Origin of the sequence: Janthinobacterium algoris (assembly GCF_051380935.1) — a bacterium.
Lineage (GTDB): Bacteria > Pseudomonadota > Gammaproteobacteria > Burkholderiales > Burkholderiaceae_D > Janthinobacterium.
In genome coordinates, this window is sequence record NZ_JBNYXZ010000013.1 from 1 (window position 1) to 56733 (window position 56733).

At 62.8% G+C, this 56733-nt stretch carries 49 protein-coding genes and 1 pseudogene; 27 read left to right on the forward strand and 23 right to left on the reverse strand.

The genetic code is table 11. The annotated features are described in order from the left end of the window. Positions 1-198: 198 nt before the first annotated feature. Positions 199-909 carry an outer membrane protein OmpA gene (gene ompA, locus ACQ4W7_RS18975; protein WP_219133265.1) on the reverse strand — a complete coding sequence of 237 codons (711 nt, stop codon included), beginning with the start codon at positions 907-909 and terminating at the stop codon, positions 199-201. A 656-nt stretch (positions 910-1565) separates the two neighbouring features. Between ompA and gyrA the strand changes: the two genes are divergently transcribed. The 15 genes from gyrA (at position 1566) to ACQ4W7_RS19050 (ending at position 18678) form a co-directional block, all read left to right on the forward strand. Then, on the forward strand, positions 1566-4259 hold the full coding sequence (gene gyrA, locus ACQ4W7_RS18980) for a DNA gyrase subunit A (RefSeq protein ID WP_436532490.1): 2694 nt from the start codon (positions 1566-1568) through the stop codon (positions 4257-4259). Between the two features lie 164 nt (positions 4260-4423). Beyond that, a complete protein-coding gene (locus ACQ4W7_RS18985) occupies positions 4424-5008 on the forward strand; it encodes a DUF2059 domain-containing protein (protein WP_426072714.1) in 585 nt (194 codons plus the stop codon). 24 nt (positions 5009-5032) lie between these two features. After that, complete coding sequence (serC, locus tag ACQ4W7_RS18990) at positions 5033-6139, forward strand: 3-phosphoserine/phosphohydroxythreonine transaminase (protein ID WP_436532492.1); 1107 nt, start codon at positions 5033-5035, stop codon at positions 6137-6139. 82 nt (positions 6140-6221) lie between these two features. Then, positions 6222-7292, forward strand: coding sequence for a prephenate dehydratase (pheA, locus tag ACQ4W7_RS18995; RefSeq protein ID WP_070257597.1), 1071 nt, complete (start codon positions 6222-6224; stop codon positions 7290-7292). Positions 7293-7336: 44 nt separating this feature from the next. After that, positions 7337-8443: a histidinol-phosphate transaminase gene (gene hisC, locus ACQ4W7_RS19000; protein WP_426072716.1), complete on the forward strand. Its 1107-nt coding sequence runs from the start codon at positions 7337-7339 to the stop codon at positions 8441-8443. Between the two features lie 4 nt (positions 8444-8447). Continuing rightward, positions 8448-9356 (forward strand): prephenate dehydrogenase, encoded by a 909-nt coding sequence (locus ACQ4W7_RS19005; RefSeq protein ID WP_436532495.1) that lies wholly within the window; start codon positions 8448-8450, stop codon positions 9354-9356. An 18-nt stretch (positions 9357-9374) separates the two neighbouring features. Next, the gene (gene aroA / locus ACQ4W7_RS19010; protein WP_436532497.1) at positions 9375-10730 is read left to right on the forward strand and encodes a 3-phosphoshikimate 1-carboxyvinyltransferase; all 1356 of its coding nucleotides are present in this window, start codon (positions 9375-9377) and stop codon (positions 10728-10730) included. A 16-nt stretch (positions 10731-10746) separates the two neighbouring features. Then, positions 10747-11415, forward strand: coding sequence for a (d)CMP kinase (gene cmk / locus ACQ4W7_RS19015; RefSeq protein WP_426072719.1), 669 nt, complete (start codon positions 10747-10749; stop codon positions 11413-11415). Between the two features lie 131 nt (positions 11416-11546). Further along, entirely contained in the window at positions 11547-13259 is a 1713-nt protein-coding gene (gene rpsA, locus ACQ4W7_RS19020) for a 30S ribosomal protein S1 (protein WP_071650172.1), read from the forward strand. 17 nt (positions 13260-13276) lie between these two features. After that, positions 13277-13582, forward strand: a complete 306-nt coding sequence (locus ACQ4W7_RS19025; protein ID WP_008446215.1) for an integration host factor subunit beta — start codon at positions 13277-13279, stop codon at positions 13580-13582. 235 nt (positions 13583-13817) lie between these two features. Then, the gene (locus ACQ4W7_RS19030) at positions 13818-14120 is read left to right on the forward strand and encodes a LapA family protein (RefSeq protein WP_426072856.1); all 303 of its coding nucleotides are present in this window, start codon (positions 13818-13820) and stop codon (positions 14118-14120) included. Between the two features lie 46 nt (positions 14121-14166). Continuing rightward, the gene (gene lapB / locus ACQ4W7_RS19035; protein ID WP_426072720.1) at positions 14167-15342 is read left to right on the forward strand and encodes a lipopolysaccharide assembly protein LapB; all 1176 of its coding nucleotides are present in this window, start codon (positions 14167-14169) and stop codon (positions 15340-15342) included. Between the two features lie 139 nt (positions 15343-15481). Continuing rightward, positions 15482-16849, forward strand: coding sequence for a UDP-glucose dehydrogenase family protein (locus ACQ4W7_RS19040; protein WP_436532500.1), 1368 nt, complete (start codon positions 15482-15484; stop codon positions 16847-16849). Beyond that, positions 16846-17799: a D-glycero-beta-D-manno-heptose-7-phosphate kinase gene (gene rfaE1, locus ACQ4W7_RS19045; protein ID WP_426072722.1), complete on the forward strand. Its 954-nt coding sequence runs from the start codon at positions 16846-16848 to the stop codon at positions 17797-17799. Before ACQ4W7_RS19040 ends, rfaE1 begins: the two co-directional genes overlap by 4 nt. A 174-nt stretch (positions 17800-17973) precedes the next feature. Further along, positions 17974-18678 (forward strand): ComEA family DNA-binding protein, encoded by a 705-nt coding sequence (locus ACQ4W7_RS19050; protein WP_436532502.1) that lies wholly within the window; start codon positions 17974-17976, stop codon positions 18676-18678. Between the two features lie 117 nt (positions 18679-18795). On the opposite strand, the gene ACQ4W7_RS19055 is transcribed toward ACQ4W7_RS19050, so the two are convergent. Together ACQ4W7_RS19055 and ACQ4W7_RS19060 are read right to left on the reverse strand one after the other, a co-directional pair. Continuing rightward, positions 18796-20361, reverse strand: a complete 1566-nt coding sequence (locus tag ACQ4W7_RS19055; protein WP_436532504.1) for a phospholipase D family protein — start codon at positions 20359-20361, stop codon at positions 18796-18798. Between the two features lie 125 nt (positions 20362-20486). Continuing rightward, positions 20487-22256, reverse strand: coding sequence for an FAD-dependent oxidoreductase (locus ACQ4W7_RS19060; RefSeq protein ID WP_436532506.1), 1770 nt, complete (start codon positions 22254-22256; stop codon positions 20487-20489). Between the two features lie 248 nt (positions 22257-22504). Between ACQ4W7_RS19060 and cysM the strand changes: the two genes are divergently transcribed. Next, positions 22505-23407, forward strand: coding sequence for a cysteine synthase CysM (gene cysM / locus ACQ4W7_RS19065; RefSeq protein WP_101484254.1), 903 nt, complete (start codon positions 22505-22507; stop codon positions 23405-23407). 122 nt (positions 23408-23529) lie between these two features. Here the strand turns inward: cysM and ACQ4W7_RS19070 are convergent, their stop codons facing one another. The 5 genes from ACQ4W7_RS19070 to ACQ4W7_RS19090 all read right to left on the reverse strand — a co-directional run bounded on the left by ACQ4W7_RS19070 (position 23530) and on the right by ACQ4W7_RS19090 (position 29415). Beyond that, on the reverse strand, positions 23530-23862 hold the full coding sequence (locus tag ACQ4W7_RS19070; RefSeq protein ID WP_034751784.1) for a hypothetical protein: 333 nt from the start codon (positions 23860-23862) through the stop codon (positions 23530-23532). Positions 23863-24300: 438 nt separating this feature from the next. Beyond that, positions 24301-25461 carry a lytic murein transglycosylase B gene (mltB, locus tag ACQ4W7_RS19075; RefSeq protein WP_436532508.1) on the reverse strand — a complete coding sequence of 387 codons (1161 nt, stop codon included), beginning with the start codon at positions 25459-25461 and terminating at the stop codon, positions 24301-24303. Between the two features lie 8 nt (positions 25462-25469). Next, a complete protein-coding gene (locus tag ACQ4W7_RS19080; protein ID WP_436532510.1) occupies positions 25470-27497 on the reverse strand; it encodes a transglutaminase TgpA family protein in 2028 nt (675 codons plus the stop codon). Continuing rightward, positions 27494-28501 (reverse strand): DUF58 domain-containing protein, encoded by a 1008-nt coding sequence (locus ACQ4W7_RS19085; RefSeq protein ID WP_426072728.1) that lies wholly within the window; start codon positions 28499-28501, stop codon positions 27494-27496. Before ACQ4W7_RS19085 ends, ACQ4W7_RS19080 begins: the two co-directional genes overlap by 4 nt. 5 nt (positions 28502-28506) lie before the next feature. Continuing rightward, on the reverse strand, positions 28507-29415 hold the full coding sequence (locus tag ACQ4W7_RS19090) for an AAA family ATPase (RefSeq protein WP_426072729.1): 909 nt from the start codon (positions 29413-29415) through the stop codon (positions 28507-28509). A 244-nt stretch (positions 29416-29659) separates the two neighbouring features. On the opposite strand from ACQ4W7_RS19090, the gene ACQ4W7_RS19095 reads away from it, so the two are divergent. Beyond that, entirely contained in the window at positions 29660-30586 is a 927-nt protein-coding gene (locus ACQ4W7_RS19095) for a histone deacetylase family protein (RefSeq protein ID WP_436532512.1), read from the forward strand. A 14-nt stretch (positions 30587-30600) separates the two neighbouring features. Here ACQ4W7_RS19095 and ACQ4W7_RS19100 read toward each other — a convergent pair whose 3' ends face one another. Then, a complete protein-coding gene (locus ACQ4W7_RS19100) occupies positions 30601-30924 on the reverse strand; it encodes a hypothetical protein (protein WP_426072731.1) in 324 nt (107 codons plus the stop codon). Between the two features lie 161 nt (positions 30925-31085). After that, positions 31086-31880, reverse strand: a complete 795-nt coding sequence (locus ACQ4W7_RS19105; protein ID WP_426072732.1) for a hypothetical protein — start codon at positions 31878-31880, stop codon at positions 31086-31088. A gap of 200 nt (positions 31881-32080) precedes the next feature. Here ACQ4W7_RS19105 and ylqF point away from each other — a divergent pair, with 200 nt between their 5' ends. After that, positions 32081-33028, forward strand: a complete 948-nt coding sequence (gene ylqF, locus ACQ4W7_RS19110; RefSeq protein ID WP_436532515.1) for a ribosome biogenesis GTPase YlqF — start codon at positions 32081-32083, stop codon at positions 33026-33028. Positions 33029-33082: 54 nt separating this feature from the next. Here ylqF and ACQ4W7_RS19115 read toward each other — a convergent pair whose 3' ends face one another. Continuing rightward, entirely contained in the window at positions 33083-33901 is an 819-nt protein-coding gene (locus ACQ4W7_RS19115; protein ID WP_436532517.1) for a DODA-type extradiol aromatic ring-opening family dioxygenase, read from the reverse strand. A gap of 113 nt (positions 33902-34014) precedes the next feature. Between ACQ4W7_RS19115 and ACQ4W7_RS19120 the strand changes: the two genes are divergently transcribed. Next, positions 34015-34905 carry a LysR family transcriptional regulator gene (locus ACQ4W7_RS19120; RefSeq protein ID WP_436532519.1) on the forward strand — a complete coding sequence of 297 codons (891 nt, stop codon included), beginning with the start codon at positions 34015-34017 and terminating at the stop codon, positions 34903-34905. On the opposite strand, the gene ACQ4W7_RS19125 is transcribed toward ACQ4W7_RS19120, so the two are convergent. Both ACQ4W7_RS19125 and ACQ4W7_RS19130 read right to left on the reverse strand, forming a co-directional pair. Next, positions 34906-35790, reverse strand: a complete 885-nt coding sequence (locus ACQ4W7_RS19125; protein WP_436532521.1) for a hypothetical protein — start codon at positions 35788-35790, stop codon at positions 34906-34908. Beyond that, positions 35787-38075: a M1 family metallopeptidase gene (locus ACQ4W7_RS19130; RefSeq protein ID WP_436532523.1), complete on the reverse strand. Its 2289-nt coding sequence runs from the start codon at positions 38073-38075 to the stop codon at positions 35787-35789. Before ACQ4W7_RS19130 ends, ACQ4W7_RS19125 begins: the two co-directional genes overlap by 4 nt. A gap of 234 nt (positions 38076-38309) precedes the next feature. Between ACQ4W7_RS19130 and ACQ4W7_RS19135 the strand changes: the two genes are divergently transcribed. From ACQ4W7_RS19135 to ACQ4W7_RS19150, 4 genes are all read left to right on the forward strand, one after another. Beyond that, a complete protein-coding gene (locus ACQ4W7_RS19135) occupies positions 38310-39845 on the forward strand; it encodes a TonB-dependent receptor domain-containing protein (protein WP_436532525.1) in 1536 nt (511 codons plus the stop codon). 147 nt (positions 39846-39992) lie between these two features. Beyond that, positions 39993-40664: a thiol:disulfide interchange protein DsbA/DsbL gene (locus ACQ4W7_RS19140; protein ID WP_426072739.1), complete on the forward strand. Its 672-nt coding sequence runs from the start codon at positions 39993-39995 to the stop codon at positions 40662-40664. A gap of 12 nt (positions 40665-40676) precedes the next feature. After that, positions 40677-40901, forward strand: a complete 225-nt coding sequence (locus tag ACQ4W7_RS19145) for a hypothetical protein (protein WP_426072740.1) — start codon at positions 40677-40679, stop codon at positions 40899-40901. Positions 40902-41126: 225 nt separating this feature from the next. Beyond that, positions 41127-41873 carry an SDR family oxidoreductase gene (locus ACQ4W7_RS19150; RefSeq protein ID WP_436532527.1) on the forward strand — a complete coding sequence of 249 codons (747 nt, stop codon included), beginning with the start codon at positions 41127-41129 and terminating at the stop codon, positions 41871-41873. On the opposite strand, the gene ACQ4W7_RS19155 is transcribed toward ACQ4W7_RS19150, so the two are convergent. The 6 genes from ACQ4W7_RS19155 to ACQ4W7_RS19180 all read right to left on the reverse strand — a co-directional run bounded on the left by ACQ4W7_RS19155 (position 41870) and on the right by ACQ4W7_RS19180 (position 47785). Next, complete coding sequence (locus ACQ4W7_RS19155) at positions 41870-42781, reverse strand: efflux RND transporter periplasmic adaptor subunit (protein ID WP_436532529.1); 912 nt, start codon at positions 42779-42781, stop codon at positions 41870-41872. The two genes, ACQ4W7_RS19150 and ACQ4W7_RS19155, sit on opposite strands and share 4 nt — an antisense overlap. Before the next feature lie 48 nt (positions 42782-42829). Beyond that, positions 42830-43030, reverse strand: a complete 201-nt coding sequence (locus ACQ4W7_RS19160) for a DUF1656 domain-containing protein (RefSeq protein WP_101484274.1) — start codon at positions 43028-43030, stop codon at positions 42830-42832. Then, positions 43020-45167, reverse strand: coding sequence for an FUSC family protein (locus ACQ4W7_RS19165; RefSeq protein WP_436532531.1), 2148 nt, complete (start codon positions 45165-45167; stop codon positions 43020-43022). The genes ACQ4W7_RS19160 and ACQ4W7_RS19165 overlap by 11 nt, the downstream gene beginning before the upstream one ends. 10 nt (positions 45168-45177) lie before the next feature. Beyond that, positions 45178-45684: a MarR family winged helix-turn-helix transcriptional regulator gene (locus tag ACQ4W7_RS19170; RefSeq protein WP_426072744.1), complete on the reverse strand. Its 507-nt coding sequence runs from the start codon at positions 45682-45684 to the stop codon at positions 45178-45180. A 232-nt stretch (positions 45685-45916) separates the two neighbouring features. Beyond that, positions 45917-47329 carry an efflux transporter outer membrane subunit gene (locus ACQ4W7_RS19175; RefSeq protein ID WP_436532533.1) on the reverse strand — a complete coding sequence of 471 codons (1413 nt, stop codon included), beginning with the start codon at positions 47327-47329 and terminating at the stop codon, positions 45917-45919. Between the two features lie 138 nt (positions 47330-47467). After that, positions 47468-47785 carry a DUF4148 domain-containing protein gene (locus tag ACQ4W7_RS19180; RefSeq protein ID WP_436532535.1) on the reverse strand — a complete coding sequence of 106 codons (318 nt, stop codon included), beginning with the start codon at positions 47783-47785 and terminating at the stop codon, positions 47468-47470. A gap of 284 nt (positions 47786-48069) precedes the next feature. On the opposite strand from ACQ4W7_RS19180, the gene ACQ4W7_RS19185 reads away from it, so the two are divergent. The 3 genes from ACQ4W7_RS19185 (at position 48070) to ACQ4W7_RS19195 (ending at position 49416) form a co-directional block, all read left to right on the forward strand. Then, positions 48070-48399 carry a hypothetical protein gene (locus ACQ4W7_RS19185; RefSeq protein WP_436532537.1) on the forward strand — a complete coding sequence of 110 codons (330 nt, stop codon included), beginning with the start codon at positions 48070-48072 and terminating at the stop codon, positions 48397-48399. 125 nt (positions 48400-48524) lie between these two features. Then, positions 48525-48842: a hypothetical protein gene (locus tag ACQ4W7_RS19190; protein WP_426072748.1), complete on the forward strand. Its 318-nt coding sequence runs from the start codon at positions 48525-48527 to the stop codon at positions 48840-48842. A gap of 85 nt (positions 48843-48927) precedes the next feature. Continuing rightward, positions 48928-49416 (forward strand): DUF2244 domain-containing protein, encoded by a 489-nt coding sequence (locus ACQ4W7_RS19195; protein WP_436532539.1) that lies wholly within the window; start codon positions 48928-48930, stop codon positions 49414-49416. 5 nt (positions 49417-49421) lie between these two features. On the opposite strand, the gene mgrA is transcribed toward ACQ4W7_RS19195, so the two are convergent. Continuing rightward, on the reverse strand, positions 49422-50462 hold the full coding sequence (mgrA, locus tag ACQ4W7_RS19200) for an L-glyceraldehyde 3-phosphate reductase (protein WP_436532541.1): 1041 nt from the start codon (positions 50460-50462) through the stop codon (positions 49422-49424). Positions 50463-50585: 123 nt separating this feature from the next. Here mgrA and ACQ4W7_RS19205 point away from each other — a divergent pair, with 123 nt between their 5' ends. Continuing rightward, positions 50586-52130, forward strand: a complete 1545-nt coding sequence (locus ACQ4W7_RS19205) for a CYTH and CHAD domain-containing protein (protein ID WP_436532543.1) — start codon at positions 50586-50588, stop codon at positions 52128-52130. A gap of 102 nt (positions 52131-52232) precedes the next feature. Here ACQ4W7_RS19205 and ACQ4W7_RS19210 read toward each other — a convergent pair. From ACQ4W7_RS19210 to ACQ4W7_RS19220, 3 genes and pseudogenes are all read right to left on the reverse strand, one after another. Then, a pseudogene (locus ACQ4W7_RS19210) lies at positions 52233-53591 on the reverse strand (putative bifunctional diguanylate cyclase/phosphodiesterase); the annotation flags it as partial. A gap of 1307 nt (positions 53592-54898) precedes the next feature. Next, entirely contained in the window at positions 54899-55477 is a 579-nt protein-coding gene (sodB, locus tag ACQ4W7_RS19215) for a superoxide dismutase [Fe] (protein WP_071078930.1), read from the reverse strand. A gap of 211 nt (positions 55478-55688) precedes the next feature. Beyond that, complete coding sequence (locus ACQ4W7_RS19220; protein WP_426072752.1) at positions 55689-56717, reverse strand: LacI family DNA-binding transcriptional regulator; 1029 nt, start codon at positions 56715-56717, stop codon at positions 55689-55691. Between the last annotated feature and the right edge of the window lie 16 nt (positions 56718-56733).

Sequence of the window (56733 nt, forward strand, 5' to 3'; positions counted from 1 at the left end):
GAGTGGTAAGGTAATTGTTTTGTTTGGCGACATCAATTTACCAATTCAAAACCCTCGCTGCCACCCCCTTCGAGCAAAAAAGTCAAGTCCATCTTCCCCCACCAAACGCGAAGAACCAAAAAAAACCCCGCCTGGGCGGGGTTTTTCATGCTGTCCTTGACTTGCGCGATGACTTGCGGCAAGTCAGGGGCTCAGCTATTACTTGTTGCGGGTACCAACAACTTCGATTTCCACGCGACGGTTTTTCGCACGGCCTTCGGCAGTTTTGTTATCAGCAACAGGTTGTTTCTCGCCTTTGCCTTCGGTGTACACGCGGTTGCTTTCAACGCCTTTGGTGACCAGGTAGGCTTTGACAGCATCAGCACGACGTACCGACAGTTTTTGGTTGTAAGCATCGGTGCCGACGGAGTCGGTGTGACCCACAGCGATGATGACTTCCAGATTGATGCCGCCCAGTTGTGCGGTCAGCTCGTCCAGCTTGGCTTTGCCTTCTGGCTTCAGCGTAGCTTTGTCGAAATCGAAGAATGCATCAGCAGCGAAGCTGACTTTTTCCGAGGTAGGAGCAACGACAACTGGCACTGGTACGACAACTACTGGTGCCGGTGCTGGTACGACTGGCGCTGGTGGAGCCACGCATTTGCCGTCTTGCAGGGTTTCTGGCTCTACGCACAGTGGCACGTCGCAACCTGGCACCGCGTCAGCAGGTGTCCAGTAGCCGGTGCGCCAGCACAGACCGAATGGATCGCGCACGATCACGCCGCGGGCATCTTGCACGTAAGCACTTTTTGGGCTTGGTGCTTTGATGTCAGTGGTAACTGGCGCGAATGGTGGGGAGGTTGGGGTTTGGGCCGAAGCCGAGCCAGCAATCACTGCGGATGCAGCGAAAAACAGCGTTACAAATTTATTCATTCTTTTTTCCTTTCGGGGGGTGATATCCGCAGAACAACACTGCGCTACTGGTGCTACGTGCCAAGATTTTATCATGTAGACCATATGCGCTCGTCTCAGATTGCGAAACTAGCAATTAACTTCCCAGTCATTTTGCCACACGCATCAGGGGCGCACGACCGTGGTTAAATCAAAGCTTGCCCGATTTTAGACCGCACGTTGTTTTTGCGCAACGAAAATGCTCATTTGTAACGCGTCTGTAACAATTGATCGCTTTTTTTGCCACTTTTAAGGGCAGGTGTCTTGAACTGATATTGCCATTGTGCATTATCGACAGGCCAGCGTGCACGGCCCCGGTGCAAACTGTCAATATTGTCGGCATGGCCAATTTGTACAGGTAGCTGGGCGCGCATGCTAAAATCGTGCGCTTGACTGTTAAGAGTGTCGAGCAAATGCCCCCGGCGGCACTGCATGGCCAGGACTTACCCCTGCGGTACACGTACTGGTGGTGCCGCCAGTCCGCCGATTTGCTTGGGCACTCTGCGACATGGAAGCCGGGCCGCGCCAGCAGCGCGCGGTGCGATGTCCACGACGACAGCCGCCTAGGATATGCAGTATTGCGTCATACATTGCGTAACAGATAAGTTAACCACAGCCTGAGATCAGTCGAACCGCCAATGGATCAATTCGCAAAAGAAACAATTCCTATTTCCCTCGAAGAAGAGATGCGCAAGAGCTACCTCGATTACGCCATGAGCGTGATCGTCGGTCGCGCCTTGCCCGATGCGCGTGATGGCTTGAAGCCAGTGCACCGCCGCGTCTTGTTCGCGATGCATGAAATGAATAACGTGTGGAACCGCCCTTACGTCAAGTGCGCCCGCGTGGTCGGCGAAACCATGGGTAAATACCATCCCCACGGCGATGCCTCGATCTACGACACACTGGTGCGCATGGCGCAAGATTTTTCGCTGCGCTACATGCTCGTCGATGGTCAGGGCAACTTCGGTTCCGTCGACGGCGACGGCGCCGCGGCGATGCGTTACACCGAGTGCCGCCTGGACAAGATCGCCGGCGAGCTGCTGGCCGATATCGACAAGGACACCGTCGACTTCCAGCCCAACTACGATGGCAAGGAAAAGGAACCGACGGTCTTGCCGACGCGTATCCCGAACCTGCTGATCAATGGCTCGTCCGGTATCGCCGTCGGCATGGCGACGAACATTCCGCCACACAACATCACCGAAGTCATCGACGGCGCGCTGCACGTGCTGCGCAACCCCGATTGCACGATCGATGAATTGATCGAGATCATTCCCGCCCCCGATTTCCCGACCGCCGGCATCATCTATGGCGTGTCCGGCGTGCGCGACGGCTACCGCACCGGCCGTGGCCGCGTGGTGATGCGCGCCAAGACCCACTTCGAAGAATACGGCAAGGATGGCGGCCGCATCGCCATCATCGTCGACGAGCTGCCATTCCAGGTCAACAAGAAATCCTTGCTGGAACGCATCGCCGAGAACGTGCGCGACAAGAAGCTGGACGGCATTTCCGACATCCGCGACGAATCCGACAAGTCGGGCATGCGCGTGGTGATCGAGCTGAAGCGGGGCGAAGTGCCGGAAGTGGTGCTGAACAACCTGTACAAGCAGACCCAGTTGCAAGATACCTTCGGCATGAACATGGTGGCCCTGGTCGATGGCCAGCCGAAGCTGCTGAACCTCAAGCAGATGCTGCAATGCTTCCTGTCGCATCGCCGCGAAGTGGTGACGCGCCGTACCGTGTTCGAATTGCGCAAGGCGCGCGAACGGGGCCACGTGCTCGAAGGTCTGGCTGTCGCGCTGGCCAACATCGATGACTTCATCGCCATCATCAAGGCCGCGCCGACGCCGCCGATCGCCAAGGTCGAGCTGATGGCCAAGGCCTGGGATTCCTCCGTCGTGCGCGAAATGCTGGCCCGCACGGGCGACGGCACGACGCCGGGCGGCATCGATGCCTATCGTCCGGAAAACCTGCCGAAGCACTACGGCATGCAAACGGATGGCCTGTACAAGCTGTCGGACGATCAGGCGCAGGAAATTTTGCAGATGCGCCTGCAGCGCTTGACCGGCCTGGAGCAGGACAAGATCGTCAACGAGTACAAGGACGTGATGGAACATATCGCCGACTTGCTCGACATCCTGGCCAAGCCGGAACGCGTCACCGTCATCATCACCGATGAAATGACGGCGGCGAAAAACGAATACGGCGCCGGCAACAAGGACGTGCGCCGCTCGCAGATCGAGTTGAATGCGACCGACCTGGAAACGGAAGACCTGATCACGCCGCAAGACATGGTCGTGACCCTGTCGCACACCGGTTACATGAAGGCGCAGCCGATTTCCGAATACCGCGCGCAGAAGCGCGGTGGGCGCGGCAAGCAGGCCATGGCGACCAAAGAGGAAGACTGGATCGACCAGCTGTTCATCGCCAATACGCATGACTACATCCTGTGCTTCTCGGATCGTGGCCGCATGTACTGGCTGAAGGTGTGGGAAGTGCCGCAAGGCTCGCGCAATTCGCGCGGCAAGCCGATCGTCAACATGTTCCCGCTGCAGGACAACGAAAAGATCACCGTGATCCTGCCGCTGTCGGGCGAGAACCGCACGTTCCCGGAAGACCATTACGTTTTCATGTCGACCAGCCTGGGCACCGTCAAGAAGACGCCGCTGAAGGACTTCAGCAATCCACGCAAGGCCGGCATCATCGCGGTCGACCTGGACGACGGCGACTTCCTGATCGGCGCGGCGCTGACCGACGGCCAGCACGACGTGATGCTGTTCTCCGATTCGGGCAAGGCAGTGCGCTTCGACGAAAACGATGTGCGTCCGATGGGCCGTACGGCGCGCGGCGTGCGCGGCATGAATCTGGAAGAAGGCCAGCACGTGATCGCCCTGCTGGTGGCCGAGAACGAGCAGCAGTCGGTGCTGACGGCCACGGAAAACGGTTACGGCAAGCGTACGCCGATCACCGAGTACACGCGCCATGGCCGTGGCACGAAAGGCATGATCGCCATCCAGACCAGCGAGCGCAACGGTAGAGTGGTTGCCGCGACCCTGGTCGATACCAGCGATGAAATCATGCTGATCACCACCGGTGGCGTGCTGATCCGTACCCGCGTATCGGAAATCCGCGAGATGGGCCGCGCGACGCAGGGCGTGACCCTGATCGCCGTGGAAGACGGCACCAAGCTGTCCGGCCTGCAGCGCGTGGTGGAAACGGATATCGACGAAGTCGAGCTGACGACGGAGGCGGGCCTGGAGGCCGCGGTTGCGCCGGCAGCGGCTGAACCAGCCGATCCTGTTGATCCGGTCGATCCGGCCCAGCCGGAGTAAGATGATTGGGGCTCTTTCGGGAGCCCCAATTGCTATTGGCGTGCCTTTTCTTGGCGCCGCCAGCGGCATTTCGTAGGTCGGCTTAGTCCGTCGGGCGTAAGCCCACATGCTTCGCCGGCAGTACCCCAGTATCCTTTTACCAGTCATTCAACATTGCGCATGCCATGAGAAAAATCGTCGCCACCTTCTTCGCCGCGTTTTCGCTGGCCTTCCTTGCGACCCTGCCGGCTCTGGCCCAGAATGCGCAAGCCACGCCTGCCCGCCAGGCGGCGCCCAGCCCCGCCATGAAAGTGGCCGTGCGGCGCATGCTCGATGCGATGCAGTTCCCTCAGCTCACGCGCAGCATCTTCGACCAGATGCTGCAATCGGTGCCGGCCATGATCCGCCAGTCGGCGCAGCAGCAAATCAGCAGCAACCCGAAACTGGACGAGCAGCGCAAGGCGCGCGCGCTGGCCAGCGCCGAGGAGGAAATCCCCCTCGCCATCGCCACCCTGACGCAGGTACTGGCCGACCCGACCCTGATCGATGAGTTGAGCGCTGAAATGGTGCCCTTGTATGCGCGCTTTTACACGGTGCCGGAAGTCGAGCAATTGACGGCTTTTTACAAAACGCCGCTGGGACGCAAGATGCTGGCCACCATGCCGCAACTGTCGGCCGAATCGATGGCCATCAGCCAGCGCGTGCTGATCCCGCGCGTGAATGCCGTGCTTGAGCAAGTCATGCGGGCGGCCACGCAGTCGCCCCAATAACTCCATTTTTTCAAGGACAGTATCGTGACCCATCAAGCCTTAAGCCCTATCTACAACTTCTCCGCCGGCCCCGCCGTCCTGCCCAAGGAAGTGCTGGCGCAAGCGGCCGCGGAAATGCAGGACTGGCATGGCAGTGGCATGTCGGTGATGGAAATGAGCCACCGTGGTCCCGAATTCATTTCCATCTATCAGCAGGCAGTGGCCGACCTGCGCGAACTGCTGGCCGTGCCCGATAACTACAAGATCCTGTTCCTGCAGGGCGGTGGCCTGGGCGAGAACGCCATCATCCCGATGAATCTGGTGGGCTTGGCCGCGCGGCAGCCGGCCACCGTCGACTTCGTGCACACGGGCTCGTGGTCGGGCAAGTCGATCCAGGAAGCGGCCAAGTATGCCAACGTCAACGTGGCCGCGTCGTCCAAGGCCGCCCGTTTCACGGGAGTGCCGCCGGTGAGTGAATGGAAGCTGACGCCGGGCGCCGCCTACCTGCACATCTGCACCAATGAAACCATCGACGGCGTGGAATTCCAGCAGGCGCCGAACGTGCCGGCAGGCACCACCATCGTGGCCGACATGTCCTCGCACATTTTGTCGCGCGTGATTGACGTATCGCAATACGGCGTGATCTTCGGCGGCGCGCAAAAGAATATCGGCCCGGCCGGCCTGACGCTTGTCATCGTGCGCGAAGACTTGCTGGGCAAGGCCTTGCCGATCTGCCCGTCCGCGTTTGACTGGAGCATCGTGGCCGAACATGAATCGATGTACAACACGCCGCCCACCTACGGCATCTATATCGCCGGCCTGGTTTTCCAGTGGCTCAAACGCCAAGGTGGCGTGGCAGCCATGGAACAGCGTAATATTGAGAAAGCGGCGCTGCTGTACGCGGTGCTCGATGCGGACGACTTCTACCAGAACCGGGTCGACCCGGCGTACCGCTCGCGCATGACCATCCCGTTCTATCTGCGCGACGAAAGCTTGAACGACGCATTCCTGGCCGGCGCCAAGCAGCGCGGCCTGCTGCAATTGAAGGGCCACAAGTCCGTCGGCGGCATGCGTGCATCGATCTATAACGCGATGCCGATCGAGGGCGTGCAAGCCCTGGTCAACTATTTGAACGAGTTTGCCGGACGCTGAGTCGCATAGACGACCGCGCCGGCCCGCCGCCGGCGCAGGCCGCGCGGCCATGATTGAAGTACCGCTGACGAAACAAACAACCATGACCGATAAATTGAAACCGCTGCGTGAACAGATCGATGCGATCGACGCGCAAATCCTCGAGCTGCTGAACCGCCGCGCGCAAATCGCCCAGCAAGTGGGCCACGTGAAGGCCGAAACGCAGGCGCCCGTGTTCCGCCCCGAGCGCGAAGCCCAGGTGCTGCGCGGCGTAGCCGAGCGCAATCCCGGCCCCATGGGCGACCGAGAAGTGCAGACCATCTTCCGCGAAATCATGTCGTCGTGCCGCTCGCTGGAAAAGCGCGTCACCGTGGCGTATCTTGGCCCGGCCGGCACCTTCAGCGAACAGGCCGTGTATCAACAGTTCGGCAGCGCCGTCGAAGGCTTGCCGTGCGCGTCCATCGATGAAGTGTTCCGTTCGGCCGAGGCGGGGACGGCGGATTTCGGTGTGGTGCCGATCGAGAATTCCTCGGAAGGCGCCGTCAACCGCACGCTCGACATGATGCTGCAGACTAGCCTCATCATCAGCGGCGAGGTGGCGATTGCCGTGCACCACAGCCTGATGACGAAGAGCGGCAATATGGACGGCGTCACCTCCATCTGCGCCCATTCGCAGGCGCTGGCGCAGTGCCAGGTGTGGCTGAACCAGAATTACCCGCACGTCGCGCGCCACGCCGTGGCGTCGAACGCCGAAGCGGCCCGCATGGCCGGCGAAGATGGCACGGTGGCGGCCATCGCCAGCGAACTGGCCGGCGCGCAGTACAAGCTGGGCGTGGTCAAGGGCCATATCCAGGACGACCCGCACAACCGCACGCGCTTCGCCGTCGTGGGCACCTTGCAGACGGCGCCGTCGGGCAAGGACCAGACCTCGCTGGTGCTGGCCGTGCCGAACAAGGCGGGCGCCGTGTACCAGCTGCTCGCACCCCTGGCGAAGCACGGCGTGTCGATGACGCGCTTCGAGTCCCGCCCGGCGCGCATGGGCAGCTGGGAGTATTATTTCTATGTCGACGTGGAGGGCCATGTGCACGACGCGGCCGTCGCCCAAGCGCTGGCCGAGCTGCAAAGCAATGCGGCGTTTTTCAAGGTGCTGGGGTCGTATCCGGTCAGCCTGTGAAGTTGTAGCTATTCTAACAATTACCCACTTTTTTAAAGAGCACCATGTCTAAAAATATCGGTCCAGAATACGTCCGCGCCATCGCCCCTTACCAGAGCGGCAAACCGATCGCCGAAGTCGCGCGCGAATTCGGCCTCGACGAGGCAGCCATCGTCAAGCTGGCGTCGAATGAAAACCCGTACGGCATGCCGGCATCGGCCAAGCAGGCGATGATCGCCGCCATCGATGACCTGGGCCGCTATCCGGACGCCAACGGCTTTGACTTGAAAGCCGTGCTGTCCAAGCGTTATGACGTGCCGGCCGACTGGATCACCCTGGGCAACGGCAGCAACGACATCCTGGAAATCGCCGCGCACGCGTTTGTGCAGCATGGGCAATCCGTCGTCTACTCGCAGTATTCGTTTGCCGTGTACGCGCTGGCCACGCAAGGCCTGGGCGCGCGCCACATCGTCGTGCCGGCGCAAGCCTATGGCCATGACCTGGATGCGATGGCGGCGGCGATTGCCGACGACACGCGCTTGATCTTCATCGCCAACCCGAACAACCCGACCGGCACTTTCCTTTCGGCCGCGCAGCTCGAAGCGTTCCTGCAAAAAGTGCCGCAGCACGTGGTGGTGGTGTTGGACGAAGCCTACAACGAATTCCTCTCGGCCGACGACCAGTACGAGTCGACGGCGTGGGTGCGCCAGTATCCGAACCTGGTGGTCTCGCGCACCCTGTCGAAGGCGTATGGCCTGGCTGGCCTGCGCATCGGCTTCGCCATCGCCCAGCCGGTGTTGACGGACTTGATGAACCGCATCCGCCAGCCGTTCAATGTCAATTCGCTGGCGCAGGCGGCGGCGATTGCCGCCCTGAACGACAAGGCATTCCTTGAGCAAAGCGCGCGCAACAACGCGGCCGGCTACCAGCAGTTTACGGAAGCGTTCACGCAGCTGGGCCTGGAATTCGTGCCGTCGCACGGCAATTTCGTGCTGGTGAAGGTGGGCGACGATGACGGTGCCGGCGCTAGAGTCAACCTGGCGCTGCTGAAACAGGGCGTGATCGTGCGCCCCGTGGGCAGCTACGGCTTGCCGCAATGGCTGCGCATTTCCATCGGCCTGCCGCAGGAAAACGCCATCTTCATCGCCGCGCTGACGAAAGCGCTGGCTTGACGATATGACGACGCCGGCACTGAACAAGGTAGTTATCTTTGGCGTAGGCCTGATCGGCGGCTCGTTCGCGCGCGCCTTGAAACACGCGGGTGCGGTCGGCACGGTGGTTGGCATGGGCCGCTCGCCGGCATCGATGGCGCGCGCGCTCGAACTGGGCATCATCGACGAGATCGGCGGCGACATGGCCAGTGCCATGGCCGGTGCCGACCTGGTGTTGCTGGCCGCGCCCGTGGCGCAGACGGGCGCTATCCTGGCGTCCATCGCGCCGCATTTGCAACCGGGCACCATCGTCACCGATGCGGGCAGCACGAAAAGCGACGTGGTGGCGGCCGCGCGCGCGGCGCTCGGTGGCAAGGTGGGGCAATTCGTGCCCGGCCACCCGATCGCTGGACGTGAGACGAATGGTCCCGACGCGGCCATCGTCGATCTGTATCAAGGCAAGAAAGTGGTGCTCACGCCGCTGACGGAAAACGCCGCGGCTGATGTGGAACTGGTGGCTGGCGCGTGGCGCGCCTGCGGCGCCATCCTGCGCACCTTGAGCCCCGAAGAACATGACAAGGTATTTGCCGCCGTCAGCCATCTGCCGCATTTGCTGGCCTTTGCGCTGGTCGACGACATCGCCAATAAGCCACACGCCGGCCTGCTGTTTCAATACGCGGCCAGCGGCTTTCGCGACTTTACGCGCATCGCTGGCTCATCGCCGGAAATGTGGCGCGACATCAGCCTGGCCAACCAGCCGGCGCTGCTGCACGAACTGGACGCCTACCTGGCGCAGTTGACGATCTTGCGCGCCCACCTGGCGGCGAACGACGGCGCCGCCATCGAAGGCGTGTATGCGAACGCCCAGCACGCGCGGCAGCAATGGATCGAGGCGATTGAAACGGCGGAAATTCCGGCCGCGCCCACACGATAAATACTCAAGGATTCCAGCATGACCCAGACCAAGCACTACCCCCACCATATCGATTTGAAGCCGGTGATGCACGCCGAAGGCACGGTGCGTTTGCCCGGTTCGAAAAGCATTTCCAATCGCGTGCTGCTGCTGGCCGCGCTGGCCAAGGGCACGACAAAGATCATCGACTTGCTCGCCTCCGACGACACCTTTGTCATGCTCACGGCATTGACCTCGCTGGGCGTCAAATGGACGCCGGATGAATTGACGGGCGACCCGGCCTCTGCCCACCAGGTGCATCACGTGGAAGGCTGCGGCGGCGTCTTCCCGCACCACGAGGCCGACCTGTTCATGGGCAACGCCGGCACGGCGATCCGCCCGCTGACGGCGGCCTTGGCCGTCATCGGCGGCGATTACACCTTGCACGGCGTGTCGCGCATGCACGAGCGCCCGATCGGCGACCTGGTCGACGCGCTGAATGCCGTCGGCACGCAGATCGAATACACGGGCGAGCAGGGCTTCCCGCCGCTGCGCATCCGCCGCGGCCACATCCACGCGCAACGCATCGCCGTGCGCGGCAACGTGTCGAGCCAGTTTTTGACGGCCCTGCTGATGGCGGCGCCGCTGATGGCGCGCGACCATGCGGTGACTATCGATGTCACGGGCGAGCTGATCTCGAAGCCCTACATCGAGATCACGCTGAACCTGATGCGCCGCTTCGGCGTGACGATCGAGCATGACGGCTGGCAGTCGTTCACCGTGCAGCCGGGCCAGCAATATCAAAGCCCGGGCACCATCCACGTCGAAGGCGACGCTTCGTCGGCCTCGTATTTCCTGGCGGCCGGCGCCATCGGCGGTGGTCCCGTACGCGTGGAAGGCGTGGGACGCGACAGCATCCAGGGCGACGTGCGTTTCGTGGAAGCCTTGCAGCAGATGGGCGCGACCATCACCATGGGCGAGAACTGGATCGAGGCCCGCTCGAAGGGCGTGCTGAAAGCCGTCGACATGGATTTCAATCATATTCCCGATGCGGCCATGACGATCGCCGTGGCCGCCCTGTACGCGGACGGCACTTCGACCTTGCGCAATATCGCCAGCTGGCGGGTGAAGGAAACGGACCGCCTGGCTGCCATGGCGACGGAATTGCGCAAGCTGGGTGCCGAAGTGGAAGAGGGCGCGGACTACCTGCGCGTGACGCCGCCGGCGCAAATTGCCGCTGCCACCATCGATACGTATGACGACCATCGCATGGCCATGTGCTTCTCGCTCGCTTCGCTCGATGGCGCCGCGCGCCGTGGCAATGAGATGCGCATCAATGACCCGAAATGCGTAGCCAAGACCTTCCCCGAGTATTTCGCCGCGTTTGCGGGGATTGCCAAAGACACCTTGATTTAATTGATTGTTTAATACTATGTCGACCTCCAACATTCCAGTCATCGCCATCGACGGCCCCACCGCTTCCGGCAAGGGCACGGTGGCGCACCGCGTGGCCGACAAGCTGGGCTTTCATTACCTTGACTCGGGCGCGCTGTACCGGCTGACGGCGCTGACGGCGCTGCGCCGTGGCACGGACTTGCGCGACGAGCATGCGCTGGCCAAGCTGGCCGAGCACTTGCCTTGCCATTTTGCGGGCGGCGAGATCTTGCTGGCGCAGGAAAACGTCACCGAGCAGATCCGTGCCGAAGAAGTGGGCAATACGGCGTCGAAAATTGCCGTACTGCCAACGGTGCGCCAAGCCCTGGTCAGTTTGCAGCTGGGTTTTCGCAAGACGCCCGGTCTGGTGGCCGACGGACGCGACATGGGCACGGTGATCTTTCCGCATGCCCCATTGAAGGTGTTCCTCACCGCCAGCGTCGAGGCGCGCGCGCAACGGCGCTACAAGCAATTGATAGACAAGGGTTTTTCTGCTAATATGGAAGACCTTCTGATGGATTTGCAGGCGCGGGACGAACGTGATACTCACCGTGCGATTGCGCCGCTGGTCCCCGCGGAAGGGGCGCATGTCCTCGATACCTCGGCCATGACGGCAGATGTTGCTGTTGAAACCGTGTTGAAATGGTATGCGTTGGTTGCAAAATGAGTTGCAAAATGGTGTGATTTTTATGCTATGTGGTGCCCGTTGACGGCTCCTGGCCTGTCCGGGTGTGTCAAAAACCTAACCCAGTTTAAGTCGCGTCGTGCGATCTCTGCTGGATAACCTGTGTGAACCCTATGTCTACTGTTACAACTAACGAATCTACCGGTATGGAAAGTTTTGCTGCGCTCTTCGAGGAATCGTTGTCGCGTCAAGATATGCGCTCCGGCGAAGTTATTTCCGCTGAAGTCGTGCGCCTCGACCACAATTTCGTGATCGTCAACGCCGGCCTCAAATCCGAAGCATTCATCCCTGTCGAAGAATTCAAGAACGACCACGGCGAACTGGAAGTCAAAGTTGGCGACTTCGTTTCCGTGGCGATCGAATCGCTGGAAAATGGTTTCGGCGATACCATCCTGTCGCGCGATAAAGCCAAACGTCTGGCTTCGTGGCTGGCTCTGGAAAAAGCGATGGAATCGGGCGAAATCGTCGTCGGTACCGTCAATGGTAAAGTCAAAGGCGGTCTGACCGTGTTGACCAACGGCATCCGCGCATTCCTGCCGGGCTCGCTGGTTGATACCCGTCCTGTCAAAGACACCACCCCATTCGAAGGCAAAACCCTCGAATTCAAGGTCATCAAACTGGACCGCAAGCGTAACAACGTGGTTCTGTCCCGCCGCGCCGTCATCGAAGCTTCGATGGGCGAAGAGCGTCAGAAACTGATGGAAACGCTGAAAGAAGGCACGGTCGTGACCGGCGTCGTCAAAAATATCACCGACTACGGCGCGTTCGTGGATCTGGGCGGTATCGATGGCTTGCTGCACATCACCGACCTGGCATGGCGCCGTGTACGTCACCCGTCGGAAGTACTGACGGTTGGCCAGGAAATCACCGCCAAAGTCTTGAAATACGATCAAGAGAAAAACCGTGTTTCGCTGGGCGTGAAACAACTGGGCGACGATCCTTGGACCGGTCTGTCCCGTCGTTACCCACAAAGCACCCGTCTGTTCGGTAAAGTAACGAACCTGACCGACTACGGCGCATTCGTGGAAGTGGAACAGGGTATCGAAGGTCTGGTACACGTTTCCGAAATGGACTGGACGAACAAAAACGTTGCTCCTAACAAAGTTGTCCAACTGGGCGACGAAGTAGAAGTCATGGTTCTGGAAATCGACGAAGAGCGTCGTCGTATTTCGCTGGGTATGAAACAGTGCAAAGCCAACCCTTGGGATGACTTTGGCGTTACCCACAAGAAGGGCGATAAAGTCCGCGGCGCGATCAAATCGATCACCGACTTCGGCGTGTTCATCGGCCTGGCCGGCAACATCGACGGTCTGGTGCACCTTTCCGACCTGTCCTGGACCGAAACCGGCGAAGAAGCCGTGCGTCGCTTCAAGAAAGGTGACGAACTGGAAGCCATCGTTCTGGCCATCGACGTTGAGCGCGAGCGCGTTTCCCTGGGCGTCAAGCAACTGGAAGGTGATCCATTCAACAACTTCGCAGCCATGAACGACAAAGGCTCGCTGGTAACCGGTACCGTTAAATCGGTTGAGCCTAAAGGCGCCGTGATCCAACTGTCCGAAGAAGTTGAAGGCTACCTGCGCGCTTCCGAAATCTCGCGCGACCGCGTTGAAGATGCTGGTACGCACTTGAAAGTCGGCGATACCGTCGAAGCAATGGTGTTGAACATCGACCGCAAAGCCCGTGGTATCCAACTGTCGATCAAAGCGAAAGACAACGTTGAAACCCAGGAAGCCATGCAGAAGATGGCAGCTACCGACAACAACGCAGCTTCGGGCACCACCAGCCTGGGCGCCTTGTTGAAAGCTAAGTTCGATAACAAGAACTAAGACTGCGGATACGGCAGATGACAAAGTCCGAGCTGATCAACCGCCTTGCTGAGCGTTATTCTCAGCTGGTGGCGAAAGATGCGGAGTATGCCGTCAAAACCATTCTCGATGCGATGACCAACGCCCTGGCGACCGGTCAGCGTATCGAGATCCGCGGTTTTGGCAGTTTTGCCCTGAACAGCAGGCCCCCGCGCATCGGTCGCAACCCGAAATCCGGCGACAAAGTGATGGTGCCTGAAAAACGGGTACCCCACTTCAAACCGGGCAAACAGTTGCGCGAGCGGGTGGACGCGATGGTCGGGCAACCGATAATCGAGGATTAATCGTCTGCTGGAAGGCGACATAGAAAGCGGCGTCCTTGGATGCCGCTTTTTTTTGTTAATATGCTGAGAATACCTGACATAAGCTACTGCGCGTCGCGCTTTGCGGCCTGCGATGCTCACCGTACTTCAGTACGGTTGCGCTTCTTGGCCACAAATCACTGACGCTCGCTACGCTTCTACCAGGCATTCCAAGGTTGTGCCATACGGGCATTTTTTGTACTTTCTGGGCGTATCGATGAAAATCATCTCCACCATCGTTGGCTGTGTTCTTTTCGTCCTGTTCTTCAGTTTTGCGCTGAAGAATGCGCAGGTTGTCGACCTGCATGTTTTCCTTAATTATGAAATTCGCGGCCCCCTGGTCTTGATGCTGCTGGGCTTTTTTGTCGCCGGCGCCAGCCTGGGCGTACTAGCTCTGACGCCGACCGTGTTCCGTCACCGCCGCGAAGCGACCAAGCAAAAAACCACCATTGCCGCGCTGCAGACCGTTGGCGTGCCCAGCAATGTCCAGCCGCAACCGGACAGCGTGAGCGCGCAGTAATCGGCGCCGTCGCTCCTATCTCTCTTACTCGAATAAAAACAATCGCATGGATTTTGAACTCTGGTGGCTCTTGGGTATCCCGGTGTTTTTCGCGCTGGGCTGGATTGCCGCGCGTGTTGACATTCATCAACTGGTGTCCGAATCGCGCAGCCTGCCGCGCAATTACTTCAAGGGCTTGAATTTCCTGCTCAATGAGCAGCATGACAAGGCCATCGATGCCTTCATCGAAGTCGTCAAGCTGGACCCGGAATCGGCCGATATGCACTTTGCGCTGGGCAACCTGTTCCGCCGCCGCGGCGAGACGGAGCGCGCCATCCGCGTGCACCAGAACTTGCTGGCGCGCCCGGACCTGCCGCTGGAACAGCAAGGCCATGCCGCCTATGAGCTGGGCATGGATTACCTGAAGGCGGGCTTGCTGGACCGCGCCGAAGAAACCTTCAACAGCCTGGTTGACACGCAATATGCGGCCCAGGCGCGCCGCGCCCTGCTGGAAATCTACCAGCGCGAAAAGGAATGGCCACGCGCCATCGAAGCGGCCGTGGGTTTGCAGGAATCGGGCGCCGGCGCGCGCCAGAAGGAAATCGCCCAGTTCTATTGCGAGCTGGCGCATGACGCTTTGGTACACATGAGGCCGGACGACGCCATGCCGCTGCTGGAAAAAGCCCTGCAGACGGACCGCAAGAGCGTGCGCGCCACCATCCTGACGGGTGACGTGCTGCTGGCGCGCGGCGACGTGGAAGGCGCGCTGATTACCTGGCGCCGCGTGGAGCAGCAAAGCGTGCCGCACGTGGCACTGGTGGCGCAGCGCCTGATGGATGGCTACACCAAGGTGGGCCGTGCTCAAGAGGGTGTGAACCTGTTGCGCTCCTACCTGGAAGAGGCGTCGTCGATTGACTTGATCGAAGTCGTCTTCAAGGCCGTCATCGAACTCGACGGCGTGGAAGCGGCGAAGCAGCTGGTCAGCGCCGAGCTGCGCCGTACGCCGACCCTGCTGGGCCTGGATAAACTGCTGGAAGCGCGCATGATGGATGCGCCGGCCGCGATCTGGTCCGAGCTGTCGATGGTGAAAAACCTCGTGCACGGCTACACGCAGAAGCTGGCCCGCTACCAGTGCAGCCACTGCGGCTTCAAGGCGCGCCAGTTTTACTGGCACTGCCCGGGCTGCAACCGCTGGGAAACCTATCCTCCACGCCGCACGGAAGAACTCAACGTCATGAATTAGTCGTGCCCACCACAGGGCCCATTGCTGCGTTGCAGCGCCTCGCCGTACTATTCGTACTGTCTTCGGCGCCGCGCCTTGCCCTGAACCCTGTGCTGCGCACTTGTAGGTCAGAGATATATATTACAAATACGGCACAACCATGAAAATCACCATTATCGGCACGGGCTATGTGGGCCTCGTGACGGGCGCCTGCCTGGCGGAACTGGGCAACGACGTCTTTTGCCTCGACCTGGACGTACAAAAGGTCGCCTTGCTCAACAGCGGCGGCATCCCCATCCATGAACCGGGCCTGGAAGAAGTCGTGGCGCGCAACCGCGCCGCCGGGCGCATGACCTTTTCCACCGACGTCGAGGCCGCTGCCGCGCACGGCGTGATGCAATTCATTGCCGTCGGCACGCCGCCCGATGAAGACGGCTCGGCCGACCTGCAATACGTGCTGGCGGCCGCGCGCGGCATCGGCAAGTACATGACGGATTTCAAGGTCATCGTCGACAAGTCCACCGTGCCCGTCGGCACGGCTGAAAAAGTGCGCGCCGCCATCCAGGGCGAACTGGACACGCGCGGTGTGGCCGCCACGTTCTCGGTCGCGTCGAACCCGGAATTTCTCAAGGAAGGTGCGGCCGTCGAAGATTTCATGCGCCCGGACCGCATCGTCATCGGCGTCGACGCGACGCCGGACGGCGAGCGCGCGCGCGAATTGCTGAAAAGCCTGTACGCGCCGTTCAACCGCAACCACGAACGCACTTACTGGATGGACGTGCGTTCGGCCGAATTCACGAAGTATGCGGCGAATGCCATGCTGGCCACGCGTATTTCCTTCATGAATGAACTGGCCAACCTGGCCGACAAGGTGGGCGTCGACATCGAGGCCGTGCGCCACGGCATCGGTTCCGACCCGCGTATCGGCCACAGCTTCCTGTACGCCGGTTGCGGCTATGGCGGTTCCTGCTTCCCGAAAGACGTGCAGGCGCTCGAGCGCACGGCGCGCGGCCACGGTCAGGAATTGCTCATCCTGCGTGCCGTCGAAGCCGTCAACGACCAGCAGAAGCAGGTGCTGGGCCGGAAAGTGGTCACACGCTTCGGTGCAGATCTGACGGGCCGGCATTTTGCCGTATGGGGGCTGGCCTTCAAGCCGAACACGGACGATATGCGCGAAGCGTCGGCCCGTGTCCTGCTGGTCGACTTGCTGGGGCGCGGCGCCACGGTAGCCGTCTACGATCCTGTCGCCATGACCGAGGCAAAGCGGGTGCTGCAACTGGACTTGACGCCCGAGCAATTGGCGAAGGTGCGCTTTGCCGACAGCCCGCTCGACGCCTTGACGGATGCCGATGCGCTGGCCATCGTGACCGAATGGAAAGCCTTCCGCAGCCCGGATTTCGAGCAGATCAAGGTGCGCCTGAAGCAGGCCGTTATCTTTGACGGGCGCAACCTGTTCGAGCCGGCCGTCATGGCCGAGGCGGGCATCGAATACCACGGGATCGGTCGTTCGATCCTGACACGCGCATGAGTGCCCATGAGGTGGCAACCTTGACGGCGCCGGCGGCGTTGGCCCAGGTACGTCTGCTGGTGGTGGGCGATGTGATGCTGGACCGCTACTGGTTCGGCGACGTCAGCCGTATTTCGCCGGAAGCGCCCGTGCCCATCGTGCGCATCGAGAAGCGCGAGGAGCGCCTGGGGGGCGCGGCCAACGTGGCGCGCAACGCGGCCGCGCTGGGAGCGAAGACGAGCTTGCTAGGCGTGGTCGGCGACGACGAGGCTGGCAGCCAGGTCGAGCGCCTGCTCGAAGGCGGCGGCATCCACAGCTATCTGCAGCGCGATGCGGCCATTTCCACCATCATCAAGCTGCGCGTGATTGGCCGCCAGCAGCAAATGCTGCGCATCGACTTCGAGGATGCGCCCAGCGATACGGTGCTGCGCGACAAGCTCAAGCAATTCAATGCCCTCTTGCCGCACTACGACGTGGTGATCTTGTCGGACTACGCCAAGGGCAGCCTGGTGAACGTGGCCGAGATGATCAAGGCCGCCAGGGCTGCCGGCAAGATCGTCATGGTCGACCCGAAAGGCGATGATTTCAAACGCTATGCGGGAGCGTCAGTGCTTACTCCGAATAAGTCCGAACTGCGCCGCGTGATCGGCAACTGGAGCACGGAAGAGCAATTGACGGAACGCGCGCAGCAGATGCGCGCGCAGCTGGGCCTGGAAGCCTTGCTGCTGACCCGCTCGGAAGAGGGCATGAGCTTGTACACGGCCGATGAGGTGCTGCACATGCCTACCGATGCGCGCGAAGTGTTTGACGTCTCGGGCGCCGGCGACACGGTGATCGCCACCATGGCGGCCATGCTGGGCGCCGGCATGGGCTTGGGCGACGCCGTGCGCACGGCCAACCGGGCTGGCGGCATCGTCGTCGGCAAGCTGGGCACGGCCACGGTTACCCGCGAAGAGCTGTTCCCGCAATAGTCCGCTGTATTCCACCTTCTACCTGCGCTGCATCGTTTGATCTGGCGCAGGTTTTCCCCTGCTTCCGTTGTCCCGTCTTGTCAACCGTATCACGCCACAGCCGTTAAAGCCCTTAAGGCGCTGCTCCTCCCTTGCGTTCGAGTCATCTTGAAACCACATCACGGAGAGATACCCATGTTCAAAAAAATACTGCTGGCCATCGCCACCCTGATCGCGACGATGGGCTTTGCCTTTGCCCAGGTCGATGTCAACAAGGCGGACCAGGCGGCACTCGACAGCGTCAAGGGCATCGGCCCCGTCACGTCGAAAGCCATCGTCGATGAACGCGCCAAGGGCGGCGCCTTCAAGGATTGGGCCGATTTCGAAAGCCGCGTGAAGGGCATCGGCCCGAAAAGCGCCGAGAAACTGTCGGAAGCGGGCTTGCAGGTGAATGGCCAGGCCAAGTCCGGCGCGCCAGCGGCCCCGGTGGCGAAAGCTGCCCCGGCAAAAGCTGTTGTGAAGGAAGTTGCCGCGAAAGAAGCCGCACCGAAGCCAGCTGCTGCGACCGATACCGCTGCGGCACCAGCCAAGACAGCCGCTGAAACGAAGAAAGAAGCGGCTGCCGCGAAGAAAGAAGCCAAGGCTGCCGCTGCTGCAGCGAAGAAAGAAGCAGCCGCTGCCAAGGTGGTGCCTGCTGCAGCGCCTGCCCCTGCCCCTGCTGCTGCAGCGGCCGATGCCACCCTCGTGAAAACGGCTGCCGAAACGAAAAAGGAAGCCGCTGCTGCGAAGAAGGCGGCAACGGCCGCCAAGAAAGAAGCCAAGGCTGCGGAAACGGCTGCGAAGAAGGAAGCAAAATTGGCTGCAGCCGATGCGAAGAAGGTTGAAGCCGAGAAAAAGTAAGCGTGTTGCTGTAAAGCGTGTTGCGTGGTGGTGCCGCGCAGCACGAGAAAAAACCCTGCGTGGTACCGGCTGCGCGGGGTTTTTTTATACGCCCGCCACTTTGCCTGGCCTGCGCGCCTACAGTTGCGACTCGATCGGTAGCCAGCGCATCACGGACACCAGCATGCGGCGCCAGAAGCCCGCCTCGGGATCGTGCGTCCACACCTTGGCGGGCTGCTCGGTGCCATCGGACCAGCGCAGGGCGCCGTTGTCGAGGAATACGCGGTAGCTGGTATCGCTAGCCGTCGAGTGCAGGAACAGTGCGCGCATGTCAGCCGCCAGCGCGGCATCGTCGAACAGCACGCCCATTTCCGTGTTGAGCTGGGCCGAGCGGGGATCGAGATTGAAGGAGCCGACGAAGCCCCGTTGGCCATCGACCACCACGGCCTTCGTATGCAGGCTGGCGCGGCTTGAACCCAGCAGGCTGATGCGCTTGCGGTGCAGGGTCTTCAACTCATACAGCCCGATGCCGCCGCCCAGCAGCGCCTGGCGGTAGCGCGCATAGCCTGCGTGCACGAGGGCCACGTCGGTGGCGGCGAGCGAGTTGGTCAGCACCTGGACCCTGACGCCGGCGGCAACCTTGTCGGTCAAGCTCTGCGTGAGCGCCTGGCCGGGCACGAAGTATGGCGAGGTCAGCAGCGTTTCTTCGCGCGCCTGCGTCAGCAGGGGCAGCAAGCTGTGCATGAGCCAGTGCTCGCTGCGCTGCAAACTGGCCACGGGAGCGGCTTTTTCCGGCGGGTCCGACAGCACTTGCACTTGCGCGCTCCAGTGCAGGCGCAGCCGGCCATCCAGGTGGGCTTGCAGCTGGCCCGCATCGGTCAGCTGCCGCAGATAGGGCGAGGCGCCCAGTTCGCCCGTGAGCGCATCGAGGCGGGCGCGCACAGCCTGCAGCTCCGGCGCGCCTGGATTCTTGCCGGCATGCAAGGCGCCGATGGGGATGACGGCGCGGCTGTTCCAGAAGCGGTCGAAGATGTCGCTCGTCTGTCGTACGGCGGGACCCACCAGCAGCAAGTCGGCATCCTGGAAATTGACTTGCTCGGCGGCATCGAAGTATTCATCGCCGATATTGCGCCCGCCGACGAGGGCAACCCTGCCGTCGACGATCCAGGCCTTGTTGTGCATGCGCCGGTTCAGGCTGACGGCGCGCAAGGCCATTTCCATGGCGCGGCGCCAGATACCGTCGCGGTTGCGGCCAGGATTGAAGATGCGCACGTCGATCAGCGGATGGCTGTCGAGCGCGAGGATGGCGGCGTCCTGGCCGCGCGCGTTGATATCGTCAAGCAACACGCGCACGCGCACGCCGCGGTCGGCCGCGCGCAGCAGTTCGCGCACCAGCAGCCGTCCCGTGACGTCGTTATGCCAGATGTAGTACTGCAGGTCGATGCTGCGGCCCGCTTCGCGCGCGCTCAGGGCGCGCAGGGCGAACGCCTCCAGATTGTCGTCGATCAACGCCGTGCCGCTCTGCTCCGGACGTTGCGCCAGCTGCGGCGCCAGCACGCGGTCGAGCAAGGTAGCGTCGGCTGCCACGGGCAAGGCCGTACCCGGTGCCCCCAGCGAACGTTCGGCGAAGCGCCCGTAGCTGTACAGGGCGGCTATGCTGAGCACGGCAAACAGCGTGGCCAGCAGTAGCAGTTTGACGAACATGCGGCGCACCGTCAGCGGACTGCGGGCATGCTGCGGCGCGAGGAAAGCTTGGCGGTGTGGGGCATGCGGTCTCTTTCAGCTGGATGGCAACAGCCGATTGTAGCAGTTTCTATCATGCACGATTTTCAGGCCGTGCCCGCCGGCAGCCGTGCCAGGAAGCCATGAATCTGCGACACCACGGCTGCCCCCTCACCGACGGCGGCGGCCACGCGCTTGGTCGAGCCGGCCCGCACGTCGCCGATGGCGAAGACGCCTGGCACGCTGGTTTCCAGTGTCGCCCGGTCGGGCTGGTCGGGTGGCGGGTAGGGCAAATGCGTGGCGTGGCCTTGGGCGCGGCATTCGGCGCGCGTAACGTCGAAGCCCGTGCGAATGAAGCCCTGTTCGTCGACGGCCACGGCGCAGTCGTGCAGCCAGTCCGTGTTCGGATCGGCGCCGACGAAGAGGAACACGCGGCGCACGGCGCAATCGCACTCTTCGCCGGTCTGCTTGTTGCGCCAGCGGGCGCCCGTCAAGCCCTCCTCGTCGCCTTCGAGGGCGATGATTTCCGTATGCGTGTGCAAGGTGATGTTGGGCGTGGCGGCGATGCGCTCGATCAGATAGCTCGACATGCTGGCCGCCAGTCCCTCGCCGCGGATGACCATGTGGACTTTGGCGGCATGGCCGGAGAGAAACACGGCTGCCTGGCCGGCCGAATTGCCGCCGCCCACCAGAATGATTTCTTCCTGCTTGCACAGCTTGGCTTCGATGGGCGAGGCCCAGTAATACACCCCCCGTCCCTCATACGTTTTCAGGTTCGCCAGCGAGGGTCTGCGGTAGCGCGCGCCGCAGGACAGCACCACAGTGCGGGCGCGCACCTGCGTGCCGTCGCACAGCTTGACGCGCAGGGGCCAGCTGTCGCACAGCAAGTTGGCGGCGCTGGCCGGGGTGGCGATTTCGACGCCGAACTTTTGCGCCTGCACATAGGCGCGTCCCGCCAGCGCGCGGCCGGAGATACCGGTGGGAAATCCCAGGTAATTTTCGATGCGCGCGCTGGCACCCGCCTGGCCGCCATACGCGCGCTGTTCCAGCGCCAGTACAGTCAAGCCTTCGGAGGCTGCATACACGGCCGTGGCCAGGCCGGCGGGCCCGGCGCCCACCACCAGTACGTCGAAGATCTTGTCGCCGGACAAATCGGGCAGCATGCCCAGGCAGCGTCCCAGTTCCGCATTGCCGGGGTTTTTCATGACCTTGCCATCGGGACAGACGACCAGTGGCCATTCCTGCGGCGTGGGCTGGTAGCGCTCGGCCAGCGCAGCGGCGGCCGCATCGCTGGCCGGGTCGAGCACCGTGTGCGGGTGGCCATTGCTCGACAGAAAACTTTGCAGGTGGAACAGATTGCCATTGCCGCGGGGGCCCACCAGCACGGGGCCGCCCGAATTGACTTCGATCAACGCCACGCGGCGCAAGATCAGGGCGCGCACGATGCGCTCACCCATTTCCGCTTCCGCCACGATCAGTGCGCGCAGGGATTCCGAGCTGACGACGAGCACCTCCACGTCGCCCACGGCATGGCCATTGACGAGGGCGGGGCGGCCCGACAGCTGCGCCACTTCGGCGATGAAATGGCCGGGGCCGATTTCGCGCATCAACGAGGTGCGGCCCAGGCCTTCGTGGCGCGTGACGGCGACGTGGCCCGCCAGGATGACCAGCATGCCGAAGCTGCTGCTGCCTGCCTCGAACAGGGTGGCGCCGTCCGCATGCTGGCAAACCTGGCCATAGCGTTGCAATCGGCGCAGTTCCGCTTCGGTGAAGACGGGGGAAATCTGGTGCATGCGGCCCTGGATATCGAGGGTGCTGGCCTGGACGGGATCGTCCTGCGTGGTTTCTGGGATGAATTCGGGTGTGGTGCTGGCCATGACTGATCCATTGATTGAATAAGCAAATTACTAAAATAACTAACCGTCACGAGTCTAGCGCATGCGTGCGCGGCGCGCTGGCGCATCGCGCGTGGCGACCCTGGCATGCTGCAAAGCCAGGCACCATGCGGCCTGGCGTGCGGGCGGCCGCGACGCGGGCTGCCTGGCGGAACACCGGCTTTTAGCCATGCGCCGTCCAGCATCTCATATTAGAATGGGTCTTTGTTGAAATTACTTAAACAGACACGATGGCTTACAAGACACTTGAAGATACGATAGGCAATACTCCGCTGGTGCAACTGACGCGCTTGCCGGGCGCCGATGCGATAGCGCGCAACAACGTCATCCTCGGCAAGCTGGAAGGCAACAACCCGGCCGGCTCCGTGAAGGACCGCGCCGCCATGTCGATGCTCAAGCGCGCTGAAGAGCGCGGCGTCATCAAGCCGGGCGATACCCTGATCGAGGCCACCAGCGGCAATACGGGCATCGCGCTGGCCATGGCCGCCGCCTTGCGCGGCTACAAGATGCTGCTCTTGATGCCAGACAATCTCAGCGTGGAGCGCCGCCAGAGCATGGCCGCCTATGGCGCCGACATCCTGCTCACGCCGAAGACGGGCGGCATGGAATATGCGCGCGACCTGGCCGAGCAGATGCAGAAGGATGGTCGCGGCGTGATCCTCGACCAGTTCGCCAACGAAGACAATTCACGCGCCCACTATGAAAGCACGGGACCGGAAATCTGGCGCGATACCAATGGCCAGGTTACGCACTTCGTCAGCGCCATGGGCACGACGGGCACCATCATGGGCGTGTCGCGCTATTTGAAGGAACAGAATCCCGCCATCCAGATCATCGGCGCACAGCCCGAGGACGGTTCGCAGATTCCCGGCATCCGCAAATGGCCGGAAGCGTACTTGCCGAAAATTTACGACAAGTCGCGCGTGGACCAGGTGGAATACGTGAGCCAGGGTGTGGCTGAGCGCATGGCGCGCAGTCTGGCGGCGGAAGAGGGCTTGTTCTGCGGCATCTCGGCAGCCGGCGCCTGCGAAATCGCGCTGCGCATCTCGCAAACGGTGGAAAACGCGACCATCGTGTTCGTCGTCTGCGACCGCGGCGACCGTTACTTGTCCACGGGCGTGTTTCCTGCTTAATGGCGTCGATACAGTTTGGGGAACAAGGTAAGGCTGGAAATATATCGGCCAGAACGGCCTGAGAACTGCTGGAAATACCCCCTCCCCATGGCGGGGAGGGAAAACCTGCGAAATTGGCAGGATCAGCCTTGTGGCGTTTCGCCTTCTTTTGGCTTGAATTGCTTGTCGCTGATGCGGAATTTATTACGACGGTCACCCATCAGGTAGCGCAAGTCGCGGATGCTCAGGTCGCTCACTTCGTGCATGCGGATCAGCAGCGATGCGCCGACCGGCAGGCGGTGGTGACGGATTTTGCTGATCACTGGTGGCGCGACTTCGAGCGCGCGCGACAGCGCTGCGTCGTTTTTCAGGCGCAGATTTTCGATCAGGGTATCGAGCAATCTGTTTGGGTTGTACTGGAGCAGATCGTCGGAGTCCGAATCGCTGTTCATATCAATGCCGACTTGGTTTGTCATGATGTTAATGTTCCTTCTGTAGTTGCACTGCAAAGTAAAAAACACTCGGAGCTCGCTCTTGCTGCGTTCATGTTCATTCTTTACTAAAAGGAACAAATTCACACACGGTACGATCCGGGATACAGTTTTTCATGATATATACACAATTGTACAACAGGATTCAATTTCAGACCGGAAAGCCTGGTAATCTTGCTTTATATAAAATAAGTGTTGTCTTATTGCAACAGCTATTTCTTCTTTATTATGCTCTATGATAGAGCAAAAATTGTACTTTGACAAAAGTTAAGTATAGAACCATTTCCGTATTCCGTGCCGCACAAAGGCTGGCGAGCGAGGCTGGCACGTGTTATCGGCCCTACCATAGACCTGTTTGCCGGTCGCTTCAACATCGCTTACGCTTTCTTACAAGTAATATTATAACTTTACACTGACTTTCGGTTAGCGTGCGCGCACTTGGCTGATGGCCTTGCCCAGGTCAATCACGGACATAGCATAAAAATAACTTCTGTTGTATTGAGTTATAGCAAAGAAGTTATTGCTTGCCAAGTGATACTCAGTTGCTTCGGAACCATTTTGCAGATCGATCAGGCCGAACAACATGTTCCGGGGCGTGGACGAGACGGTACGCACACCGGCTTCCTGCAATTCTTCCAGGCTGTACTTGGCTTGCAAACCTTGGCCGATGAACTTTTCCCAGGCGTGGTTGGCCGAGACGCTGACGTGATAGGTGCTGATGGCCGGGTCATCGCGGCGCCAGCCGTGTTCGACGAGGAAATGCGCCACGCTGCCGATGGCGTCGGCCCTGGAATTGCGCAAGTCGATGTGGCTATCGCCATCGAAGTCCACCGCATATTTCATGATGCTGCTGGGCATGAACTGCGGCAGGCCGATGGCACCCGCATACGAGCCGAGCAGGGTCAAGGGATCGATGCCGTCCTTGCGCGCGTACAGCAGTGCGTTTTCCAGTTCCCCCTTGAAAAATTCCATGCGCGCGGCCCGCGTCGGGCTTTCCGGATAGGAAAATGCCAAGGTGGTCAGCGCGTCGAGCACGCGGAAACTGCCCGTGTTGCGTCCGTACACGGTTTCCACGCCGATGATGCCGACGATGATCTCGGCCGGCACGCCATATTCGCGCTCGGCGCGCGTCAGCGCTTCGGCGTTCTCTTCCCAGAATTTCACGCCCGCATTGATGCGCACCGGCTCGATGAAGCGGGCGCTGTAGGCTTGCCAGTTCTTCGGCTTGCCCGGCGGCGCCGGCTTCATCAACTGCACGGTCGACTCGACATAGCGCACCTTGCCGATCAGGGTATCGAGCTCGGCGCGGTCAAAGCCATGCTTGGCGGACATCTCGTCGAGGAAGGTGCGGACTTCTTTCCAGTTGGCATAGTCGACAAATTCGCCTTCGAAGTCGAATTTCGCCGGTGCTTTCTTCGTCGCCGGCTTGCCGGCCACCTTCTTGACGGGCTGAGCCTTGGCCGCGCGTACGGCACGGGCGCGGTCGGCGGCGGAAATATTGCTGTTTTCGCCTGCGTGCGCGGTCGCCAGGCACAGGGGAAGGGAGAGGAGCAGGGACAGGGCGGAGGTTTTGATCGGTAACAAGGAGCGTCTCATCGGCATTGGGTTAGCAGGCGGCGCAAGCTGCGCCGCGCGCGGAGTTGTTCGTCTGGGTTGGCATTACCATACTTCATCGCGGCATAGATTGCCAGAAACTGTGCGATGGCGGCGTGCGCCTCGGGCGTGGCCTTGCCGGCGGCCAGACGCGCAGCATAACCGTGCGGGCCTTCATGCGGCGCACGGCTGTAGCCGCGCTGCGCCTGCTGGCGGCAAAACTGTGCGTACAGGGCGTCGAGCGGATCGCCTTGCCGCGCTTGCCGCCAGCAGACCAGTGCGCCGGCTACGGCCGACAGCAGGGCCAGCACGGCGCAGGCGAGTGCCAGGGTCGTCGCCGGCAGGTTTTTCAAACTATCGAGCATGGCGCGCTGGCGTTGCGGCGTGGTATCGAGCGCCCAGCTGTTCCAGGCGTGCTCGGCCTGCTGCCATTGCTGGCGCCACGCGGCAAGCGCGCCGTGCGCGCCGCCATCGAGGCCGGCCAGGGCGCGCCACGCCGACAGCGGCGACGGGGCCGGTGGCAGGGCGGCATCGAGGTTGCGCTCGGTGCGCAGCGGTGCGACGGCGCTGGTGGGGTCGACGCGCACCCAGCCCCTGCCAGCCAGCCACACTTCGCTCCAGGCATGGGCATCGGACTGGCGCACAGTCAGGCTGGGGCTGCCGTCGGCACCGGCGCGTGTGCCGCCCTGGTAGCCCGTGACGACGCGCGCGGGGATGCCCATGGCGCGCATCAGCACGACGAAGCTGCCCGCGTAATGCTCGCAAAAGCCCGCCTGCGTGATAAACAGGAAGTCATCGACGCCATGCTTGCCCAGCAGCGGCGGCTGCAGGGTGTAGCGGAAGGGTGCGTGGTGGAAGTGGTCGAGCACGGCGGCGATGGCGTCGGTGGGCGCCAGCATCTGCGTGCCGCTGCCACGCAAGGCGCGGGCCCAGGCCACGCTGCGCGGGTTGCTGCCAGCGGGCAAGGCCAGCCATGGCTGCTGCTGTTCAGGCGACAGGCTTGTTTGCAACCGGTAGCGGGGCTGGGAACTGACGCGGTAACGCACGGTCGAAGTAATAGGCTGTATGGTCAGCACTTCCAGCGCGGACGAGACGACATACGGGTTGCCGGGCAAGCGTTCGATGCTGCGCGGCAGGTCGAGCGCGAAGATGCGCCGCTGGCCGCTCGCTTGCAAGGTCACTTCGTATTGGCTGGGCTGGCCTTCCAGGGTGATGTCTATCCGGCTGTCGCTGGCAGGCGCGTGCCGGCCAGCGCCCCTGCGGCTCCAGGTGGCGCCGTCGTAGTAGCCCAGCACCACGCCGCGCCAGTACAGCTGGTCTTGCGGCGGGATAGGCGTGGAAAAGCGGGCCGTGAAGACGGGCTCGCCGGACAGGGCCAATGAGGCGATGGCGCCCGCTTGCATGCTGTCCGACAAGCCCGTGCGCGCTTGCGCGCCCTCGTGCGGCGCATCCCACAGGGGGCTGTCGGGACGCGGTACGGCAAGAAACATGACGGCCGACAGGGGAATGGCCAGCGCCAGCATGCGTCCCAGCAAGCCTAGCCTTTGCGCCAGGCGGGGCTGCAGCGTGCCGTACTGGGCCGACAGCAGGGCGGCCAGCAGGACGATGACAGTAGCCAGCATCCAGGCGGCGCTGAGGATGCCTTGCGCATGAAAAAAATTGGCCAATAGCAAAAAGAAACTGAGGAAGACGAAGACAAAAATGTCGCGCCGGCCATGCATTTCCAGCGATTTCAAGGCCAGTAGCAGGACCAGCATGGCCACGCCCGCATCGCGCCCCAGCACGCTGCCATAGCTGGCGTACACGCCGGCGATGCCCAGCAGGGCCAGCGGCACGAGCACAGCTAGCTGTGGCTGGCGCCGGCCCCGTACTGTCATGTTGGCGCGCCACAGCAGGGGCGCGGCAGCGGCGGCCGACAACCAAGGGGGCAGGTGCAGCGCGTGCGGCGCCAGCACCATGGCGGCGGCCAGCAACAGCAGCAGGATGTCGGCCTTCTCGCGCGGCAAGCCGCTCAGCCAGGCTTTCATGGCATCGCCTGCGCTGGCGGCAAATCGTGCGGCGAACCATGCAGGGCCAGCGCGCGCAGGCAGGCGTCGCGCTGGCTCGCTCCGAGGGCCGGTGCCAGAGTCAGCACACCCAGGCGCAAGCCATACGGCAGGCCCGTGCGTTCCGCCTGCAGCACCCAGGCGGCCAGGCGCGACAGGCGCGCTTCCGGCGCCAGCGCGTGCAAGTCCGCGTGGTCGAGCATAAGGTTGCCATGCGTGCCGTGCGGTGCGCCAGCTGGTGCGTCGGCGCCAGGCTGGAATTGCTTGCTAAATAAATGCTCGCCATCATGGCGGGCGATCTGGCGCCATGCCAGGCGCTGCAAAGGGTCGCCTGGCTGGTAGGCGCGTACACCGGCCAGTTCCAGTGCGCCATCGGGCGAGCTGGGTGAGCCTGGCTGCCGTGCTTGCTGCACTGTGCCGCCCGGCCAGGGCAGCGGCGGCGCATCTTGCTCGGGCTGCGGATACACGAGCACGCGCGCCTCGGGCTGCCAATCGCACCAGGCAACAAACAGGCCCAGCGGAAAGTTGCCGGACAGGCGCACGGCAGGCGCATCAAACCAACCCCGTTGCTGCGCCTGCATGCCGATGCTGACGGCCGTTTCGCCGTGGGCGGCGATATCGGCCAGGCTGGGCACTGCCGACGCGCCGCTCGCCGCCAGGCCGATCGCATGACGCGGGCGTGTGCTGCGGTTGATCAGGCGCAAGGTGAACAAGGCGTGGCTGCCCGCAAACACGGGGTTGCCGGGCGTGGCTGCCAGCGACAGCCCCGCCAGGTTGCGGCTGGTAAACAGCATGTCGGCGATGGCGCAGGCGGCCGCGAAATACGTCAGCGCATAGCCCAGGCCCAGGCGGTAATTGACGGCGGCGATCCACAGCACCAGCAGCAGCGCGGCAAATGCCAGGCCCGCACGCGAGGGGCGGATGTGCACGCGTTGCGCGCCCAGCCAGGGGCGTGCCGGCAGCCATGGAAGAGTGCGCCAGCGCATGCCGCTCAGACGGGGATGCTCAAGAGCAGATGCTGCAGCAGCACGCGACTGTCCGTGCTCTCTTGCGCGGCATGCAGGCGGTGGGCGCAGACGGGTAACAGCACGGCTTGCACATCGTCGGGCGTAACGTGGTCGCGTCCGGCCAGGGCGGCCCAGGCGCGCGCCGCTTGCAGCAGGGCCAGCGCGGCGCGCGGGCTGAGACCATCGGCAAACACGCCGGGTGCGCGGGTGGCATGCACGAGGGCCAGCACGTAGTCGACCACGGCGGGCGAGGCGTGGATGGCGCGCAAGCCCGCTTGCGCCTGCAGCAATTCTTCCGCGTTCATCACGGCCGGCAAGGTGTGCAGCATGGCGCGGCGGTCGGCGCCCAGCAGCAGCGACCGTTCGGCGGCCGCATCGGGGTAGCCGAGCGTGACGCACATGAGAAAACGGTCGAGTTGCGATTCGGGTAGGGGAAAGGTACCCAGCTGGTGCGCGCAGTTTTGCGTGGCAATGACGAAGAACGGCTGCGGTAGCGCGTGCGTGACGCCATCGAGCGTCACTTGTCGCTCTTCCATCGCTTCGAGCAAGCCCGATTGCGTCTTCGGCGTGGCGCGGTTGATCTCGTCGGCCAGCAGTACTTGCGTGAACAGGGGGCCGCGGTGGAAAATGAAACTGGCGCTGGCGCGGTCATACACGCTCATGCCGGCCACGTCGGCGGGCAGCAGGTCGCTGGTAAACTGCTGGCGCTTCCATTGCAGGCCCAGCGAGATGGCCAGTGCATGCGCCAGCGTGGTCTTGCCCACGCCGGGAACGTCTTCGATCAGCAGGTGGCCGCCCGCCAGCACACAGGTGAGGGTCTGGCGGATCTGCAAGTGTTTGCCGACGAGAACTTCGCCGATCTGCTGTGCGGCCTGGTGTATTTTCGAAAACATGTTATTTCTATCACAGTACGATGGATTATTTAATTTACAATCGCTTTGGCCAGGTCAAACGGTACCGCCCGCCAGGTGCGCGCTCGTGGTAGATTAGAGTGACAGCAAAGGCGGCAAGGGCGGCACAGACCAGCCAGTGATTTTATGCGAGAACTCGCCAGGTAGGCAGGAATGCGCTGCAGTGACTGCGGCGCGCGTTCCCGGTATGGATAGAAAGCAGAGACAGAGGTAACCAGTACAGCGCATGAGCACAGCCATTTATACCCATCCCGATTGCCAGCGCCATGAAATGGGCGACTGGCACCCTGAATCGCCGGCCCGCTTGCAGGCCATCAATGATCAATTGATACTCGCGCATATCAGCGACCTGGTCGAGCACCGCGATGGCGTGCGCGCGCAATTGTCGGATATCGAGCGCAACCACAGCGCCACGGCCATCGGTCTGGTGCGCGACAATGTGCCGGCCCAGGGCGACTACTATCCGCTCGACGGCGATACCCTGCTCAACGCGCACAGCTACGACGCGGCGCTGGCCGCTGCTGGCTCGGCCGTGACTGCCACCGACGCCGTCATCGATGGCGAGATCAGCAACGCCTTTTGCGCGATCCGCCCGCCCGGTCACCATGCGCGGCCCAGCGAGCCCATGGGTTTCTGCCTGTTCAACAATGTTGCCATCGCCGCCAAGCATGCACTTGAAGTGCGGGGCCTCGAACGGGTCGCCATCGTCGACTTTGACGTGCACCATGGCAATGGCACGGCCGAATCCGTGGCAAATGATCCACGCATCTTGATGGTGAGTTTTTTTCAGCACCCGTTTTATCCATACAGCGATGTCGAATCCTACACCGATACGCGCGTCAACGTGCCCGTGCCGGCCCGCTCGAAGGGCGATGCCGTGCGCCAGCTGGTGCTCGACCACTGGCTGCCGGCGCTGCACCGGCAGCAGCCGCAGATGATTTTCATTTCCGCCGGTTTCGATGCCCACCGCGAAGACGACGTGGGTGGCATGGGCCTGGTGGAGGCCGACTACACGTGGCTAACGCAGCAGATGATGGCCGTGGCCAATCAGTATGGCAAGGGCCGCATCGTCAGTTGCCTCGAAGGGGGCTACAACCTGTCGTCCCTGGGCCGCAGCGTGGCGGCGCATGTGAAGGCGCTGGCGGAGCTGTAATGGTTGAGCTGTAACTACAGCAAGCTGGGGCGGCTGCGGGAATTGGTATGGCGATGGGTCTGGTAATCGACTGCGTCGCCGGCCATGAAGCGGCGCCAGGCTTGCGTGTAGACGAGCGATGATTTATCCGCGTCGAAGCTGTCGAGCTGCAACATGTCGCGGTGGTGCTTGATTTCATTGACCAAGTGGTCATACAGCATTTGCAAGCCATAGCTGTCGGCGCTCTGGCGTTTCAGGCGCTCTTCCAATTGTGCCACTTGCCCCTGCAATTGCCGACATTCCTTCTTCCAGTCATTGCGCGGCACGCGCTTGGGCGCCTTGCCAGTGTGTTCCATCATCATATTATCGAACTATTCCCATCGCATATCTCCCTGGCGAGAGCCAGCCTGGAAATAATTGCTTTTCATTTAAGAGGCGATATTAGAGCATACTTTTTTGTTTCTTACAGTAAATATAAAAATCCACGTGGAAATATTTGATCTGGCTTTCCTGACGCGTGTCACTGGTGCTGCGTTTCCTTCAACGGCGCTTCGGGGGCCGCTCCGGCCATTTTTCCGTCGTCGGCGTAGGTCAGGGTCAGCAGGGTATTGTCATCCCAGTTCAGGTCATGCAATGGCGGCACGTAGCGCTGGCGGTCTTGCGTGACGCGGATGTCCAGCGTACGCTCGCCCGAGCGCGCCTGTACGGCCAGCAGCTTGCGGAACGCGGGAAACGGCACGTGGATCAGCGACGAGTGGCACGGCCCGCCCGCCAGGCGGAACAGGTTGCGCCGGACAAAGGGCAGGTCATCCTGCTCGACGGCCCAGCGGATTTCGCATTCCAGGCGCAAGTCGCCCAGGCGGCGCACGTTCTGGGGCAGGCCCGGCGTGTGGATGTCGGCGCGCCAGCGCAGGGTGTCGCGCTTCTTGTTGCTGACCAGGTCGGCATTCGCGTCGTAGGCGGTCTTGTCGCGCGTCAAGGTGAAGCCGCCGTCCGCCGCCAGGGGGACAGGGATCGACAGCTTGTCGGCCGACAGGTGCAGGGTCACGCCATCGAGCCTGGCCTGGGACGTGGCGGGGATCAGCATGAAGCGCAACGGCGCGCCCGGCGCCAGGCGCTGGTGGTCGGCATACGCGTCGAGTCCCTTGAGCATGGTGCGGTAGGGGCGCAAGTCGGGATCGCGCGTGCCTTGCACGTCGACAACCTGCTGCATAGCCTGGCTGGCCGTGTCGCCGGGCGCCGCTGGTTCCTGGGCCATGGCGGGCAGCAGGCAGGCGCAAAGGGGGGCAAGGAGGATAAAACGGGGAAGATGCATGGAATGCGTGCCAGGTTGAGCTTGCAATGGGGAAACCGGCCAGGCTGGACGGACTGCGGATCTTATCATTCAAGTAACTGCTAAATTATCACCAATTGTCTCGTCCGCGTCGCACGGCTGGCGCTGGCGGTGGAAAATGCGACGTCGTGGCGGCAACCACGTAAAATAGCGGATTGACTGAACGAACTGAAGGCAAGAGCATGGCGATACAATGGTACCCAGGACACATGAACGCGGCCCGCAAGAAAGCGGCCGAGACCATGGAAAATACCGACCTGGTGATTGAAGTGGTGGACGCGCGCCTGCCGGCAGCCAGTTGCAATCCCATGGTGGACGAGCTGCGCCTGTTCCGCCAGCGCCCTTGCCTGAAGATCCTCAACAAGACCGACCTGGCCGATCCGGCCGCCACTGCCGCCTGGGTGGCCTATTTCAATGCCCAGGAAGGCGTGACCGCGTATGCGATGACGACCAAGAAGCCGGCCGACGTGGCCCGTATTCCGGACCTGGCCAAATCGCTGGCGCCGCACCGTGGCGTGCCGACGAAGCCGCTGCGCATCATGATCATGGGCATCCCCAACGTGGGCAAGTCGACCCTGATGAACGCGCTGCTAAAAAAGCGCGTGGCGAAGGTGGGCGACGAGCCGGCTGTCACCAAAATGCAGCAAAAGCTGTATCTGGACAAGAACACCATCCTGGTCGACACGCCAGGCATGCTGTGGCCGAAGATCGCCATCCCCAGCGACGGCCTGATGCTGGCGGCCAGCCACGCCATCGGCTCGAACGCGCTGATCGAAGAGGAAGTGGCCGTATTCCTGGCCGAGGAATTGCTCAAGCGCTATCCGGACTTGCTGGCGGCCCGCTACGGCACCAAGGTCGGCGAAGTCGATGCCATCGGCGTGGTCGAGGGCATCGCCGCCAAGCGCGGCTTCCGCATCAAGGGCGGCGACTACGATTTCGAGAAAGCCTCGCATACCTTGCTGCTCGATTACCGCAGCGGCATCCTGGGACGTATCTCGCTGGAAACGCCGGATACGCGCGCGGCCCTGCTGGCCCTGCACGCGGCCGAGATGGCGGAAAAAGCGGCGAAAGCGGCAGAGATTGCCGCCGAAAAGGCCAGGAATTCTGCGCGCGGCAAGCGCGGCACGTAAATCACTGCATCGCCATGCAAAAAGCGCCGCGACATCACTGTCGCGGCGCTTTTTTTATGCGGCGGCGCCTTCTCCAAACCTGAAACTTGTCACTGCCAGGGCGCCAAAGAAATCGTCCTCGTGATACACCACGTGCGCCGCTTCCTGCTCGGCCGCGCCCAGCGCCACCATCAGCGGCAACAGATGGTCTTCCTGCGGATGGGCCTGGCGTGCGCCCGGTGCCTCGTCCCAGGCCAGCAATTGCGCCAGCCTGTGTGCCGGCGGCAAGGCCATCGCATGGCGCAGCCAGGCATCGAACTGCTGCGAAGCAACGGCGCCCGCCTGGCCGAACTGGCGCAGGTTATGGTAACTGAGGCCACTACCCAGTATCAGCACGCCCTGCCGGCGCAAGCTGGCCAGCGCGCGGCCCACCTCGACGTGCGTGAGCGGATCGTAGCCGTGTTTCAGCGACAATTGCACCAGCGGCACGTCCGCCTGCGGGTAGATGGGGAACAGGGCGCTGAAGGTGCCGTGGTCGAAACCCCGCTCGTGGTCGAGGCGCGCCGGATGGCCGGCGGCATCGAGCAACTGTTTTACCTGCGCCGCCAGTGCCGGTGCGCCGGGCGCCGGGTACTGGATCTGGTAGGTGTGCGGCGGAAAGCCCGAATAATCGTAGATCATGCCCGGCTGCGGGCTGGCCGAGACGAGAAATTGCGGCCCTTCCCAGTGTGCCGTGATCACCAGCACGGCTGTCGGGCGCGCGCCGATCTGGTGCGGGATATCCTGCAACGACGCTTCGAGCGCGTCGTAGCGGCCGCCGAACTGGTCCTTCATGAACGGCCATGGGCCGCCGCCGTGCGACAGGAAATAGGTGGGGAAGGTGTGCTCTTGCATGGCGGCTCCTGAGGGAATGGCTGATGATGGATGGATGATAGTCATGTGTAATCAGTTGATCAAGATGGAAATTATTGATATATCATTTCCATTTTGTTGATGATGGGATGATCATGGATACCTTGCGCAGCATGCGCGTGTTTCGCGCCGTGGTGGAACTGGACAGTTTTGTGCGCGCCAGCGAGCGCCTGGATCTGTCGCCCGCCATGGTCAGCAAGCACGTGATGCACCTGGAGCGCCACTTGGGCGCGCGGCTGCTGAACCGCAGCAGCCGCCACCTGAGCCTGACGGAAATCGGCAAGGTGTATTTTGAACAGTGCCGCGACATGCTCGACAATCTCGACGAGGTGGAAGCGACCGTGGGCCGCACGACGGTGGTGCCGCGCGGCATGCTGCGCCTGAGCGCCCCCGTCTGGTTCGCCAACGCCATCTTTACGCGCACCCTGGCCGCTTACCGCGAACGCTTTCCGGAAGTCACGTTCGACATCGACTTGAGCGGGCGCGTGGTCAACCTGGTGGAAGAGGGTTTTGACCTGGCCTTGCGCGTGAGCCAGGCGCCATCGCCGACCCTGGTCGCGCGGCCCATCGGCAGCATCGCCTTTCACTTGGTGGCCGCGCCCGCCTACCTGGCGCGCGCGGGCCAGCCGCACCTGCCGCAAGACCTGGCGCTGCACGCCATGATCAGCTATTCCTTGTTATCGAACGGCAATGAACTGGCCTTCGACGGCCCGCAGGGACGCGAGACGGTGAAGTTTACACCCGTGCTGCAATGTAATAACGAAAGCCTGCTGCACGCGGCCGCGCTTGACGGCATGGGCATCGCCCTGTTGCCATCGTGGCAAACGGATGCGGACCTGGCGGCGGGGCGGCTGGTGCGCCTCTTCGACGGCTACCAGCTGGCGGGCGGCAAGGTGTACGCCGTCTACACCAGCCGCCGCTACCTGTCGTCGAAAGTGCGCACCTTCATCGACTTCCTGGCCGATGAAGGGCGCCTGGGGACGTAACTACGCCAGCGAGCGCTTGACGTCGATCAGCGCGAACAGGCGCGCGCTGCGCATCCACGCCAGCACCAGCGCCGCCAGCTGCGTCACCAGCAAGCCGCCCACGATGGCCAGTGGACCGGGCGCGGCCAGATTCAGGCGCGCCACGCACAGCAGCGCATACAACGCCAGTCCCAGCACAGTGATGACGAGGTAGATGGCCAGGCAGGCCAGCGGCCGCCGGCGCAGCATGCCGAGGCCCCGCCACCAGGCCTTGACGGCCGAGGTGCGGCGCCGGTCGACGGCCAGCGCCGCGCGGCCCGCGTCGAGCGTTGCGCAGGCCAGCAGGAACAGCAAGCCCGTCGCCAGCAAGGCCAGGTGACTGGCCAGGTCGGCATCGGCTTCCAGGATGGCCTTGGCCGCGTGCTTCTCGGCCAGTGTCAGCGCGCCGGCGCCGATGGCCAGCGCCATGCCCAGTGGCACGATGCTCCACAGCAACATGCGCAGCATGCGGCCATATTCGCTGAAGGCACCCGTCAGCAGGGGGCCGAAACCCAGTGGCGCAGGGGCGCGCGCGGCCGTCACCACCAGGCCGCTCAGCAGTGGTGAAAGCAGCAGAGTCAGGACGATGCCGGCGATGGCGGCTTGGCTGATGGCGGCGCCGTTGCGCCCCGTATTGGCCATCAGGTCGGCCAGGGTCATCAGGTCGAGCTTGTGCGCCAGGGCCGCCGCATGCACGGCCTGATCCAGGCTGGCGCTCAAGGTGCGCCAGAGGGGAATGGCGGCGACGATGGCGGGGATCAGCAGCAGGCCCGCCCACAGCAGCAGCAAGCGCCATTGCAGGGCGGCGCGGCTGGCGCGCGTGGTCAGGGTCAGGCCGCTGGCCCGTGTCGTGGAAGTGGCGCTCATACGATGGCAATCAGAGAAAGGAGGTATTGGAAGGCGGCGGCGAGGTCGAGGCTCCAGCGCCGTGCAGCGGACGTGTCGGCCTTCAGCGTGCGGCTGTCATCAAGCTTGTTGACGTCGAGGTAATGCACGCGGTCGGGGTCCAGCTCGGCCGAGACGGCCTTCACGGGCTTGCTCCAAGTGTAGCGCTGCCACAGCTGGTCGTTATCCCACACCACGCGCTCGGACGTGCCATCGGCAAATTTCACCAGCAGCACCTGCGGCACGGGCGCGCCGCGGCGGCGCAGCACCACGCTGGTCAGATACGGATACGGGCCTGTGCCGGGCTTGGCGTCCGGATGCGCCTTGTCCCACGCCGCGCGTACTTTTTTCTCCTCTTTTTCCAGCGTGTCGGCCGTGTGTTCCACGCGCTTGCCATCAATCAGCGCCATGCCGGCCAGCGGTGTCTGCTCTTCGCTGCTGAAGCTGCCGATGCGGTCGTCGATATTCGCGCTGGCATAGACTTGCTGCGCGAAGACCTGTTCCACGATGCGTCGCTGGCCCGTCGCCTCGGCCAGCGCTTCGCGCAGGTCGGCTACGCTGGGGTGGCGGAATTTCCACTGTTCGTAATACGCCTTGAAGCCCCGTTCCATGGCCTCGCTGCCGATGCGCGCTTCCAAGTCGCGCAGGGTGACGGCCGTGCGGCTGTAGACGGGACCCACGCCCTGCAGGCGGTTCCAGGCATTCTGTCCCAGCGGGTCGGCCGCGTCCTGGCGCGGTGCGGCCATGCGCTCGAATTCGAAGACCTTGAAGACGGGATCAAAGCCCAGGCGCTTGAGCAGAGGCGTGGTGGCGTGGATATCCTGGCCGCGCGCGCGCAGCATGCGCTGGTCCCAGTACTCGTTCAAGCCTTCGTCGAGGATGGGTTCCTCGAACTCGTTCGAGGCCAGGATGCCGTAGAAATAGCCATGCCCGAATTCATGGATGGTGACGAAATCGAGGCCGAATTCGGGAATGGTCTTCGGCTGCAGGTTGGCGTAGCCCGAGGCGGTGATGAAGGTCGGGTATTCCATGCCGCCCGCTTCGGCCGCATTAAACGGCGGAATCACCACCGTCAGCGTCTTGTACGGATACGGGCCCAGGGTGCGCGAGAAATAGGTGAGCGAGTCCTTGGCTGCCTGCAGCGCCGGCGCCGCGTTCGATGCGTATTCGGGCGGGTACAGCACCTTGATGGCCACGGGCGGGCTGCCAGGGCCGCTCCAGCTGCCCGTCAGTGGCGGCGCGCTGCGCTTGTCGGCCGTCCAGGCGAAATCGTGCACGTCGCCCTGCACGTAGTGATGCGTGAGCATGCCGTCCTTTTCCTGCGGCGCGCCCTGCAGCTCGCCCGTGGCGCCCACCGTGTATTCCTTGGGCACGGTCAGCTTCACGTCGTAGTTGCCGAAATCGGCGTAGAACTCCGAATTGAGGTGGAATTCATGCGCATTCCAGCGCGGCGCGGTGGCACCCCGTTCGCCGGGCAGTTCCAGCACGGCGATCTTCGGAAACCACTGGCCCACCAGGTGGAAGCTGCCGAAATAGCCGGTGCGCGCGATGACGCGCGGCAGCTGGTCGAAAAAGCGGATGTCGAGCGTCGTCTCGGCGCCCGGTACGACGGCCTGCGGCAAGTCGACGCGCACGACGGTGCGGTCGGTGGACGGACCGTTGTCGGGCTGGACGAAATGCCAGGGCGCCTTGGCGCCGTTCTGCGTCATGCTGCGCAGTTCGATGTAGCCCCACTCGCCGTCGCGCGTGTTGACGCCCGAGCGGAAGCCCGTATCGAGCTTGCGCTTTTCGGTGAAGAAGGTCGAATGTTCGCCTTCAAACGCATTCAGGTACAGGTGCAGGTAGACGCTGCTGATGGCTTGCGCGCTGCGGTTGCGCCAGCGTAGTTTCTGCTGGCCGGCTATGGTGTGCTTGACGGGATCGAGCGTCGCTTCGATCCGGTAGTCGACGACGCGGTCCGACAGGGTCGCTTGCGCGCCCGTGCGCGCACCGCCCCAGGCGTTGCTGGCGCTGGGCGTGCTGACGGCGGACGCGTGCGGCGAAGCCAGGGCGATGCTGTCAGCGGATGGCGCCAGCGGCATGGGCGCGCTGGCCGGCTTGCCTTGGCCCGGCTGGGCGAACAGGTCGGCCTGCAGGGCAAGGCCGGCCAGCAGCAGGGCGGTGATGGAAAGGGCCTTGAGCTTGCCCGAGATGGGGAAAAAACCAATGCTGCGGCGCGTGCCGCGGGGACTTGGTGGCCCCTGGCGCGGTGTGCTACGACTTTCCATGCGTGACTCCCACAGTGACTTCTTATTGTTGATTTTTAAATGCAGTCGGCTGCGCCCAGGATCGCCGGGCGCTCGTTAATATACCCGTAAAAATTACAAATAAGCAATGAATTGTGTAAGCAGCCCCGCTGGCTGTTGCGGCGCCGCGCGCCGTGCGTATAATGATTCGCTTTTGCCATCGCTCCGTTCCACCAGCGCGCGTTCGCGCCGCGGTGACGCCTCCAGCCTGCCGCCATGATGCCTGCCCCTCCCGCCCTGACCATCGCCACGCGCGCCTTGCTGCTGTGCGCTTTGGCCATGCCGGCGTGCGCGCAGGACAGCGTGGATGGCGGCGCGGCCGGCGTCACGCATGGCGACTTGTCCGCCGAGCTGGCGCAGGGCGGCCAGCACAGCGCGCGTGGCGCCTTGTCGCGCGACCAGGGCGGCATGACGCTCGATATGGCCATCGACGGGCTACGCAATGGCAATTACCGCGATGGCAGCGTGTTTCACCAGCGCGGCTTCAACGGCGGCGCGGAATGGAAGATGCGCCAGGGCCGCTTCGGCTTCAGCGCCGACCAGTTGAGGCAGGACACCCGCTATCGCGCACCCGAGGCGCCGTTCCTGGCCCTGCTGGCGGTCCGCCCGGAAGACCTGTACCGCTATGAAGTGCGGCGCGCCAGCGCCTTTGTGCAGCGCTATGTGGGCAAGTTCGAGCTGGGTGTGGAGCTGTCGCAGCGGGAAAAGCATGCCACGGCTTACTATGCGGGCGAGGAGGGCAGCAGCGAATCGCGGTACAGCAGCCGCCGCCGGCAACTGGCGCCCCGCGTGCGCCATTACGGCAAGGTGGGCGGCGTGGGCACGGATACGGAAGTGGGCCTGGACCTGATGCAGTGGCAGCGGCGCTCGGGCCGCGATGGCGATGGGCAGCGCCGCCAGTATTCGCGCGCGCTGTTGCTGCGCGAGGAGCTGGCTTTCGGCGGCGCGTATGCGCCGCGCCTGCTGCTGGGGCTGCGGCATGAACAGTTCCAGCTCGATCCTGCCGACATGCCCGCCGGCGGCAGCGACTGGGAAAACCAGAATGCCTGGGATCTGCAGGGCAGCCTGCAATTGCGCCCGCAGCTGAGCGTGTACGCCAAGGCCGCGCGCAGCTACCGCATCGATGATGATGGCTATACCCGCGCCGGCTACCGGCCCCTGGCGGGACAGCTGCGGCGAGAAACGGAAGTGGGCGCCACCTTCGGCGATGCGGCGCGCAGCGCTTCCGTGCGCGTCTTCAGCGAGCGCCTGAGCAACCAGATTGTCTTCGACCAAAGCCTGGGCCAGCTGGGCTTTGCGGGCAACCTCGACCCTTCGCGCCGCGACGGCATCGCCATCGAGGCCAGCATGGCACTGGCGCGTGACTGGCGCCTCGACGCTCAGCTGCGGCAAGTGCATGCGCGCTACGATGATTATGCCTACGATGGCCCGGATATTGCTCTCGTGCCCAAGACCCTGGCCAGCCTGCACCTGTATTGGACGGGGCAGGCCGGCGCCAGTGCCGACGTGGGGGTGCAATGGCTGCGCGCGCTGCGCTATGGCCGGGATTTCGACAACAGCTGCCTGGCGCAAGTGCCCGCGTTTGCGACCCTGGACGGACGCTACGTGCGCAAGCTGGGCGCGTGGGAGCTGGAACTGGCCGGCAGCAACCTGGCCAACCGCCGTCATTACGGCGATGCGCCGGGCTGCCGCTCGAGCATTTACCTCAAGGATGCGCGCCAGCTGCGCGTGTTGGCGCGCTACCATTTTTGAGGTGCGAGCGCAGCGGGGCTTAAATGCGGCTTAAGCGGGCGCAAAGCGGGGCGATAAACACGGCTTTTTTCCGCCCGGGCTTCATCGTCCGGCACAAAAAGTGGTAATCTCGCTCCGTTCACGACCACTTTATGATGAAGGATTAATATGCGTTTTCTGCGTTTCTTGCGTCCTCTGCTCGCCGCCGTCACCTTGGTGGCAGCCACCGGCGGCGCCATGGCGGCCGATACCGGCTTTACCACGCTCTCCACGCCAGTGCGCACGGACACGGGCAAGAAGGTGGAAGTGGTGGAGTACTTCATGTATTCCTGCCCGCATTGCTATGCGCTCGATCCGCTGATGCACGACTGGGTCAAGAAGCAGGGCGACAAGATCGCCTTCCGCCGCATCCACCTGGCCTTCTCCGGTCCGAAAGACCCGCAGGCGCACGCCTATGCCACATTGGAAGCGATGGGCCAGCTGGAGCAGTTCCACGACAAGATCTTCCGCGCCATTCACGTCGAACGCAATCGCCTGAACCGCGATGACGCCATCCTCGACCTGTTGGTGAAGAACGGCATCGACAAGGCCAAATACCTGGACATGTTCAATTCCTTCGGCGTACAGACCAAGCTGAAGCGCAACGAGCAGCTGATCACTGCCAGCAAGATCGACAGTGCGCCGACCATCGTCATCGACGGTCGCTTCGTGACCTCGCCGGCGCAGTTGTCGCGTCCGGGGCAGTCCGAGCCGCAAACTCAGGCAGCGACCCTGCGCGTGATGGATGAACTGGTGGCGCGCACCCTGAAAGAGCGCGCTCCCGCGCCAGCGAAGAAGTAAGCGCAGAGCGCCATGAAACAGTTGCCCTGGACCTTGTGCGCGCTGGCCCTCGCCCTCGTGGCCTGGCTGGCGATTGCCGTCGTCAATGTGGAAAACCAGCGCAATGCGCTGGTCACCAAGGCTTGCGTGGACCCTGCGTTCAAGAACGAGGTCGACGCGAAATGCCTGGCGTCCGTGCAGTCGCGCGCGCACTGGTGGCAGCATCTTGGCTATGCCATGACGCACTTCAGGCCATAGAACGCCGGATAAAATCTACTGCGCGTCGCGCTTTGCGGCCGGCGATGCTCACCGTACTAAAATACGGTTGCGCTTCTCGGCCACAAATCACTGCCGCTCGCTACGATTTTCTCCAGCGTTGTGACGATGAGGGATGGCTCGGTAAAACTGCCCGCTTTGTTGTGCGGGCTTTTTTACGTCTACAGGTTGCGGGTATGATGGGCTAACAACCATCGAGGAGGGACGATGAAGGAAGTGATACTGATTACCGGCAGCAGCCGCGGCATCGGCGCGGCGACTGCCTTGCTGGCGGCGCGCCAGGGCTATGCCGTCTGCGTCAACTATGTGCGCGATGCGCAGGCGGCCGACGAACTGTGCGCGCGTATCGTGGCTGGCGGCGGCGAAGCCATCGCCGTGCAGGCTGACGTGGGCGATGAAGCCGACGTGGCGCGTCTGTTTGACGAAGTCGACGCGCGCCTGGGAACGCTCACGGCGCTGGTCAACAACGTGGGCGTGCTGGAACAGAAATGCCGGCTGGCCGACATTTCCGTGCAGCGCCTGGAACGCGTGCTGCGTACCAACGTGATCAGTTATTTTCTGTGCTGCCAGCAAGCGGTGCGGCGCATGTCGACGCTAAACGGCGGGCAGGGCGGGCGCATCGTGAATGTCTCGTCGGTGGCCGCGCGCATCGGCTCTCCGGGCGAATACATCGACTACGCAGCCTCGAAAGGCGCTGTCGATACGCTTACCCTCGGGCTGGCAAAAGAAGTGGCGGCCGAAGGCATCCGCGTCAACGGCGTGCGGCCCGGCATCATCTACACGGACATCCACGCTTCGGGTGGCGAGCCAGGACGGGTGGCGCGCCTGGCGCTCGGCGTGCCCATGCAGCGCGGCGGCCAGCCGGAAGAAATCGCCGCCGCCATCCTGTACCTGCTGGGGCCAGGAGCGAGCTATGTGACGGGCAGCATCCTCGACGTGGCCGGAGGCCGTTAGACCTTGTGCGGTGCGGCTGGCGCGGCCCTGGTCGGCGCTGAATGGGGCGTGATCTGGGGCGTGATCACCACGGTGCAGGTGGTGCCGGCCACCAGCAATTGTCCCTTCGGCTGCTTGTCGATGTGGATGCGCACGGGCACGCGCTGCGCCAGGCGCACCCAGTTGAAGGTGGGATTGACGTCGGCCAGCAATTCGCGGCCCGTGGCGGCGTCGCGGTCGGTGATGCCGCGCGCGATGCTTTCGATATGGCCATGCAGGGTGCCGCCGCTCATCAGATTCATTTCCGCCTTGTCGTCCTGCGCCAGCATGCCCAGCTTGGTTTCTTCGAAATAGCCGACGACATAATACGAGGCGCTGTCGATGACGGCCAGCTTGGCCGCACCGACGGCGGCGAAATCGCCATTGTGCACGTTCAGGTTCGTCACGTAGCCGCTGACGGGGGCACGTACGGTGGTGCGTTCCAGGTTCAATTGGGCCAGCGCGCGGGCGGCCAGCGCCGCCTGCACTTGCGACGAGGCCGAGCTGGCGGCAAACGCCGCGCTTTCGCGGCTTTCCGTGGAGATGATGCTGGCGTCGAGATTGGCGCGGCGCTGCGCTTCCTTGCCGCGGCGTCCCTGCTCCGTCCTTTGCGCGGCCAGCACGGCGTCGGCCTGCGCCAGCGCGCTGGCATAGCGTTCCTTGTCGACGATGAACAGGATATCGCCCTTTTTCACCACCTGATTGTCGCGCACCAGCACGTCCGTGACGGTGCCGGCCACGTCGGCGCTGATATTGACGATATCGGCCTTGATGCGCCCGTCGCGCGTCCACGGCGACTCCATGTAACGGTCCCAGACGGTCTTGCCTATCCAGAGGGCCGCGGCCAGGAGCAGCACGGTGATGGCATAGCGGGTCAGTTTGCTTACCATGTCGGTAGCCTTTCCTTGATCAGATTGAACATTTTTTTTATTTGAGCGTTATTGGTACAGCGATAAAGCCAGAGCGCCAAAGATGGCGATGAAGATGCACAGCCGCGCCAGCGACGGGTGCCACACCATGCGGTACACGCCCAGCCAGCCCAGCACGCGGTCGAGCAGGGTTTGCAGGCCGATGCTGAGGATGAACAGGGGCAGCAGGGTGGGAATCAGAATTCCGAACAGGGCGAATTCACGCGGCATGATGGTCTCCGGCGTCAGGCGCCATGTTGTCGAGTAATGAGGTGTAGATCGAATGCAGGTCGACCAGCGCCGTCTGCAGACGCACGTCCCGTTCAGGCGCCGTGTCGCTGGCGGCTTGGGCCGAGCGCACCACGGCGCCCGCCTGCAGGGTGGCCGCCAGCGCCGCCTGCAGTGCCGTGTCGCTGCGCGTGCGCAGCCAGGCGGCGATGCTGTCCACGCAGCGCTGCAAGGCGTCGCGCGCGGGGCTGTTGCCGGAGGAACTGCCAATCAGTTCGCGCAATTCGATCACGGAGTGGCCGATTTCCAGCAGGGTCAGGGCCTGGCGCACGACGGCGCGCGTGGCGACACCCGGCGCCGGGCCGGCCGCCGCGTTGAGCTGGCTGAGCAGGTCGCGCACGCGGTTGTCGAAACGGTGTTTTACGCGCCGCGCGGGCGCCGTGCACGCATGCAGCGCTTCGCGCCACAGGGCCGGGCCGATATGGTCCTTGTGGCCCATGGTGTGCTCGGGCAGCAGCACGGCAAACACGAGGGCGGCGAGCATCAGTCCCACGATCAGCGCCATGCCCGTGTTGAGAAAAGCGGCGCCGTCGACATGCATCAGATTCGTCGGCGCCATCTGCGTGATGAAGGTCGACACGCCCAGGCCCACGCCCAGCTTGGCGGGATTCGTCATCAGGTACAGGCCCACGGCCAGGAACGGCGCAAAACTGAGTACCAGCATGGGGAAGCCGTCGCCGTGCACCAGCACGAAATACACGCACACCAGCGACAGCGGCATGGCGATCAAAAAACCCGCCAGCACTTGCCGGATCATCAGGATGGGGCGCGGCGAGGACGAGGCCAGCGCGCAGAACACGGCCGCCATCAACATCGCCGTGCTGGCATAGGGCCAGGCCAGGAAGTAGGCGCCCACGGCCAGCAGGGCCAGGCTGATGGCCGCGCGCGCGCCGCTGGCGATCACCAGCGCGGGCGGCGTCTTCGGCGCATACGCCTGCGGCGTGCTGATGGCCAAAGGCGTGTCGTGCGCCAGGCTGAAATACACTTCGTGAAAGCGGCTCACGTCGCGCGCGAAGCGTTCCAGCAGTTCGCACACGGTGTCGAAATCGATGCGCTGCGCATGTACGATGGTCGCGCTATCGATGTCCGTGCGCGCCTGCGCCAAGGCCGTTTGCAAATGCCGCTGCATGGTGTCGAGCGAGTCTTGCGAAGGCGTCGCTTGCAGCGCTTCGGCGACGATGGCGTACAGGGGCGCGCAGGCTTGCATAACCTGGGTCTCGCCATCGCGCTGCAGGCGGTCGAACAGGCGGTGGAAGGTATAGAAGGTGGTCAGCGCCGTCATGAAGGTGGCGTTGAAGGCGTGCAGCTTGCGGTTTTGCGCGCGCACGTGGCCCACCTTGCTGGTGACTTCAAACAGGGCGGCCGAGCGGCCCAGTTCCAACGCCGCCACGTCGGCGGCAAACTGCAAATGCGTCAGTTCCACCTGCGCCGGCGTGAGTTTTTGCTGCAGCACGTCCTGGCAAAAGGTGAGGAATTTGCCGTAACGCGCCTGCACCGTGCGCATCACCTGCGTGCCCTGGTGGCGCGGCAGCAGCACGCTGGACACGGCTGCCGAGCAGATGATGCCCAGGCTCACTTCAGCCACGCGCGTGACGGCCAGCGCGAACACCTGCATCGGCTGCTCGATGGCGGGCAAGACGATCATGCAGGCCGTGTAGCCAGCCAGCACATACACATACGACTGGGCGTTGCGGTGCAGGGCCGAGCCGCTCGTGCACAGGCCCACCCACAGGGCCAGGCCGGCGAACAGCAGCACCGGCTGCTGCGGGAACAGGCCGATCAGGGTCAGCGCGGCCGTGCATCCCAGCAGGGTGCCGCACAGGCGGTAAAAGCTTTTTTCCAGCACCATGCCGCTGCTGGGCAGGGCCAGGATGATGGTGGTGGTCATCGCCGTGCTGGGCGAATCGAGTCCCAGCCGGTAGGCCAGCCACAGGGCGCAGAACGCGGCGATCAGGGTCTTGCCGACGTAGATCCAGCGCTCGCCTTCCGTCGTGCGCCAGTCCTGCAGCGCCAGCGCCAGCCAGTGGGCCGCCCGGGACAGGGGGCCTTGCGTGAATGTTGTTGCTGTGGCTGGCGTCATCGATAGGCTATCAGTTCTGGTGCTGAAGATTGTTGAGGTTACGCAGCTGGCGCATGTACAGCTTGTCGAGCACTTGCAGCTCTTCTTCCGTAAAGCCTTCGTACAGGGCCGAGGTTTCCTGGTACACGTCGGGCAGCGCCGTTTCGATCAGGGCGCGGCCCTTGTCGGTCAGCGAGATCATCACCGAGCGGCGGTCGCCGGGGCGCGTGCCGCGGTGGATCAGGCCGCGCGTTTCCAGGTCGTTGCACACGCGCGTCAGGTTGGCCGGCTTTTCATGACACGCCATGCCCAGGGTGCAGGCGTTCGAGGTTTCGTCGTCCGTGCCGTACAGCACGGCGAGCACCATGTAGCTGGCATCGACCAGGTCGTGTTTTTTCAGCGCGGCATTGGTCAGGTCCTTCATGCCTTTTTGAATGTGGTACGTCATGCGCAACAGGCGCATCAGTTCCATGGGGAAGCCTGGCATGCGCGTGCGGATGTTTTGCAGCCGCTTGGAGGTGGCGTCAAAAGCGGTCATGTCATATTCCTTCATGTGTGAATAAAGTTCCGATTGTATCTTGTTGAGCCATGGCAATGCCAGGATTGCAAGCTGAGTAATCGTCAGGAAATTATTGTGAAATTATGACGAACAGAGCCGGGTGCTATGCAAGGCGTCCGCCGCGACGCAGTGCGAGCACTGCGAGCGGTGGGCAACGCCGCAGAGCACCGGTTATGGAAGTCAGAAATCACAATAATTTATTGGGGGTTACTTAGATCCCGCCTCCCAGTGCATTCATCAAGGAAACATACAGATCGAGTTCGCGTGCTCCATTCTGCGCCTGCTGTTGTTCTTCCGCCAGCAGCGCCACTTGCGTGTTGAGCATGTTGATGGCGTCGCTCATGCCCGCCTGGTAAGCCTTTTCCGCCAGGTCGCGCGCGCGCTGCGCCGTGGCCAGCGCCTGCACGGTCAGTTGGTGCTGCCTGGCCAGCGACTGGGCGCGGGTGACGGCGTTGGCCACGTCGGACATGGCACTGATGACGGTGGCGTTGTACTGCTCCACGGCGCCGTCGTACACGGCCGTCTGGCTGCCCAGCTGGGCGCGCAGGCGGGCGCCGGCAAAGATGGGCAGGCTCAGCGCGGGCGAGGCGCCGCGCACCTGCGAATTGGCATCGAGAAAATGGCTGAAGCCGAAGGCCTGAAAGCCGGCAAAGGCCACCAGGTTGACGTTCGGGTAAAACTCGGCCTTGGCTGCGTCGATGCGCTGGGCCGCCGCTTCCACGCGCCAGCGCTGGGCGGCGATGTCGGGCCGGCGGCCGATCAGGTCGGCGGGCAGCGCTTGCGGGATGGCCAGCGGCTGGTCCAGGCGCAGCACGGGGCGCGTGAGCGCCGCACCGGCTGCCGGCCCCTTGCCCGCCAGGGCTGCCAGCTGGTTGCGCAGCAGGGCCAGTGACTCGGCCGACTGTTCCAGCTGGCGGCGGCCCGCCGGCAAGGTGGTTTCGATTTGCGCCACGTCAATGTCGGTACCGATGCCGGCCGCCTTGCGCTGGCGCGTGATGTCGAGGATGCGGGCGCGCTGCGCCAGGCTGCGTTCGATCACATCCTGCAGCTGGAATTCATACGACAGCTGGATGTAGGTGCGCACCAGCGCCGTTTCCAGGGCCAGGCGGGCCATCTGCGATTCGGCAGAGGCCATCTGCACGTCGCCCAGGGCGGCGGACAGGGCGGCGCGGTTGCGGCCCCACAGGTCCAGGTCGTACGAAGCCGTCACGCTGGCCTGGTTGCGCCAGGCGTAATTGCCGGCCAGCGGCGCCGGCGTGCTGCCGTGCTGCGAATACAGTTCGCGGTTGATGGAGATATTGGCGTCCGCCTGCGGGCGGGTCTTGTCTTCAAACGCGCCTGCCAGCGCCTCGGCCTGGCGCACGCGCGCCTGGGTGCCGCGCAGGGTGGGGCTGTCGGCCAGCGCCTGCTCCATCAAGCGGTTCAATTGGGGGTCATGCAAGTCTTGCCACCATTGCGTGCGCGGCCATTGTATGACGGCACTGGCGGCGGCATCCATAGCCTTGCTCGCTTGCAGGACATTGGCGTCGAGCATGGCCGATTGCGGCGCGATATGGCCCATGTCGGCGCAAGCGCTCAAGGCAAGGATCAGGCTGGCGGCAAGCAAACGGCGGTGCAGAGACATGCAGGGACTCCGGGGGCGATAGTGTGGGGGGTGTTGCTGGAGCATCACAGCTCGCCGCGGTGAGCGCCGGGAGTGGCCAGGTATGCTGCGCCGCAACTGAGGTGTTTTACTGACTACTGAAACCGGCTGACTGGTTTCTTATTTCACGACGTGCTTGGTGGTTTGCGCGACATCAAAGTCCGCTTCCGTTTGCGGGATCAGGCCAGCCTTGCGGGCGGCGTAGAACTCGGCCATGACTTGTTCGCGCGTCACCTTGCTGGCGGCGGTGGCCGGCGTTTTCGGGTAGTCGACTTCGCTGGTGGCGATTTCGCCGGCGTTGCGGGCACGGATGTATTCGGCCGTGACGTCGGCGCGCGTCAGTTGCTGGCTGGCGGTGGTTGGCGCGGCGCTTTGTGCGAAAGCCGAGGTAGCGGTGGTGATGGCAAACAATGCTGCGATGAGTGATTTGGCTTGCATGATAAGACTCCAATATGTGCATGATGGCTGGGTGGATGGGCCGGCTCGCCACGTACCGGTCGGTTCGGCGGCAGGGCGCAGGTGGGCGTCCTGCCGCCGATGAAGCAGTTTCTGGATGAGAAGATGCTTACTTGAATTAACTATATCAATGAATAGTACATTTGTGAAGTAATTTTTGAAAATACTTGTACGATGCCGCATTTCCCCCGAGGAAATGCCGTGCAGGCGTGCGCCGCTGGCCAAGCCAGGGGAGTAAGCTGGTTTTTTATGAATGGGAGATCGCCATGAGCAGCAGCACACTCGATCCGGATAATTTGCCCGTCACGCCCGACCGCGTACTGGGCAGCGGCCATGGCAAGGGCGCGCTGGGGCCTAGCGACAGTTCCGACAGCGGCAGCGACATGCAGGGCGTGCCTGGCCAGGATGCGGAAGAGCTCGATAATGACAGCGATGCGGCCGGCACGGGCGAGCGGGCCGGGGTGGAGCCCCACAACGCGGCACCCGATGGCGGCGACATCGACGTCGATCATGTGGAGCGCCTGGTGCCCGTGGCGCCGGCAGAGGATAGCGAGGACGCACCGCGCGCTGGGCAGGCGCCGGTGCCGCGTCCCTGATGCCGAGTGGTGGCGAATTGTCGCCACGAATTACTGTTTCTCCTGCGCCATCAGCGTAAAATGTGGGCAAGGCGGCGTACGCGTCGCCATGGCCAGCCGGCCGGCACACGATAGGATGTCAGAGGATGCAAACGCAGATGTCGGAAGAGAAAGAAAAAGACTTGATGTTGATGTACCGCGAGACGCGGCCACGCGAGTTTTTTGGCGAAAAAAGTAACACCAATCACCTGGCCTGGAGTTTGCTGGTGGTGTTGCTGGCGCTGGCGTTCTGGCTGGTCGTGGCGCTGGCGGCGGCGGAAAACCAGCGCTACGCCCTGGCAACGAAGGCTTGCCAAGACCGTGTGTTCCCTGCGGAAATCGACGCGTCTTGCCTGAAGCAAGTCAGGTCGCGCGACCACTGGTGGCAGCATGTGGGCCATGCGCTGGTGCGGATGGGCGCCTGAGCCGGGCGCGATATGGCTGAACTTGGCCGGCGCCGCGAGGGCCGCTGCGGTGATACGGTGATGGAACGATAGTGCGGGAGGTGCCATGCCACGCGATCACTCGCGCGAGCAGCCGCAATGGCTGCTCGCGCGCCGCAGTGCCTTGACGGCGCGCCAGTTGCTGCGCGCCTATGGTTTGCTATGCCTGTTTTCCCTGGCGATCGCTGCCGCCTTTGCGCTGCGCGGCTTCTGGAGCATTCTCGTCTTTTCGTTCGCCGAACTGGGCCTGGTGGCCCTCGCCCTGCTGTATTACCTGCGCCATGCGCGCGACTATGAACATATCGCCCTGCGCGACGGCGAGCTTATCGTCGAACAGGTCAGCGCCGGCCACTGCCGGCGCCACCACTTTTCCCCATGCCGCACGCGCGTCGCGGTGCCGCACTGGCCGCGTCAGTTGATACACATCCATGAGTTCGGCGTTGGCGGCGCGCAGGTGGATGTGGGCGTGTTCGCCACGCCCGAACGGCGCCGGCAAGTGGCGCAGGAATTGCTGGCCCTGTTGCCACCGCCAATATCGCCGCCAGCGCCGCCCTGAACGCCTTACACGGCCCGCGACGGGCCTTTCCACAGATTGATATGACCTTCACGCGCCTGCACGTCGATGGCCGCCAGTTCCTCGGCCGTAAAACTCAGTTGCTGCAGCGCGGCCACGTTTTCGCGGATCTGCGCGCTGCTGCTGGCACCGATCAGGGTCGAGGTGACGCGCGCATCACGCAGCACCCAGGCCAGCGCCATCTGCGCCAGAGTCTGGCCGCGCTGCGCGGCGAGCTGGTTCAGCGCGCGTACCCTGGCCAGGTTTTCCGCGCTCAGATGGTTCTGCGTCAGCGAACCGCCGCCGGGACGGTTGACGCGTGCATCCTGCGGCACGCCATCGAGGTACTTGTCGCTGAGCAAACCCTGCGCCAGCGCCGTGAAGGTGATGCAGCCCATGCCTTGCTCTTGCAGGGTATCGAGCAAGCCGTCTTCCTCGATCCAGCGGTTGAGCATGTTGTAGGCAGGCTGGTGGATCAGGCACGGCACTTTCCACTCTTTCAGCAGCGCTGCCGCCTCGGCCGTCTTTTGCGGCGAGTAGGACGACAGGCCCACGTACAGCGCCTTGCCCTGCTGCACGGCGCTGGCCAGCGCGCCCATGGTTTCTTCCAGCGGCGTGTCGGCGTCGTAGCGGTGCGAGTAAAAGATGTCGACGTAGTCCAGGCCCAGGCGCTGCAAGCTCTGGTCCAGGCTGGCCAGCACATACTTGCGCGAACCGCCGCCCTGGCCGTACGGGCCTGGCCACATGTCCCAGCCTGCCTTGGTGGAAATGATCAGCTCATCGCGGTAAGGCAGGAAATCGTCGCGCAGCAGCTTGCCAAAATTGCTTTCCGCGCTGCCATACGGCGGGCCGTAGTTGTTGGCCAGGTCGAAATGCGTGATGCCCAGGTCGAAGGCCGTGCGCAGCATGTCGCGCTGCGAGGCCAAGTTGTTGCTGTCGCCAAAGTTGTGCCACAGGCCCAGGGACAGCAGCGGCAGTTTCAAGCCGCTGCGCCCGCAGTTGCGGTATGGCATGCTGTCGTAGCGGTTCTCGGCGGCGTGGTAAGTCATGGCATCTCCCGGTTGAATGAATCGCTTATTTTCGCGCAAAATCAAGCTGGGCGTGCGTGCGCCATGCATTGTTGTGGCGATGCGTCTTACAATGCAATGTCCCCTTATTGAGATGGCAAGGCCATGGAAGTCGAACTGAAATTGTTGCTGGACCCCGAGCATGCCCCGGCCTTGCGCTGTCACCCCTTGCTGGCGCAGTACGCCACGGGCACGCCGGTCGTGCTGTCCATGCACGATATTTACTTTGATACGTCCGATTTGCGCTTGTGTCGCCAGCAGGCGGGCTTGCGCGTGCGCCGGGTGGATGACGACTGGACACAGACCATGAAGGCGGGCGGCACGATCGCCGGGGGCTTGCATAGCCGCAATGAATGGGAGGGGCCGGTCGATGGCCCGGAACCTGACCTGGATGCCTTGCGCAAGCGCATGCGCGGCAAGAATCCCTGGCGCGCGCTGCTGCGCGAGCCCGAGATCCGCGATGGCTTGCGGCCCGTGTTCAGCACCCGCATTGAGCGTAGCGTCTGGCAATTGCGTCTGCCCCAGGGCGATGCCATCGAATGCGTGCTGGACCAGGGGAGCATCATTAGCTGCGAACACAGCATTGCCATCAGCGAAGTGGAACTGGAATTGAAGGCGGGGCGCGCGGACAGCCTGTTCGAGCTGGCGCTGGCGCTGCTGCAAGACCTGCCCTTGCAGGTCGGCCAAATGAGCAAGGCCGAGCGCGGTTACCGGCTGGCGGCGGGCATGCCGCTGGCAGCAGTCAAGGCGCCGGCGCTGGCGCTCGATGCTTTCATGACGGCGCAGCAGGCATTCCAGGCCATCGCCACGCATTGCCTGCAGCACATGCTGGATAACCAGGCGGGCGTGACGGCCGGCGATGTGGAAAGCCTGCACCAGATGCGCGTGGGCTTGCGGCGACTGCGTTCGGCCTTGCAAATGTTCAAGGCCTTGCTGGCGCTGCCCGATGAACTGCGGCGCGAACTCGACTGGCTGGCGCAGGCGCTGAGCGCGGCGCGCGACTGGGATGTGCTGGCCGGCGACACGCTGGCCCGGCTGGAGGAAGGCGAGGGCGGCCTGGCGCCGCTGCAGCAGGCCGCCAGGGTGCTGGCACAAGACTATCATGGGCAGGCTGGGCGGGCCGTCGCGTCGCCGCGGGCCACGCGTCTGTTCCTGTCCTTGACCCGCTGGCTGCAGGCCGCCGGTTGGCGCGACACCATCACTTCCCGGCAGCGGCTCCGGCTCGATGTGCGTGTGCCCCGCTTTGCGCGCCAGGCCTTGCTGCGCAGCCAGCGCCGTTTGTTAACACGCGGAAAAGACTTGCTGCGGCTGGCGCCGCCGGCACGCCACCGGGTGCGCATCGCGGCCAAGAAAGCCCGTTATGCCACTGAATTTTTTGCCTCGCTATATGACGCGGACGAGGTCAAGTCCTACGTGAAATGGCTGTCCGTCTTGCAGGACGAGTTGGGGTGGCGCAACGATAACGAGGTAGCGGATGGTTTGCTGCGGGCGCTGGCTGAAATGCAGCCGGACCTGCTGCCCCAGGCCGCCTATGCGCGCGGCTTCCTGGCGGCACAATTGCAGGGCGGTGCAGGCAAGGCGCTGGCGCGGCCGTGGCGGCGCTACGCGGCCGCCCTTTTGCCATCGCATGTCAGCATCGCCGATGCTTGAACCCCGGGCATGGCGCGCTGCGCTGCCGAATGGACGCTTCAGCTCATAATTTGCTGTTCAGGCAAGCGGAACTGGCGCAGTCGCGGATGCGATCCTACGCGACTACAACGGCGCCGTTGCCGCAGTCAGACAACGGCTCTGCACAAATTTTTCCAGGTCCGGTAGTGTCAATGGCTGGCTGAAGAAGTATCCCTGATAGGCGCGGCAGCCATGGCGCGCCAGGAAATCACGCTGCGCCAGCGTCTCGACGCCCTCCGCAATGACCGCAATGTTCAGGCTACGCGCCAGGGCGATGATGGTTTTGGCGATCGATGCATCGCTAGGATCATGGATCACGTCGCGGACAAAAGACTTGTCTATCTTTAACTGATCCAGCGGCAGTCGCTTGAGATAGGCCAACGAGGAATATCCTGTGCCAAAATCGTCGAGCGAAAAACCGACGCCGTGCCCTTTGATCGAGGACATCTTTGCAATCACGCCACCGACGTCGGACACCAGCAGGCTCTCGGTCAGCTCCAGCTTGAGACGATGTGGATCGGCACCGCTGCAGGCCAGGGCGAACAGCACCTGATCGACAAAATCGTCTTGGTTGAACTGGCGCACGCTGACGTTGACCGCGATGGTCAGATGGCGCATGTCGGGGCACCCGGCCCAGGCGACCAATTGCGCGCAGGCCGTTTCAAGCACCCATTGCCCCAGCGGCAAGATCACGCCGATTTCTTCGGCCAAGGGAATGAAGTCGCCCGGCGACACCAGTCCGCGTATCGGATGTTGCCAGCGCACCAGTGCTTCGACTCCGGTAACGCGTCCATCGTGGTCGATTTGAGGCTGGTAATGGAGTATCAACTGGTGGCATAGAACGGCGTCGCGCAAGTCCGTTTCCAGCGCGGCCCGTTCGAGCATGGCTATCTCCATGGCGGGATCGAAGAAGCGCAAGGCATTGCGTCCCACCGCCTTGGATTTGTACATGGCCAGGTCCGCCTGCTTGAGCAGATCGTCGATGCTCGTCAGATTACCCATGAATAGGGTAGCGCCTATACTCGACGTGCTGCGATGGGTAAGCTGGTTGAGCCAGTAGGTCTGGCTCAATTCATGCAGTATCTTGTTGCCGACGATGTCGACCTGTGCCGCCGCCTGTTCCGCATTCACATGCAGGTCCGTTAGCATGACGACGAACTCATCGCCCCCCAGGCGGGCCACGGTGTCGCCCGCGCGTACGCACCCGACCAGGCGCCGCGCGACTTGATTGAGCAACAAGTCGCCCATGTCGTGCCCGAGGGTATCATTGAGCGTCTTAAAGTTGTCGAGATCGATGAACAGTACCGCGCCATAGTTGCCGCTGCGTAGACTGGTCTTCATTGCCTGCTTCAGGCGATCCAGCAGCAAGATGCGGTTTGGCAGCTTGGTGAGTTGATCGAAGAAGGCCAGTTGCTGTATTTGCTTCTCTGTCTTCTTACGCTCTACCCGTCGCAGCCGGTGCCGTTTTTGTATGATCAGTAGCCCGAGCGTGCTGAATATGGCGACCAAACCGAATAGTACGCTTTGCACATACAAGCTGTGGCGCCATGGCGCGAACAAGACCTCGGTATCGCGGCTGACGGCGATGCGTAGCGTCGTCCCGAAGATAGCCGCGCTCGATGGCACCTGGCGCTCGGCGACCATGCGTTTCTTTTTGGTGCCATGCGCCATGCCGGGCAGTAGTCCAGGCGTTTGGGTGCCGCTCTGGCGTGACGAAACCATGTATAACTGGCCGTCTTCGCGTGAGATCGAGCTATGGACATCGCGTGCATAACGCACCGAATCGAGCAGGTCGGAGAAGTATGCCGGCGCCAGGCTGACCATGACTATGCCGCCAAAGCCGCCTTGAAACCCGCTTATGCGGCGGCACAGGCTGATCGCGCCGGGAGCGCCGGTGTTGCCGGGCGGCGCGCTAACGTGCAGCAATCGCGGATCGGCGAGCCGCATGGCTTTCTGGAAGCAATCGTTTTGGTGAAAATTTTCGCCGGCCATGCCGGTGTCGCTGCCGGCCACCACACGCCCTTCAGGATCAATGACCAGGATGGGACGGATGCCGATCAGCGCATTGTTGATCACCTTGAGCGAGTGATTTGCCCGCCGCAGGTGGTCGCCTTGCGCTTGCCAAGCCGCTAGTTCATCGATGACACTGTCGATCACCCGCTTGGTCAAATTCAATTGCGGCGTTAAATTTTTCTCCACGATCTCCGCCTGCATCGTCAGTCGCTCGTGTTCCTGAGTATCGATCCGGTGATATTCCTCGTACTGGGTGAATGCAATGAAGCCGGCCAGTGCGGACAGCACCATGGCGTGGATCAGCCATTGTTGGAAAAAGTGTTCATTTTTAATGTGCTGCGGTGCGGACATGGAAGGTAGGGAAGGTTCTGGCGCGGCAGCCCGTTGCCACTGGCTTGCTTCGGCCCGGATGGCCAAATGCTTTTGTTGCAAATGAGAAAGTGTAGCGGGGCATGCGTAAGCAAAATGTAAATTGCTTAGTCGGGCACGTAAATGTTTCGTAAATTCCGGACATATCGTCCCGCTGCCATTTGCATGAGCAGTGCCAGAAGGAGGGGATTGGTCTGCTGGCCAGGTGCGCCAACTTGGCCAGCGTCACGCGTTGATGTGGATGATGCGTTCACATGTAAAAAAGGAAGTTATTACCTTTCAGTAAAAACTTCCTTTGGGAAAATATGACAATTTTCATGTCATATTTTTATGTCAAAATGTCGTTGACGTTGACAAGAAAAACGCGTTTAAGCGAAGTTCTTGGCAACGAATTCCCAGTTGACCAGGCCCCAGAACGTTTCCACGTACTTGGCGCGCAGGTTGCGGTAATCGATATAGTAAGCGTGTTCCCAGACGTCGCAGGTCAGCAGTGGCTTGTCGCCGGTGGTCAGCGGGCAGCCGGCGTTCGAGGTGTTGACGATGTCGACGGAGCCGTCGGCTTTTTGCACCAGCCAGGTCCAGCCCGAACCGAAGTTGCCCACGCACGACTTGGTGAATTCTTCCTTGAACTTGTCGAACGACGACCATTTGGCGTTGATCGCGTCAGCCACGGCACCGGTAGGCGCGCCGCCGCCGGCCGGCTTCATGCCGTTCCAGTAGAAGGTGTGGTTCCATACTTGCGCTGCATTGTTGAAAATGCCGCCCGACGATTTCTTGATGATCTCTTCCAGCGACAGGTTCTCGAACTCGGTGCCCTTGATCAGGTTGTTCAAGTTGGTGACATACGCCTGGTGATGCTTGGCATAGTGGTATTCCAGGGTTTCTTTCGAAATATGCGGCGCCAGAGCGTCCATTTCATACGGCAGTGGTGGCAGAGTATGTTCCATGTGATGTCCCTTTGTGGTGAGTGTTCGGAGTCTTCCGGCCCGGGGCCGGAGGGTTGAGCCTGCGTGCTTGAACTAAGCATTCTTGCTGATCGAGCCACTATTGTAAAGCGGATGCGCCATTGCTGCAGATTCCCGCATGCGTCGCGGATGTTGGTGGCGTAGTGATTCTCGTTTAGCCTGAATCGGGCGGAAAAGTTCCCAGCCGCAAGCTTCAGCGGATGCGGCGGGTGGTCTCGCGCACGATCAATTCCAGCGGCGGAATGGCCGCCTGCACGGCCTCGCCATTGATCAGGCCCAGCAGCGCTTCGGTGGCGATGCGGCCGATGTCGTACAGGGGCTGGTGGATGGTCGTCAGTGGCGGCGTCGTGTAGGACGAGCCGGGCAAGTCATCGAAACCGACGAGCGAGATATCGTCGGGCACGCGGATGCCCTTGCGGTACAGGCACAGGCGCACGCCATAGGCGGACAGATCGTTGGCGGCGAAGACGGCGCTGAATTGTTGCTGCGTATCGAACAGATGGTTCATGGCCAGCATGCCGCTTGCTTCGTGGAAATCGCCTTCCACCATCAGTTTCGGGTCGATGGCGATATCCGCTTCGCGCAGGGCGCGCTGGTAGCCCGTCAGGCGCTCGGCCGCATCCGTATTGTTGGCCGGGCCGGCCACAAAGGCGATGCGGCGGTGGCCCAGTTCCACCAGGTGACGCACGGCCAGGTAGGCGCCGTATTCGTTGTCGAGCTTGAAGCCGATGGCGCTCTTGGTCGCCAGCGCGCGGCCCGTCGAAACGATGGGCCGCTGCTGCGAGAAATCGAGCACGCTCTGGTCCGAGATGCGCCCCGACAGCAGGATGATGCCGTCGACCTTCCTCGCCAACAGCAAACGGATGCGATCGGCCTCTTCCTGCGCATTCCAGTGCCCGCTGACGATGACGGACGCATAGCCCGTGTCTTTCAAGCCGTCGTCCACGCCGCGCAGGCTTTCGTCGAAGAAGGGGCTGGAAATATCCTGCACCACGATGCCGATGGTCATCGAGCGGCCCTTTTTCAAGCCCTGCGCCATCTGGTTCGGCGCGAATTTCATGTGCGCGATGGCCGCCAGCACGGCGTCGCGTTTGTCGTCGGAGACCCTGGCCGTGCCGTTCAGGATGCGCGAGACGGTGCTGGGCGAGACTCCAGCCTGGCGGGCCACGTCGAGCAGCGTGGAAGGGGGAGCAGCGTGGACGCTATTGTCGCTATCGTTCAAGGTGATTCCTGGGTAT

Coding starts and splice junctions, on each gene's coding strand:
- ACQ4W7_RS19030 (WP_426072856.1), top strand. CDS start 13,818: ATGAAAATCATCTCCACCATCGTTGGCTGTGTTCTTTTCGTCCTGTTC.
- ACQ4W7_RS19095 (WP_436532512.1), top strand. CDS start 29,660: ATGAGCACAGCCATTTATACCCATCCCGATTGCCAGCGCCATGAAATG.
- ACQ4W7_RS19090 (WP_426072729.1), bottom strand. CDS start 29,415: ATGTTTTCGAAAATACACCAGGCCGCACAGCAGATCGGCGAAGTTCTC.
- ACQ4W7_RS19175 (WP_436532533.1), bottom strand. CDS start 47,329: ATGTCTCTGCACCGCCGTTTGCTTGCCGCCAGCCTGATCCTTGCCTTG.
- ACQ4W7_RS19150 (WP_436532527.1), top strand. CDS start 41,127: ATGAAGGAAGTGATACTGATTACCGGCAGCAGCCGCGGCATCGGCGCG.
- rpsA (WP_071650172.1), top strand. CDS start 11,547: ATGTCTACTGTTACAACTAACGAATCTACCGGTATGGAAAGTTTTGCT.
- sodB (WP_071078930.1), bottom strand. CDS start 55,477: ATGGAACATACTCTGCCACCACTGCCGTATGAAATGGACGCTCTGGCG.
- ACQ4W7_RS19060 (WP_436532506.1), bottom strand. CDS start 22,256: ATGGCCAGCACCACACCCGAATTCATCCCAGAAACCACGCAGGACGAT.
- hisC (WP_426072716.1), top strand. CDS start 7,337: ATGTCTAAAAATATCGGTCCAGAATACGTCCGCGCCATCGCCCCTTAC.
- ACQ4W7_RS19115 (WP_436532517.1), bottom strand. CDS start 33,901: ATGCAAGAGCACACCTTCCCCACCTATTTCCTGTCGCACGGCGGCGGC.
- lapB (WP_426072720.1), top strand. CDS start 14,167: ATGGATTTTGAACTCTGGTGGCTCTTGGGTATCCCGGTGTTTTTCGCG.
- ACQ4W7_RS19120 (WP_436532519.1), top strand. CDS start 34,015: ATGGATACCTTGCGCAGCATGCGCGTGTTTCGCGCCGTGGTGGAACTG.
- ACQ4W7_RS19140 (WP_426072739.1), top strand. CDS start 39,993: ATGCGTTTTCTGCGTTTCTTGCGTCCTCTGCTCGCCGCCGTCACCTTG.
- ACQ4W7_RS19135 (WP_436532525.1), top strand. CDS start 38,310: ATGATGCCTGCCCCTCCCGCCCTGACCATCGCCACGCGCGCCTTGCTG.
- ACQ4W7_RS19205 (WP_436532543.1), top strand. CDS start 50,586: ATGGAAGTCGAACTGAAATTGTTGCTGGACCCCGAGCATGCCCCGGCC.
- ACQ4W7_RS19070 (WP_034751784.1), bottom strand. CDS start 23,862: ATGACAAACCAAGTCGGCATTGATATGAACAGCGATTCGGACTCCGAC.
- ACQ4W7_RS19180 (WP_436532535.1), bottom strand. CDS start 47,785: ATGCAAGCCAAATCACTCATCGCAGCATTGTTTGCCATCACCACCGCT.
- ACQ4W7_RS19190 (WP_426072748.1), top strand. CDS start 48,525: ATGCAAACGCAGATGTCGGAAGAGAAAGAAAAAGACTTGATGTTGATG.
- ACQ4W7_RS19185 (WP_436532537.1), top strand. CDS start 48,070: ATGAGCAGCAGCACACTCGATCCGGATAATTTGCCCGTCACGCCCGAC.
- ACQ4W7_RS19080 (WP_436532510.1), bottom strand. CDS start 27,497: ATGAAAGCCTGGCTGAGCGGCTTGCCGCGCGAGAAGGCCGACATCCTG.
- ACQ4W7_RS19160 (WP_101484274.1), bottom strand. CDS start 43,030: ATGCCGCGTGAATTCGCCCTGTTCGGAATTCTGATTCCCACCCTGCTG.
- gyrA (WP_436532490.1), top strand. CDS start 1,566: ATGGATCAATTCGCAAAAGAAACAATTCCTATTTCCCTCGAAGAAGAG.
- ACQ4W7_RS19170 (WP_426072744.1), bottom strand. CDS start 45,684: ATGACCGCTTTTGACGCCACCTCCAAGCGGCTGCAAAACATCCGCACG.
- ompA (WP_219133265.1), bottom strand. CDS start 909: ATGAATAAATTTGTAACGCTGTTTTTCGCTGCATCCGCAGTGATTGCT.
- ACQ4W7_RS19085 (WP_426072728.1), bottom strand. CDS start 28,501: ATGCGCTGGCGCACTCTTCCATGGCTGCCGGCACGCCCCTGGCTGGGC.
- ACQ4W7_RS19130 (WP_436532523.1), bottom strand. CDS start 38,075: ATGGAAAGTCGTAGCACACCGCGCCAGGGGCCACCAAGTCCCCGCGGC.
- ylqF (WP_436532515.1), top strand. CDS start 32,081: ATGGCGATACAATGGTACCCAGGACACATGAACGCGGCCCGCAAGAAA.
- ACQ4W7_RS19005 (WP_436532495.1), top strand. CDS start 8,448: ATGACGACGCCGGCACTGAACAAGGTAGTTATCTTTGGCGTAGGCCTG.
- mgrA (WP_436532541.1), bottom strand. CDS start 50,462: ATGACTTACCACGCCGCCGAGAACCGCTACGACAGCATGCCATACCGC.
- pheA (WP_070257597.1), top strand. CDS start 6,222: ATGACCGATAAATTGAAACCGCTGCGTGAACAGATCGATGCGATCGAC.
- ACQ4W7_RS19050 (WP_436532502.1), top strand. CDS start 17,974: ATGTTCAAAAAAATACTGCTGGCCATCGCCACCCTGATCGCGACGATG.
- rfaE1 (WP_426072722.1), top strand. CDS start 16,846: ATGAGTGCCCATGAGGTGGCAACCTTGACGGCGCCGGCGGCGTTGGCC.
- ACQ4W7_RS18985 (WP_426072714.1), top strand. CDS start 4,424: ATGAGAAAAATCGTCGCCACCTTCTTCGCCGCGTTTTCGCTGGCCTTC.
- cmk (WP_426072719.1), top strand. CDS start 10,747: ATGTCGACCTCCAACATTCCAGTCATCGCCATCGACGGCCCCACCGCT.
- ACQ4W7_RS19195 (WP_436532539.1), top strand. CDS start 48,928: ATGCCACGCGATCACTCGCGCGAGCAGCCGCAATGGCTGCTCGCGCGC.
- ACQ4W7_RS19025 (WP_008446215.1), top strand. CDS start 13,277: ATGACAAAGTCCGAGCTGATCAACCGCCTTGCTGAGCGTTATTCTCAG.
- ACQ4W7_RS19055 (WP_436532504.1), bottom strand. CDS start 20,361: ATGTTCGTCAAACTGCTACTGCTGGCCACGCTGTTTGCCGTGCTCAGC.
- aroA (WP_436532497.1), top strand. CDS start 9,375: ATGACCCAGACCAAGCACTACCCCCACCATATCGATTTGAAGCCGGTG.
- ACQ4W7_RS19105 (WP_426072732.1), bottom strand. CDS start 31,880: ATGCATCTTCCCCGTTTTATCCTCCTTGCCCCCCTTTGCGCCTGCCTG.
- ACQ4W7_RS19040 (WP_436532500.1), top strand. CDS start 15,482: ATGAAAATCACCATTATCGGCACGGGCTATGTGGGCCTCGTGACGGGC.
- cysM (WP_101484254.1), top strand. CDS start 22,505: ATGGCTTACAAGACACTTGAAGATACGATAGGCAATACTCCGCTGGTG.
- ACQ4W7_RS19165 (WP_436532531.1), bottom strand. CDS start 45,167: ATGACGCCAGCCACAGCAACAACATTCACGCAAGGCCCCCTGTCCCGG.
- ACQ4W7_RS19125 (WP_436532521.1), bottom strand. CDS start 35,790: ATGAGCGCCACTTCCACGACACGGGCCAGCGGCCTGACCCTGACCACG.
- ACQ4W7_RS19155 (WP_436532529.1), bottom strand. CDS start 42,781: ATGGTAAGCAAACTGACCCGCTATGCCATCACCGTGCTGCTCCTGGCC.
- ACQ4W7_RS19100 (WP_426072731.1), bottom strand. CDS start 30,924: ATGATGGAACACACTGGCAAGGCGCCCAAGCGCGTGCCGCGCAATGAC.
- ACQ4W7_RS19145 (WP_426072740.1), top strand. CDS start 40,677: ATGAAACAGTTGCCCTGGACCTTGTGCGCGCTGGCCCTCGCCCTCGTG.